Origin of the sequence: Sphingomonas zeicaulis, assembly GCF_050433225.1 — a bacterium.
Classification (GTDB): Bacteria; Pseudomonadota; Alphaproteobacteria; order Sphingomonadales; family Sphingomonadaceae; genus Sphingomonas_D; species Sphingomonas_D zeicaulis.
This window is the reverse complement of sequence record NZ_JBNPXQ010000001.1, coordinates 1,597,521-1,652,644: the sequence shown is the minus strand read 5'-3', so window position 1 is coordinate 1,652,644 and position 55,124 is coordinate 1,597,521. Positions and strand designations below refer to the sequence as shown.

The window sequence follows — 55,124 nt, the reverse complement described above, 5'->3', positions numbered from 1 at the left end:
GATGGCCGCAGGTTCGGCACAATGTCAGCGGCGCGTAGCCGCGGCGGTTGAGGAACAGCAGCGACTGTTCCCCGCGCGCCATCGTTTCTTCCATCGCCTTGACCAGCGGCGGCGCGATCCAATGCTGGCGGCTCGGCGGATGCGCGGTCAGGTCAATCGCGGCGATATCCGGCATGGTCGCGCCGCCGAAGCGGGCGGGCAGCTTCAATTCCTGATAGCGGCCCATCGCGACCTGGTGGCGCGTCTCGATCGCAGGTGTCGCGCTGGCGAGGATCACCGGGCAACCCTCGAAATTGCCGCGCATCACTGCGACGTCGCGGGCGTGATAGGTGACGCCGTCTTCCTGCTTGAAGCTGGTCTCATGCGCCTCGTCGACCACGATCAGCCGCAGGTCGCGATAGGGCAGGAACAGCGCCGATCGCGCGCCCACGGTTACCTTCGCCTCGCCGCTCGCGATTGCGCGCCATGCGCGGCGGCGCTGGGACTGGCGCAGGCCCGAATGCCAAGCGACCGGCTGGTGGCCGAAACGCCCCTCGAAGCGGCGCAGGAATGGCTCGGTCAGCGCGATCTCGGGAAGCAGCACCAAAGTCTGCCCATCCTCATTCAGCGCACGGGCGACGGCCTCGAAATAGACCTCGGTCTTGCCCGATCCGGTGACGCCGTCGAGCAGGAAGGTCTGGAAGCCGTGCGCGGAAACCGCGTCCGCCAGGGTGCCGGCAACCCGCGCCTGCTCAGGCGACAGTTCTGGGCGCGCGAAACCGGGGTCGGGGCGGGGGTAGGGATCGTCGACCGACACCTCGACTGCTTCGATCGCACCGGCCTTCACCAGCCCGCGGATCACGCCGTCAGAAACATCTGCGATCGTCGCCAGTTCGCGGACCAGCCCCTGACGTTCGCCGATCCGCTCAAGCGCCTGGGTGCGCATCGGCGTCATCCGGTCGGGCACCTGACCGGTCAGGCGATATTCGGTGACGGTGCGGCTGGCATCGAGCGCCGAGGCGGAGGACAGCGCCATGCGCAGCACCGCCGCCGGCGGTGACAGATAATAGTCGGACGTCCACTCGATCAGCCGGCGCAGCGGGGCGCCCAGCGGCGGCAGGTCATAGACGCCGAGCAGCGGCCGCAGCCGGTTGTCGCCGACTTCCGCGTCGGAGGGCATCCGTTCCGGCTCCCACACGACGCCGGCAAGCTGCCGCGGCCCGAGCGGCGCGAGCACGATGCTGCCGGGTTCGACCACATGTTCGCGATCAACGCGATAGTCGAGGGGGCCGAGGGCCGGGTTCAGCAATAGGACTCGCGCGCGCGCCATCGCCGCTAGTTAGGGATGGAAGTGCCGGAAGAACATCCCTCTGCGCCGAGACCCACGCCTTCTGCGGATATGGCTGTCCGGCGCGGCGACGTTCTTGACATCGCCGATCTCGTCACAGCATGTCGCCCAATATACGGAGTGCCTCACCAAATGGTGAAGCGCGCGGACGTGAGAGGGTGGTGTGATGGGGCGAGACACGTCGTCATTCAGCGACTTCGAAGCGATCTGCAAAGAAGGCAGCGGCCCGTTCCGACTGACGCTGGTTTTCGCGCTGTCTATCGCCGCGCTGCCGACTGCGGCGCTCGCGCAAAATGGAGCGGGCATCGGCCCCAACCCTCAATTGCCGCCGCCCTATCAGACGAAATCGGCAGTCAACACTCCGGATACTACGCCTTTTCCCGGCGGCGGCCGCCCTGCCGCGGCAGCGGGCCTTGCCGTCAACATTTTCGCCGGTGGGCTCGATTCGCCGCGCAACGCGGTCGTGCTCCCCAATGGCGACGTGCTCGTGGCGGAAGCACGTACCGAGCGGAAGAATGAGGATCCCGCCTATCGCGATCAGGGCAAGAACCGCATCCTGCTGCTGCGCGACAGCGATGGCGATGGGCAGGCCGATGTGCGTGAGCTGCTCATCGGCGGGCTTCAGCAACCCTATGGCATGGCGCTGATCGGATCGAAGCTCTACATCGCCAATGCCAATGGCGTGTTCTGGACGCCCTATACGCTTGGAACGACGCGGATTGCGGACGATGCGCCGCGGACCTGGATCACCCGCTTCGATCCCACCGGCTACAACAATCACTGGACGCGCAACCTGCTGGCCAGTCGCGATGGCAAGACGCTGTATGTCGCCGTGGGCTCGGCCAGCAATGCCGGCGAGTATGGCATGGAGAAGGAGGAACGCCGTGCCGCGATCCTCGCGATCGATCTCGAGACGGGCCGTGAGCGCGTCTTCGCCGATGGCATCCGCAATCCGGTGGGCATGGCGCTGGAGCCGGTTACCGGCAAGCTGTGGACGTCGGTCAACGAACGTGACGAACTGGGCGATGATCTTGTGCCCGATTACATTACGTCGGTGCGGGAGGGCGGCTTTTACGGCTGGCCGTACAGCTACTGGGGGCAGCACCCCGACCCACGCCTGAAGGGACAGCGCCCGGACCTAGTCGCACGCGCGATCACGCCCGACTATGCCGTCGGCGCACACGCGTCTGCACTTGGCATCGCGTTCGGCGACCGGACCTCGCTGCCGCAGGCGTTCCGTTCGGGGGCGTTCGTCGCGCGGCACGGGTCGTGGAACCGCTCGCAACTGCTAGGCTATGACGTGGTGTTCGTCCCGTTCCGCGACGGCCGGCCTGCCGGTGACATGCAGCCCGTCCTCACTGGCTTCACGGACGGCGTGAGGGTTCACGGTCGGCCGCGGGCATTGGCGACGGCGAAGGACGGCGCCTTGCTGGTGGTGGACGACAAGGGCGGCGCGATCTGGCGGGTAGCAGCGGCGGTAACTCCGAAATAGGTCTGAATCGCATTCGATCGCCTCCCGCCGGAGCAGGAGGCGATCGAAGAAGTTTCTGCAGCCGTGGTCAGATCAAGCTGATGCGCACGTCCAGGCCGTTGCGGGTCGCGTGGCTGTAGGGGCACACGATGTGCGCTTGATCGACGATCGCCTGCGCCGTCTCCCGATCGATGCCGGGAAGGCTGATCGCTAGCGCGACATCCAGACCGAAGCCTTGGCCATCGTCCCGCGCGCCGATGCCGACGGTCGCGGTGACGGTCGATTCCTCGGACACCTTTACCTTCTTCTGGCTCGCGACGAACTTCACGGCGCCGAGGAAACAAGCGGAGTAGCCCGCAGCGAAAAGCTGCTCGGGGTTGTTGCCTTCGCCGCCCGGGCCGCCGAGTTCCTTGGGGGTGACCAGCGACACGGCGAGCGCGCCGTCCTTGGTGCTGGCGCTGCCGGTGCGTCCGCCGGTGGCCGTTGCTTCGGTGGAATACAGAACTTTCATCGTCGGTCTCCTGGCTGGCCCAACCGGATGCTCCGGCGCCGGGCTGATAAGTGTTATATATCGTACGCGATAGGATCGTTCAATGGGTAAATCTGTTTTTTCGTCAAAAATGCGCGATTGATAGCGTTCCCATAGGTTATGCAGACAAGCGTTGGGTGCGGGCGTTCACGCGCCTATAGAAGGCGCCGATTCGCACAGCCCAAAGGGGACGATCATGAAGTTCTTCGTCGACACCGCGGACACCGCCGAAATTGCCGAGCTTGCGGCGACCGGCCTGCTCGATGGCGTCACCACCAATCCGTCGCTGATCCACAAGTCGGGCCGCGACTTCGTTGAAGTGGTGCGGGAGATTTGCGGGATCGTCGACGGTCCGGTCTCGGCGGAAGTCGTGGCGCTCGATCACGAAACGATGATGAAGGAAGCCGAGATCCTTCGGAAGGTTGCGAACAACGTCACCATCAAGGTGCCGCTGACGATCGACGGACTCAAGACCTGCAAGGCGTTGAGCGCCGAGGGCACGATGGTCAACGTCACGCTCTGCTTCTCCGCCAACCAGGCGCTGTTGGCCGCCAAGGCGGGTGCGAGCTTCATCTCGCCCTTCGTCGGCCGCCACGACGATGTCGGTTTCGACGGCATGCAGCTCATCGCCGACATCCGCCAAATCTACGACAATTACGCCTTCGACACCGAGATCCTGGTCGCCAGCGTGCGCCACCCGATTCACGTGCTGGAATCTGCGAAGATCGGCGCCGACGTGATGACGGCGCCGCCCGCGGTCATCAAGGCGCTGTTCAACCACCCGCTGACTGAGAAGGGCATCCAGGGCTTCATGGCGGACTGGGCCAAGACCGGCCAGAAGATCTGCTGATGCCATAAAACGCCGGGCGGTCTGGTGACCGCCCGGTGCTTGTGACGAAAAGGATGTTTGCCCGCCTCAGCTCGCGCGCGAGCGTGTTCGGTACGGATCGGGTCCGCGCAGTGCTTCGATGCCGCTGACCGCTTGGCCGTCGCGCGAGCGGTGCGCCGCGCCCATCACCCGATCGAGCAGGCGCTGGCCATCGGCCCAGAAGCCAATGTCGCTGTCAGCGTTGATATGGCCGAGCGCGCCGGCATTCTCGAAATGGCAGCCCCAATGCCGCGCCATGTCGAACGAGGCTTGGATTGAGGCATAATGATCGTCCTCGCTCGCGACGAGGATCGCGGGAAAGGGCAGGATCGCCGGTGCCATCGGCGCGAAATCCTTGATGCCGGGATGGATGCCCGCGCGGGTGACGTCTGGCGGCGCGACCAGCAGTGCCCCGGCGACCGGCCAGCCATAGGGCTGTCCGGAAAGTGCCGCCCACCAGGCAACGGCGTGGCAACCGAGGCTGTGCGCCACGAGGATCACCGGGGTTGGTGAATTGCGCACGGCCTGATCGAGCTTGGTCACCCAACTGTTGCGATGTGGGGCATCCCATTGGCCGAGATCCACACGGCTGCAATCGTCGCGCGATTGCTCCCACAAGGTTTGCCAATGGCCGGGGCCCGAATTGCTCAGGCCCGGCACCGTCAGCACCAGCGGGGCTCGTCCGTCGAAGTCATCAGACAGTTGCGCCATCGCAGCCTCCTATGCCTCGCCCCTCTTGCTCTCGTCGAAGGTTGCGGCCGCGCGCCGTTCTAGGGGGACGTCACGCGGCCGCTGTCTTTCGACACATTCCGAGATAAAGCCTACTATGTCGGTAGACAATAGGCTGGCGACAAAATGACTGCGCCGCGCGCCAGTCTGAATGTGGCGACAATGGGGCGAAGCTTTCGTGGGCGTGGCGGGTCGCGCCCTGAGCGCTTATGGCGCATCGGATGCCCAAGATTCGTGCCGATCAACTGCTGGTGGAGCGTGGCCTCGTCGAGTCGCGCGCGCGTGGACAGGCGCTGATCCTGGCTGGGCTGGTGCTCACGGGCGAACGCAAGGTCGACAAGGCCGGGCAGATGCTGGCCGAAGATGCGCCGCTCAGCGTAAAGGGTCGGGATCATCCCTGGGTGTCGCGCGGCGGGCTGAAGCTCGATCATGCGCTCACTCATTTCGCTATCGACGTGGCCGGCCTGATCGCGGTCGATGTCGGCTCGTCGACCGGCGGCTTTTCGGATGTGCTGCTGAGCCGCGGCGCGGCGCGCGTCTATGCGGTCGATTCGGGCACCAACCAACTTGCCTGGAAGCTGCGGCAGGATGAACGCGTGATCGTCCATGAACAGACCAGCGCCCGCATCCTGACGGCGGAGCATATCGCCGAGCCGATCGACATCGTCGTGTGCGATGCCAGCTTCATCGGCCTCGCCAAGGTGCTCGAACGTCCGCTGTCGTTCGTTCGGCCGGGCGGGCGGCTGGTGGCACTGATCAAGCCGCAGTTCGAGGCAGGCCGCGCCGAGGTGGGCAAGGGCGGTGTCGTCCGTGATCCAGCGGTGCATGCGCGCGTCTGCGCCGAGGTGGTCGATTGGCTGCAGGCGAATGGGTGGGGTGTCGAGGGTGTTGTAGAGAGCCCGATTACGGGCCCGGAGGGCAACGTCGAGTTCCTCGTTTCCGCACGACTTGCGGGCTGACCGGAACCAAGGCCGAAGCCGCGCTTTGCGTGGGGTGACTCCTTCGAAGGGTGTGACGATGAACAGGATTCCCGCCAAGACGCTTCTCGTCACCGTGCCTTTGATCCTGTTGCTGGGCATCGCCTCCGGCTGGCTCTCCGGATCGGGCGAGGGCAATCTGTGGTACGCCGCGCTGGACAAGCCCTGGTTCGTACCGCCGGGTTGGGTTTTCCCCCTCGCGTGGACGACGCTGTATATCCTGATGGGGATCGCGCTGGCGCTGGTGCTCGAGGATCGCGGAGCGCCGGGGCGGGGGCGTGCGATCGGGCTGTTCGTCACCCAGTTGCTGCTCAACCTTGCGTGGTCGCCTCTGTTCTTCGGGCTGCATCAGGTGCGAATCGCGCTGGCGGTGGTGATTGCAATGGCCGTGATCGTGGCCGTCACCATTGCGCTGTTCCACCGCATCCGGCCGCTCGCGGCCTGGCTGTTGCTGCCGTATCTGGCATGGCTTTGTCTCGCGACTGCGCTCAATTGGGAAGTCGCGCGGCTCAATCCCAGCGCGGAAACCCTTGTGCCGGGGGAGCCGAGGGGCCAGATAGCCCGCTGATGGTGGGCACAGCCCCGATGGGAGTTTCTTAAATGCAGACCGAGAACCGGTTCTTCGACGATTTGGCTAAGCTGATGAACGGCGCGGCGGGTACGCTGGCGGGCATGGGCCGCGAGGCCGAAGCGTCGGCGCGGCAGCGTGCGCGTGAGTGGATCGGCGGGCTGGACTTCGTCAGCCGCGACGAGTTCGAGGCGGTAAAGGCGATGGCCGCCGCGGCGCGTGACGAGGTGGACGAGCTGCGTGCGCGTCTCGCCGCGCTTGAGGCGGCTTCCGGCGTGGCGGCGCCCGTTGCAGCATCGTGTGATGTGGACCTGGGCAAGCCCGCGTCCGACCCGGTGGATTGATCCACTTCTTATCCACAGGATTTTCCACCGATCGGGAAATGCCGGCTTGCGCGCGCGCGGCTCTTTCGTAAGGGTCGTGGCGGGCGTGGCCATGCGCCCCGGAAAGGCATGAATGAACCTCGACGAGTTTGAAGGCGCGCGCGACGAGGCTGCGCCCATCGACATGCTCGAAAGCTATTTCTCTGCCCATGGCTGGCAGCATGAGCGCATCGGCGAAGATGAGATCGTGGCGCATGTGCAGGGAAGCTGGGCACAATATGAGCTTCGCTCTGTGTGGCGTGAGGAGGATCATGTCCTCCAGTTCCTGGGCTTCCCCGATATTCGCGTGACCGCCGACAAGCATGGCGTGATCTATGAAACGATCGGGCTGATCAACGAACAGCTCTGGCTGGGCCATTTCGAGATGTGGTCCTCGTCCGGGATCGTGCTGTTCCGCCATGCGGCGCTGATCGAAGGCGGCGACGATGTGTCGATCAGCCTCGAGCAGGCGGAATCGCTGGTGGAAGCCGCGCTCGATGAGTGCGAGCGCTTCTATCCGGTGTTTCAGTTCGTGCTGTGGGGCGGCAAGAGCCCCAAGGAAGCGATTGCGGCCGCGCTGATCGAAACGCGCGGCGAGGCCTGACGCGGCGGCTGACAAGCCCGCGAAGGGCGGCTAACGCCACCCGATGTCGAACGATGCGATCTGGCTGCTTGGATGCGGCAATATGGCGGGCGCGATGCTGTCGCGCTGGCTGGAAACAGGGCTCGATGCAAGCCGGGTGACGGTCATCCGGCCGAGCGGCAGGGCTGTGGCGCAAGGTGTGCGCGTGCTGACCGCAGTGCCGGCCGATGAACCCCCGCCGGCCGTGCTGCTGCTCGGCGTCAAACCCCAGAAGCTGGGCGATGTCGCCGGCATGGGCGCCGGCCCCGCAACCACGCTGATCTCGATCCTCGCCGGCGCGACGGTGGCAAACCTCCGCGCGGCCTTTCCTGCTGCCGGTGCGATTGTGCGCTCCATGCCGAACACCCCCGTCGCGCTCGGCAAGGGGGCGGTGGCGCTCTACGCGCCCGAGCGGACTCCGCAGGTTGAGGCGGTCGCCGCGCTGATGGCGCCGCTGGGCCTTGTCGAATGGGTGGATGAGGAACCGCTGCTCGATGCGGTGACGGCGCTGTCGGGCGCCGGCCCCGCCTTCCTGTTCCGCTTCATCGACGCGCTGGGCGCTGCCGGCGCGGATATCGGCCTGCCGCCCGAGCAGGCGGCCCGGCTGGCACTGGCGACGGTGGACGGTGCCGCAGCGCTTGCAGTGGCGGCGGGCGAGTCACCGGCGATGCTCGCCGAACGCGTGGCGAGCCCCGGCGGGGCCACCCGTGCCGGTCTCAACATTCTCGATGCGGAGGCGGGGCTGGCGCCGCTGGTCAGCCGCACGCTGGTTGCGGCCCGGCAGCGTAGCGCCGAACTGGCGCAGACCCGCTGAGGATGAACCTTCGGACCGGTGGGCGCGGCTTATGGCCGCGCGCCGGGGCCACGAAGCGGGGGGCGGCCTAACCGTCAGCCCCCCAACTGGCCCAGCATGTAATCCGCCGAGCTCACATTGAATTCGCCCGGAGTCTCCACGTTGAGCACTTCCACCACGCCATCGTTGACGATCATCGAATAGCGGCGGCCGCGTTCACCCATGCCGAACTTGGTGCTGTCCTGCACCAGCCCCACCGCGCGGGCAAAATCGCCGTTGCCGTCAGCCAGCATCGTCACGGTATCGCCGGCGTTTGCCGACTTCGCCCAGGCGCCCATCACGAACGCATCGTTGACCGCGGTGCAGGCGATCTCGTCGATGCCTTTGGCCTTTAGCGCCGTGGCCTTGTCGATGAAGCCGGGCAGATGCTTCGCGGAGCAGGTGGGGGTGAAGGCGCCGGGCACCGAGAACAGGGCGATGCGCCGTCCGGCGAAAAAGCTATCGGTATCGGTCGCTGCGGCGCCGGCGGGGGTTACCTTGGTGAGGGCGATGGTGGGCAGCTTTTGGCCGCTGCTGATCGTCATTACTGGCTTCCTTGCACAAATCGACGGCGCCGGTGCCGCCCGCGGCTCAACTGGGCCCGCGGGCCGCGTGGCGCAACCCCACCGTGACACTCTCCGTGCACCGGGTATAAACGGGGCCATGGACTCGCCTCGTTTCCTGACCGGCCAATTCCTGCTGGCAATGCCTGGAATCGGTGATCCCCGTTTCGAGCATTCGGTAATCGCGATGTGCGCGCATGACGAGAAGGGCGCGCTGGGCATCGGCATCGGCCATCGCGTGGAAGGCGTCGGCCTCCATCTGCTGCTCAACCAATTCGAGATCGCGACCGACAATGTGCCCGATGCGCCAGTGCATGCCGGCGGCCCGGTGGAGCCGCAGCGGGGCTTCGTGATCCACAGCAGGGACTGGTCCGGCAGCGAGAGCATCGACGTGGCCGGGCGCTGGGCGCTGACCGCCACGGTCGATGCGCTGCGCGCGATCGCTTCCGGTTCCGGCCCAACCAAGTGGATCGTGGCACTGGGCTATGCCGGCTGGGGCGAGGGGCAACTCGACGAGGAAATGCGGCGGCACGGCTGGTTCGTCACTCCCGGCGGCGAGAGCCTGTTGTGGGAAACCCGCCCCGAGGCGCGCTGGCGCGAGGGCTTTTCGAGCGCCGGCATCGACACGCGGCTGCTCGCAGCAAGCGCCGGGCAGGCCTGATCGCGCCATGCGAACAGCGCATATAAAGACATCTTTATATTTGCATTAGAGGCTGTGAGCCTGTATTCGGCGCGGCATCAAGAGCCAGTTCCAGGAGATTATCGAGTGGCAACCGCCCCCGTCGCCGGCTTCACCGACTTCGTCGTGAAGGACCTCAGCCTTGCCGCCTTCGGCCGCAAGGAAATTGAGATCGCCGAAACGGAAATGCCGGGCCTGATGGCGCTGCGCGCCGAATATGGCGCCGCGCAGCCGCTCAAGGGCGCGCGCATCACCGGCTCGCTGCACATGACCATCCAGACCGCGGTTCTCATCGAGACGCTGGTCGCGCTGGGCGCCGACGTGCGCTGGGCGACATGCAACATCTATTCGACGCAGGATCATGCCGCCGCGGCCATCGCCGCGCAGGGCATCCCGGTGTTCGCGATCAAGGGCGAGAGCCTTGAGGATTATTGGGAGTATGTCGATCGCATCTTCGACTGGGGCGATGGCGAAACCTGCAACATGATCCTCGACGATGGCGGCGACGCCACGATGTTCGCGCTGTGGGGCGCGCGCGTCGAGGCGGGCGAAGAACTGTTCACGCCGTCGAACGAGGAAGAGGAAATCTTCGTGAAGGTGCTCAAGAAGCGTCTGGCGGCGACGCCGGGCTTCCTGACCAAAACGGTCGCTGCCACCAAGGGCGTCTCGGAAGAGACCACCACCGGCGTCCACCGCCTTTATGATCTCGCCAAGAAGGGCAAGCTGCCGTTCCCGGCGATCAACGTCAACGACAGCGTCACCAAGTCGAAGTTCGACAATCTCTATGGCTGCAAGGAATCGCTGGTCGACGCGATCCGCCGTGCAACCGACGTGATGCTCGCCGGCAAGGTCGCCGCGGTGGCCGGGTTCGGTGATGTCGGCAAGGGCTCGGCGCAGTCGCTGCGCAACGGTGGTGCCCGCGTGCTGGTGACCGAGATCGATCCGATCTGCGCGCTGCAGGCGGCGATGGAAGGCTTCGAGGTCGTGACCATGGAAGAGGCGGCGACCCGCGCCGACATCTTCGTCACCGCCACCGGCAATGCCGATGTCATCACGCTCGATCACATGCGTGCGATGAAGAACATGGCGATCGTCTCGAACATCGGCCACTTCGACAGCGAGATCCAGATCGGCGCACTGGCCAACATGAAGTGGACCGAGATCAAGCCGCAGGTCGACGAAGTCGAGTTTCCGGATGGCAAGAAGATCATCGTTCTGTCGAAGGGCCGCCTGGTCAATCTCGGCAACGCCACCGGGCACCCGAGCTTCGTGATGTCGTCCAGCTTCACCAACCAGGTGCTGGCGCAGATTGAACTGTTCACCAACCGCGACGCCTATAGCAATGACGTGTTCGTGCTGCCGAAGCATCTCGACGAGAAGGTCGCGCGCCTTCACCTCGAAAAGCTGGGCGTCAAGCTGAGCACGCTGACGCAGAAGCAGGCGGATTATATCGGTGTGCCGGTCGAAGGGCCGTTCAAGCCGGATCATTACCGCTACTGATCATAGCGCACCGCTCGAGCGGTGCGCAGGATCGAAGGGGCGGGTCGCGGAGACGCGGCCCGCCCCTTCGCGTGTGGGCAACGCCGGCATTTCGACGAACGATGCTTGTCGCGCCGTGCCCCCAGTCGATAGTCTCCGCGGCAACAAAGGGGACGATCCATGAAAACCAGCCTCGCCGCGCTCGCCGCGGCGCTTCTTGCCATTCCTGCGGCGCATGCCGAGGAGACGGAAAAGCCCAAATGGGATGTCGCTGCTCCGCTGGGAATGACGACGCGCAAGATACCGGTGGATACCGACGAGGGCACCTGGATGAACCTCGACGTCAGTCCGGACGGAAAGCTGATTGCGTTCGATCTGCTGGGCGACATCTACACCATGCCGGTGGCCGGCGGTATCGCAACGCGTATTGCCGAGGGACTGCCCTTCGAGATCCAGCCGCGCTTCTCGCCCGACGGCAGGCGCATTGCCTTCACCAGCGATCGCGGCGGCGGCGACAATATCTGGGTGATGAACCTCGACGGCAGCGACAAGCGCCAGGTAAGCAAGGAGGATTTCCGCCTGCTCAACAATCCGAGCTGGAGCCCGGACGGTCGCTTCATCGCCGCGCGCAAGCATTTCACCACCGAGCGTTCGGCCGGCACCGGCGAGATCTGGCTTTATCACGTCTCGGGCGGCAGCGGCGTCGCGCTGGTCAAGCGCGCCAGCGAGAAATTGCAGAAGGAATTGGGCGAGCCGGCGTTCACCCCGGACGGCAAGGCGATCTACTATAGCCGCAACATCACGCCGGGCCCGGTGTTCGAATATGCGCAGGATTCGAACACCGACCTGTTCGACATCGAGCGCTATGACCTCGATACCGGCAAGGTCGAGACGGTGGTGAGCGGCGCAGGTGGCGCCGTGCGCGCGACGCCCTCGCCGGATGGAAAGTGGCTCGCCTTCGTTCGACGCGAACGCGCCCGCTCCAAGCTCTATGTCAAGGATCTGAAGAGCGGCGCGGTCCGCAAGGTTTACGACAAACTCGATCTCGACATGCAGGAAACCTGGGCAGTCCAGGGCCTCTATCCCAACATGGCTTGGCTGCCGGATTCGCGCGCGCTGATCGTCTGGGCGGGCGGCAAGCTGCGACGCATCGACATGGCGAGCGGTGCAGATACGATCATCCCGTTCCGCGTCACCGACGATCGCGTCGTAATCGATCCGGTTCGCCCCCAGGTCGCGGTCGCGCCGGAAAGCTTCGCGACGCGAATGCCGCGTTTCGCCTCGGTCTCGCCGGATGGTCGCCAGATCCTGTTCGAGACGATGGGCAAATTGTGGCTCAAGCCCGCCGCGGGCGGCGCGGCGCGGCGGCTGACGCGGGGCGACGAGGAACTCGAACTGTTCCCGAACTGGTCGCGGGACGGCAGGCAGATCGTCTATGTCGGCTGGACCGACGCAGGCCTCGGTACGATCCGCACCATTGCCGCGGCGGGCGGGCAAAGCAGGGCGGTGACCACCGAACCCGGCCATTATCGCCGCCCGCGCTTCTCGCCGGATGGCAGGACGATCGTGTTCGAGAAGGGCAAGGGAGGGCAACTCACCTCGCCCGATCATTCCGACAGCAGCGGCGTGTTCCGCGTCGCGACAGCCGGTGGCGCAGTCAGCCGCGTCACCGCCGATGGCGGCGAGCCGCAGTTCGGTGCCGACAATGACCGTCTGTTCGTCACGCGCTTCGCGGATGGAAAGGGCATGCTGGTCAGCCTCGACCTCAATGGGGAGGCGGGACGCACGCATGCCACCGGCGAACTGGTCAGCAATTTCTCGGTCGCACCGACGGGCGAGTATTTCGCCTTCCGCGAAAGCTATGGCGCCTATGTGATGCCGCTGCTGCCGGGCAATCAGGAACTCGGCGCAGGCGCGAAGGGCAGCCCGCTACCGGTGACGCGCGCAAGCGCGGGTGGCGCCGACTATATCCACTGGAGCGCCGATGGCGGCGCGCTGCACTGGAGCCTGGGGCCGACCTTCTATACGGCGCGGACCGAATCGCTCTTCCCCAGCGCACCGCCACCGGCCACGGGCACGGCACCGGCCTATGTGCCGCCGGCGAACGGCGTGTCACTCTCGATGGACGTCGCGGCACGCAAGCATCAGGGCCGCGTTGCGCTGGTCGGCGCGCGCATCGTGACGATGGCGGCGGTAGACGGTGGCATCGTCGAGGACGGCACGATCCTGATCGACGGAGACCGCATCACCGCGATCGGCCCCCGCGGGAGCGTGACGATACCCACAGGCACGAAGACGATCGACGTCGCCGGCAAGACGATCATCCCCGGCCTGATCGACGCGCACGCCCATGGCCCGCAGGGCGTCGACGAGATCGTGCCGCAGCAGAATTGGTCGGCGATCGCGCACCTCGCACTCGGCGTCACCACGATACACGATCCGTCGAGCACCGCGGCGGAGATCTTCCCCGCGTCCGAACGCCAGCGCGTGAATGATTTCCTCGCACCGCGCATCTTCTCGACCGGCGAGGTCGTCTATGGCGCCAAGGCAGGCGGCTTCTATGCGCGGATCGATTCGATCGACGATGCCCGCGCGCATGTCCGGCGGCTGAAGGCGCAGGGCGCGCACGCAATCAAGAATTACAACCAGCCCCGGCGTGAGCAGCGCCAGCAGGTCGTCGCCGCCGGCATTGAGGAGAATATCCAGACGGTGGCGGAAGGCGGCGCGCTGTTCGGCATGGACATCGCGCTGATCGCCGACGGCAACACCACGCTCGAACACAACATCCCGCAGAACATCTTCTACAAGGATGTGATCGACTTCTTCGCCGCCACCAAGGTCGGTTACACCCCCACATTGGTCGTGAGCTACAGCGGCCTCGCCGGCGATCCCTATTGGCGGCAGGCGACCGACGTGTGGCTGCACCCGATCCTCTCGCGCCATGTGCCGCCCGGTGATCTGCAGGCGCGCAACGTCCGCCGCACCAAGGCGCCCGAGGAGGATTTCGTCGACGACGATAATGCCCGGGAGGCGCACAAGCTGGCCAAGCGCGGCGTGATGGTCAGCATCGGCGCGCACGGCCAGGAGGAAGGGCTGGGCTCGCATTGGGAACTCTGGTCATTCGTGCGCGGCGGCATGACCCCGCTGGAAGCCCTGCGCGCGGGCACGATCACCCCAGCGCGCTCGCTCGGCTTCGACCGCGACATCGGCTCGCTGGAGGTCGGCAAGCTGGCGGATCTGGTCGTGCTCGATGCCGATCCGCTGACCGACATCCGCAACTCAGACCATATCGCGCGGGTGATGCTCGGCGGCCGGCTCTATGATCCGGTGACGATGGACGAGGTGGAAACCGGCACTGCGAAGAAACGCCGCTACTTCTGGGAGTAGGCAACCGCCTCAGTCGGAAAGCGCCGCGCGCATCAGGAAATCGGCGCTTTCCGCCAGCACAGGCGCCTTGCCGCGAAACGGCCGGGCCAGCGCCATCACGATCCCGGCATGGTCCAGCCCGGCATAATCGCGATAGACCGCACTGCCGCCCGCCGCCTGCAGCGCCGCGGCCAGCGCCTGGCTGTTGCGCGGGCGGACCACCGTGTCGGCGGTGCCCGTCGCCAGCCAGACAGGCGGCGCATCGCGCCTGGCGAAGTGGATCGGCTGGGTGAGCCGCGGGTCGGGTGCGCGGGCGAAGGCGGCGATCGAGGCGGGCACGTCGAACGGAAAGAAATCATAGGGGCCGGCAAGCCCCGCAACGCCCCGGATCGCGCGCGCGTCGATCCCCGCCGCTCGGGCGTAGCCGGAATCGAGCGCAACAAGCACCGCGATATGCGCGCCCGCCGAATGGCCCGCGAGCAGGATGCGTTCCGGATCACCACCATGCAGGGCGGCATGATGGGCCACCCAGCGCAACGCGGCGGCCGCATCCTCGACGAAGGCGGGGAAGTGGATCGCCGGCACCAACCGATAGTCCGGGACGACGACGGTGAAGCCCAGTGCCGCGAACGCGCGCGCGGCGAAGCCGTAGTGCCGGCGCTCGCCGGCGCTCCAGCCGCCGCCGTAGAAGAAGACGAGCACCGGCTGCGGCCTATGCGCGCCTGCCGCGCGCCACAGGTCCAGCCGCTGGCGTGGTGCCGAACCATAGGCCGCGCCGGAGATCCGCCGCCGGATGCGCGGGCCACCGGGCGTCAGCCGGTCGGCGAGGTCGAGCAGCGCCGGACCGGTCAGGCCCGTTCGCGCGGCAACGGCGGCAATTATGGAAATCATTCGCTTCATCGAATGACCGCGTTAGCATTTCCGTCGATCTCGGCCAAAGGTGGAGCGGGCTGCGCCGCTCGCGCGTTAAATGGATATGACCAAGCTCTACCACATCAGCGATCTTCATTTCGGCATGGAGGATCGGATCGCGCTCGACTGGTTCCAGAACGAAGTGCGTGTCGAGCGGCCCGACGCCGTGATCGTCACCGGTGACCTCACGATGCGCGCGCGCTCGCAGGAGTTTGCGGCGGCGGCGGCGTGGCTGGAGGCGCTGGCAGTGCCGGTCACGGTCGAGGTCGGCAATCATGACCTACCCTACCTCAACCCGCTGGCGCGCTTCGCCACGCCCTATAAACGCTACCGCCGCTTGGAACGGATGATCGAACGCCCGCTCGACCTCGACGGCGTGACGCTGGTGCCACTCAAGACGACGGCACGGGCGCAATGGCGGCTCAACTGGTCGAAAGGCAAGGTCGGCAGCCGCAGCCTTGCCTCCGCTCTGGTCCTGGCGCGCGCGGCGCCGGCCGACCATGTCGTACTGGTGGCCTGCCATCATCCGCTGATCGAGGCGGGCACGCGATCGAGCGCGCGGACCCGCGGTGGCTCCGCCGCGCTCGAAAAGCTTGCCGCCGCCGGCGCACACGCGGTGCTGACCGGCCATGTCCATGACCCGTTCGATGTCGCGCATGCTGTGGGCGGTCGTACGGTGCGGTTGATCGGCGCGGGCACGCTGTCCGAGCGCGTCCGCGACACGGCGCCGTCCTATAATGTGCTGTCCGTGAAGGAGGGCGCCATCGAACTGGAACTGCGCGCGCTCACCGCCGCACCTCAACCGGCCCCGCAACTCAGGACGGCCTGACCGATCAGGCGTGCGCGCGATCCAACAGATCTTCGGCGGCGAGGCCGACGCGATCCATCTGCGCCTTCACCCGCGGCCATACGCGTTCGAGGAATTGCGCGCGTTCTGTATCGCGTAACCGTTCGACCGCGCCCGGCGCCACGAACATGCCGACGCCGCGGCGCACCGTAACATAGCCATCGTCCTGGAAGGTCTGATAGGCCTTGGCCACGGTCAGCGGATTGGCGCCATGTTCGGCGGCGAAGGCGCGAACCGAAGGAAGCTGGTCGCCCTCGCGATAGGCGCCGTCGAGGATGGCGGCAACGATGATGCCGCGCAGGCGGAGGTAGATCGGGCTGTCGTCGCTCTCAAGCGCTGTCATGCTTCCGTAATACAGCAAGACAGCGCGGCGTCGAGTCCCTTCGCAAGCAGCGATCAGCCCGCCCAGGTCGAAACGACCGCGTCATAAGCTGGACGGGGACGTTCCTCGAGCGGGCGCGAGGGCGATCCGATGAAGACGAAGCCTGCGATCCGTTCCGGCGCTGCCCCGAACGCGTCGCGCACGCGCTCGTCATAGGTCATCGGGCCGGTTAGCCAGCCGCCGACGAAGCCATGCGCGTGCGCGGCGACGAGCAGGTTCATGCACGCCGCACCCGCCGACAATTCCTGTTCCCACAGCGGGATATGGCTTTCGGGGCGGGGCGAGGAGAGGGCGACCACCAGCGTCGGCGCCTGCCGTGCGAACTGCTCCATCGCCTCCACTTCCAGCCGCCCGGCCTCGGGCCGGCCGGTGCGATAGGAGTCGACCAGCAGCGCCGCCAGCGCCTCCCGCTTGTCGGCGGGGACGATCACGAAGCGCCACGGCGCCAGCTTGCCATGGTCGGGCACGCGGATCGCCGCCGCCAGGATGGTGCGGAGCTGCGCATCATCCGGCCCCGGCGCCACCATGTCGCGCGGCTTGCCGGAACGGCGGGTGGCGAGGAGCGCGGCGGGGGAGGAGATGTCGTTGAACATGGTCCCAGGGCCTACCAGCGCGAGCGGAGCGCCGCAAACGTCCAGCGCAGTGCTGATCAGAAGATTCCCAGCGACAGACCGGTGGCAAGCATTTCGCCGGTCTCGCGGCAGCGATCCAGATCCTTCGGGGCGATATGCTTCTGCGCCAGGATCGCCTCCGGCGTCTGTGCATGCGTGCAGACGATCAGCGGTTCGGCGACGCGCTTGAGGCGCCAGCCGGTGGCGATGCGCTCGACCTGACGCACCGCGTTGCCGCCGTCGCTGCCCGCGCAGACCATTGCCGCATAGGGCCGGCCTTCGATGCGGCCGAGCACCGGATAATAGCTGCGGTCGAAGAAGCCCTTCATCACGCCGGCCATCGCCGCCAGCATTTCGGGCGTTGCGAAGAGATAGAGGTCGGCGCCGAGCAGGTCGTCGGCGCCGGCCTCTGCAGCATGGCGCGAAAGGACGCCGACCCCGTCCACCCGCCGCGCACCCTCGGCGGCTGCCTCTGCCATCTGCCGCGTGCCGCCAGTCGCCGAATGATGGACGATCAGCAGCGTGCGGCGCATCGGTTCAGCCGATGCCGAGGTCGGCGGGGCCGAAGGCGTTGGGCAGCAGGTCTGACAGGCGGAAGCGCTCTACCGTCGCGCCGTCGCCCGATGCGCACCAGATCGTCACGTCGCGCCCGCCAAGCTGCGCCGCCTCGTTGAGGATCTGCCGGCAACGTCCGCAGGGGCGCACCGGATCGCTGCCGGTGATCGCGCCATCGGCGCCGAGCATGCCGCCGATCACCGCGATCGCCGCCACGTCGCGCAGGCGCCCTTCGCTGTTGGCCTTGGCGAGTGCCACCGTCTCGCCGCACAGCGACAGGCCATAGCTGGCATTCTCGAAATTGGTGCCGGTGACGATGCTGCCGTCGGTCAGCAACAGCGCGGCGCCCACGCCGAAGCGCGAATAGGGGGCGTGCGCGTGCACGGCCGCGGCGCGTGCGGCGGCGATCAGCGGAGCGGGATCATAGTTTTCGTCGGTCATCGTCTCATCACATTCCAGTCCACCGGCCCATCGATGCCGTCGACGCGGTGGATATTGCTTGCCTGCCACATCGCCCAGCGTCTTGCTCCATAAGTGGGGCGCAGCGCCAGCCTGCGCAGCCATAGCGGGCGATCGAACGCATCGCTGACCCGATAGGCGTCTTCGAACTCGCGGGTGACGTAGAGCACTGCCGGCTTGCCGGCGTGCGCCTCGATCGCGGTGAGGAAGCGGCCGACCTCGGCGATCAGCGCGTCGCGTGAGGGGCGCGCCGCGCAATTGCCGCCGAATTCGAGGTCGACCGCGGGCGGCAGCGCATCGGCCTCGCGTGGGACGGTAGCGATGAAGTTGGTCGCCTGGTCGCTACCCGAGCGGCACAGAGTGAAGAAATGATAGGCGCCATGGCGAACGCCCGCCGCGCGCGAATCACGCCAGTTGGCCTCGAACGCGTCGTCGCGCAACGCCGCGCCCTCGGTGGCCTTGATATAGGCGAAGTCGGCGCCGGCGGCGCGCAGCATGTGCCATTCGATCGGCCCCTGATGGTGGGACACGTCGACGCCCTGGGTGGGGAAGGTCTCGTCACCGGGGCGCCAGCGCTGGGCCCAGGCCCAGCCGAGCGCGATCAGGCCGGCGATCAGCAGAATTACGGCGAGCACGCGCGCGAGCAGACGCCCGAGCGTCCGCTTTGGACGGGTTTGCAAGTTCATCCCTTGATGTGGAGGACGCAGATCAGCGTGAAGAGGCGGCGGGCGGTATCGAAATCGACATCGATCTTGCCGTCGAGCGCTGTTCGCAGCAACTCGGCGGCATCGTTGTGGACGGCGCGGCGGGCCATGTCGACCGTCTCGATCTGCTGCGGCGTCGACTGGCGAATGGCCTGATAGTAGCTGTCGCAGATCGCGAAATAATCCCGAATCGGCCGGCGGAACCGGCCGAGGCCGAGGATCAGCGATTCGAGCGGCGAATCATCCTCCCGCTTGATGTGAAGCGCCAGCCGCCCTTCCTCGACACCCAACTGGATGCGGTAGGGGCCGGCATAGCCATCGGGATGCTCGCGCTTCGGGGCGAAATAATTGCCCTCGATCAGATCGAAGATTGCGATCCGGCGCTCCTGCTCGACATCCGCGCTCCTCCACAGGATGGAGCGCTCGTCGAGAGCGATGTCGATGATGCGCGGATCGGCCATGGTTCGTTCCGCTCTATCGGGGAAGGCGGTTTGCCTCAATGCCCGCGTCGGTCGCCCCAAGGGGGTTGAGCCGGAGGGGCGAAAGGTCGACAATGGCGCCATGCCCGAACCCCAGTTCCAGATCGTGTCCAATGCCGCGGCCGAAACCCCGCGCGAACTGCCCCACAATGTCGAGGCCGAAGCCGCGCTGCTCGGCGCGATGATGATCGACAACCGCGTCGCCGAAGACGTGATGCAGAAATTGCGCAGCGATCATTTCTTCGATCCGCTCAACGGCAAGATCTATGATGCGATCCTGCGGCTGACCACCGGCGGCACCATCGCCAATCCGGTGACGTTGAAGCCGCTGTTCGAGAGCGACGAGCAGATGCGCGCGCTCGGCGGGCCGATCTATTTGGCGCAACTCACCGGCAGCGGCGCCGGCCTGATCGGCGCCAAGGATTTCGCCAAGCAGATCTATGATCTCGCGATGCTGCGCGCGCTGGTCGGCGTCGGCCGCGATCTCGTCGATTCGGCGATGGATACCAGCGAGGCTGTCGATCCGCGCGCGCAGATCGAGAGCGCCGAGATGCGGCTCTACAAGGTGGCCGAGGAAGGCGGCGAGACCGGGTCGACCAAGAGCTTCGTTCAGGCGACCAAGCTGGCGGTCGATCTTGCCGAGAAGGCGCAGAATGCCGGCGGCAAGATCTCCGGCGTCACCACCGGCATGGATTCGGTCAACGCCAAGACCGGCGGTCTCCACCACAGCGATCTTCTCATCCTCGCCGGCCGCCCCGGCATGGGCAAGACCTCCTTCGCCACCAACGTCGCGTTCAACGCCGCCAAGCGCTATCTGCGTGACAAGCAGGACGGCATCCCGCACGAGAAGTCGCTGGGCGCAAAAGTGGCCTTTTTCAGCCTCGAAATGTCCGCCGACCAGCTCGCGACGCGTATCCTCGCCGAGCAGTCGGGCGTGATCGCGCACAAGATCCGCTCGGGCTCGCTGACCCGCGAGGAGTTCACCAAATTCGCCCGCGCCGCGAGCGAACTGGAGGATCTGCCGCTCTTCATCGACGACACCGCCGGCCTCACCATCGCCGCGCTCACCACCCGCGCGCGCCGGCTGAAGCGCCGGCACGACATCGGCATGATCATCGTCGATTACCTCCAGCTGCTGACCGGTTCGGGTAAGAACAAGGACGGCAACCGTGTGCAGGAAATCTCGGAGATCAGCCGCGGACTGAAGACGCTCGCCAAGGAACTCCATCTGCCGGTGATCGCGCTGTCCCAGCTCAGCCGTCAGGTCGAAAACCGCGAGGACAAGCGACCGCAGCTTTCGGACCTTCGCGAGTCCGGCTCGATCGAGCAGGACGCCGATATCGTGCTGTTCGTGTATCGCGAGGAATATTACGTTCAGTCGGTCGAGCCCAAGGTTCCGGGGCCCGAGGACGATGCCAAGGTGCATGAGGCCTATAATGAATGGGGCCGCAAGATGCAGACCGTGGCCGGCACCGCTGAACTGATCGTCGCCAAGCAGCGCCACGGCTCGACCGGCCGCGTAAAGCTGAAGTTCGAGAGCAGCATCACCAAGTTCAGCGATCTGATCGATGATGCCTATCTGCCCGATCGGACGGGGTACGAATAACGGACCCCGAACGTCAGCCTACATCGAAGCCAGCGTCCGCCGCCGACTCCAGAACACCGCCACTGCCGCCAGCGTCAGCGCCAGGATCAGCCAGGGCGCATGGACCAGCATCGAATCGATCGCGCTGGCGAGGATGTTGCTGGTGCCAAAGAGCCGCTCGATCAGCCAGGCACTCGCCGCGATCGCGGAGAAGCCGGCGCCGGCCAGGCGGACGGGGGGATAGGCGCGGGCGCGGGCGAGCAGCATCAAGGCCGGCATCACGCAAGCGACGACCAGCAACTGCACCAGTTCGATGCCGAGGTTGAACCCCAGGATCGACTGCGCCTTCTGCCACGGATCGAGCCCGTAATTGCCCACCAGCGTGGCAAAGGCCAGGCCGTGGATCAGGCCGAAACCGGCCGCCACGATCGCCTCGCGGCCGGGGAAGATCGGGCGGAAGGCGTGGGCTGCGGAGACCAGGATCGACAGCGCGATCAGCACCTCCACCGGCTGCGCGGGCAATTGCCAGCCGAAGAAGGCGCCGCCGATCAATGTCACCGAATGGCCGATGGTGAAGGCAGTGACGATGCGGAAGAGCTTGCGCGCCGCGCCGCGCACGCCGGCATAGCCGGTCCAGCGCCCGGCGGCGGCGACTACGGGGGCGGGGAGCAGCAGCGCGAGCAGGAACAGCAGATGGTCGTGCCCCTCGGCAATATGCTGCATGCCGAGGCCGATCGACGAGGCGAAGCCATTCCACGCGCTACCGGCGCCGCGGTTTATATGCAGCACTGTCGTCTTGCTCCGCAATCCGCCGAGCAGTTCGGGTTCATGGCTGATCGCGCCGCCGGCATAGTCGGATCGCAGCAGCACCAGCACGAAATGGCTGGGGACGGCGTCGATCACCGCGCGATAGTCGAGGTCGAAGCGGCGCGGCGATCGGCCGGCGGGCGGCGTCGCGCGGAATTTGAGGTGAACATCGTAGGAGCCGCCATTGTCGACAGTCCTGAAGCCGGTGGACGCGACCCGCCAGCGCGCGTCGCTGGTGGACAGCATCAGGCGCTTGCGGACATAGGCGATGATCTGCGCTTGGCCGGCGCCCAGCGTTCCGTCAGGCGCCACTGCGAAGCGCCTGCCCATCGCATATTCGACTTCGCTGAGCGGGATCGCGATCTCGGCTACGACGTCGCGCTGGCCGATCTCCAATTCGATCTCGGAATTGGGCGTAAGGTGCGCCGCTGCGGGCGACGCCAGGACGAGTGCTGCGAATAGCGCCGCAATCAGCCGGACCAACCGGAAATTCCCCATCATCCCTCCCGCGCGTTCGACAGCGTCAATGATCGAACCATAGCAGCGCCGGATTCCGATCGGAACTATGCGGATCAATCGCCTGTGCCCGCGCGCGCTCGGCCTCCGCATCCGCGCCGCGGCCAAGCATCGCCAGAGCCTGCGCGGCGAGCAGATGTTGCTCCGCGGAGACCCATCCGGTGCGGTCGACCTCGGCGAGCACTGCGATGGCACGATCGGGATGGCCATTGGCGATCAGGGACGCGGCAAGCGCGATCGCGGTCTCCCCGAACGGGCGCGCCGCGAAAGAGCTGCGGGCAAGCTGCAGCGCGCGGGCCGGATCGCCGAAGGCGAGATGATGGTCAATGGCGTGCTGGGCGAAAGCGGCGGGGAAGGCGGCGACGCGCGCATCCCACAGAGCGCCTGCGCGCGCCGACCAAGTGCGTGACTGCGCACCGTCGCCCGACACGCGGTAGAGCGCTGCGAGCGCGTCCATCGGTTCGGGCATGCCACTGCGCGCCGCCAGTGCCTCGAAGCGGCGGATCGCGCCGTCGGTGTCTCCGGCCAGCGCGGCCATCGCGGCGCGCTGCTGTTCGGCCAGCCACCAGCCCGGATAGACCGCCAGTGCCTTGTCGAAATGGCGAGTGGCGGCAGGCCAGTCGCCACGCATGCGCTCGATCATGCCGCGCTGCAGTTCGATCCGCGCGAGGATTTGCGGCGTGATCGTCTTCGCTTCGCGCTCGGATAGGTCGAGCAGGCGCAGTGCTTCGTCAAACTTGCCGAGCCGCATCGACCGGGTCGCGAGGCGCACGTCGATGCCGGTTGCCGGCGCAGTGGCGGCGGCCGCGCGATAGTGGCGCAAGGCGCGGCCGTAATCGCCGCGATAGAAAGCGATATCGCCGCGCATCGCCTGGATTTCGGCTTGCTCGGCGGGCTCCGGGGTCGTTGCATAGGCTTCCACCGTGTCGAGATCCGCGGCGGCGGCGGACAGGTCATGCGTGCCCAGCGCGAATTCGGCGCGGCTCAGATGTGGGCCGACCATCGGCGGCAGCCCCTCGAACGCGCGGGCGAAGCTGTCTCGCGCAGCAACATAGGATGCAAGGTCACCGGTCAGCCGGGCGCGGTCGAACTGCGCGCGCGCCAACGATTCGAGCGGCAGCCACTGGCCCGGCATTTGGCGCGCGCGTCGCGCGGCACCGTCAATGGCTTCGTCGGCACGGGTAACCGCCTCGGCATAGCTTTGCGGGCTGCCGCTTCGCAGCAGGATCGGCGGCGCGCCCGGCACGGGGGCGGGGGCGGGCGGTGGCGTCGTCTGGAACAGGCGGGTGGCAAGGAAGAGCAGTGCCGCGACGAGCAGTGCTGGCACAAGAACCCGCGCCAGCGGAGCGCGCGAATGAGGAAGGGCGATGGTCATGCCGACAGCAAGATGGCGCGGCCGGCACCCGCGGGCACCGGCCGCGCCGATCGTCACGGCGTGACGGGGGTGGCGCAGGGCGTGAGCCCGGCCCCCTTGAGGTCGTCTGCGAGCGCGTTGGTCAAGGTGGTCAACTGGCCGGCGAATTCGCCTGCCCATTTGCCGCCACCCTGGACATCCTGCTCGGGACTGTCGTCGTTATAGGCGTTCTTGTTGGACGATCCCACCAAAGCGGTCGCGACCGCCGGCATGCCCATCCGGTCCACGCGAACGAAGGCGGATTCCGGATCGGTCCGGAAATTCCACAATCGGCCCGGCCCCGAAGGCAAAGGTGGCGTGCCTTGCGCCGCTGCGAGATAGGGGAAGGTCGTTCGGAACGGCACATCGTTCTGCGGCGGGTTGAGCGGCAGGTTGAACAAGGTCAGCGGGCTGTGCTTGCTCAGATCAAGGAAGATCACGGCCAAAGTCACGTCGATCACCGGATCCGGCAGGCGGCGGCCGTTGGGGAAGCCCGAAGCTGCCGAGAAATCGATGTGGATCGTGTCCGGGATGACCAGGCTCGCCACCGTTCGGCCCGTTCCCGGGATCGTCTGCGTGAGGCAGGGCGTGACGTTGAACGCGGTGGGCGTCGGCGTCGGTGTCGGTGTCGGGGTGGGGGTCGGTGTCGGGGTGGGCGTTGGCGTCGGGGTTGGTGTCGGCGTGGGCGTAGGCGTCGGATCGTCATTGTCGTCGCATGCGGCGAGTGACGTCATCGATGCGAGCGACAGCGCGATCGGCAGCGCTTTCAGAATCTTGCGCATCAGGATTCTCCTCCCGCGAACCGGGCCGTGGAGCCCCATACATCGACCGAGTTGGTACCTTCCGGCAGCACCGACCGCGGTATTTCGATGACGATGGCGGTGTCGTTCTGGCCGGCGAAGAAGTTGCGATTCTTATCGAAGCTCAACGTGCCGGTGGAACGCGTCTGACGGAAACCCTGAAGGTCGAAGAAGAAGGGATCGTCGAACAGGCCGGCGCGCACCTTGATGCCGTTGGACGTGGTGAGGTCGGTCTCAACCGGCCCGGCAAACGGAGTGGCCACCCCGGGAAGGCCGGAGAATTGCACGCCGTAGCCGCCGCCGCCGCTGCCGAAGCGGACGCGGATCGGCACTTCGGTGGTCTCGCGAACGCCATCGGTGGAGACGTTGATGCCGTATAGGACGTCGCGGTCGTAGATGCCCGGGCGGTTGGTGGCCGCCGGGCCTGCGAAGGTCATCGCAATGATGAGCGCGGTATCGGTGTGCCAAGCATAGACGTCGGCGATGTCGGCGGCGCGGTCGGGCGTCGTATCGAACGCCTTGTCGGTGCGGCCCGGCGGATCGAGGTGGTCGGCGGCCGGCGCGAAATATTGCGCCGAGAAAAAGAGGGCTGGCGCCGCGAGGGCGCATGCGCCTGCGATCGCCAGGGTGCGCATGAGACGACTCATGGTTCCTGCTCCTATGGAACGTCAGCGGACGAACGATCTATTTTTATTCTGCTGCAGTGCGGCCCATTATGCATCTGCAGTGCGACCGACCCATTAGGTCAGTCGCAGGATGGCGCATTCAAGCCACGACTTCCAGTAGGAAAATCAAGAAAGAAGCGAGCGTTTGCTCGTCTTTGGGTTCGCCAAATCAAGGTTGGCACAATTACTTGGCAGCGACTTGACAGGGATCAACCATCCATCATCGACGCGACGATGATGGATGGAATCAGAAGGCGGGCTGGTTGGCGGGATCATCCGGATCGGCGACGGGCACATGAATGCCGCATTCCACCTTGTCCCAACCGCGCCAACGCCCGGCGCGAGGATCTTCGCCCGGTTTCACCTTGCTGGTGCAGGGCTGGCAGCCGATCGAGGGATAGCCTTCCGCCACCAGCGGGTGGCGGGGCAGATCATGCGCCTCGAAATAGGCTTCAAGCTTTGCACCGTCCCAGTTGGCGAGTGGATTGACCTTCAGCCGATCTCCGTCGAGTTCGAAGCGAGGCAGACCAGCGCGGGTCTTCGACTGGAAGCCCTTGCGGCCGGTAATCGAGGCATCGAGCCCGGCCAGTGCCTTTTCCAGCGGCTTGACCTTGCGGATCTCGCAGCAGCCATCGGGATCGTAGGACCAGCGCAGGCCGGTCTCGTCGCGCTTGGCGATCTCTTCCGCGTCGGGCGTCAGCACGCGCAAGTTGATGAGCCCCAACCGCTCGGTCAGCGTCCTGGCATAGGCGAGCGTTTCCGGAAAATGCTTGCCGGTGTCGAGGAACAGCACCGGCGTGGTCGGATCAACCGAGGCGATCAGGTGCAGCAGTACCGCGGATTCCGCCCCGAACGAGGAGACGACCGCGACCTCGCCGAGCATCTGCTCGGTAAGCAGGGTCTTCAGCATCTCCTGTGTGTCGGTGCCGCGGAACAGATTGTTGAGGCGGATCGCATCGGCCGCGGTGAAGCGCGGGGCAACGTCGATCCGGTCGCGCTGACGCGCGAGCGCAGGTTCAGCCATGACGAAGTTTCCACACTGGCGCGATGCCATCGGCTGCGCGCTGATAGACATGATCATAACGAGCGAGGCTTGCCTCCACGACCGCCGCATCGAGCGGCGCATCGGGCAGGAAGCTGTCGAAGCCACAGCGACGCATCGGCAGGATCTGATCGACCAGCACGTCGCCCGAGGCGCGCAGTTCGCCCGCATAGCCGGCCTCACGCAGGATGCGCGCCGCCGAATAACCGCGGCCGTCGCGGAACTTGGGGAAGCTCACGTCGATCAGCGCCAGCCGCTCGAGATGCGGCAGCAGCTGGCGGGCATCGTCACCCGGCTCGATGCGCACCGCAGTGGCGTTGGATTGGTCAAGGAACGAGTCCAGAGTCACCGCCGGTTCGTCATGCGGCAGGTCGTCGCGAAAGCGCAGCTCAGCCATAAATCGCCTCCTTGAACGGCTCCATGCCGACGCGGCGGTAGGTATCGACGAAGCGTTCGCCGTCGGTCCGCAACGTCCTGTATTTCTCGATCGCACGCTCGATCGCGTCGACCACGCCGTCCTCGTCGAAGCCGGGGCCGGTGATCTTGCCGAGGCTGACATCCTCCGCACCCGATCCGCCGAGGAGGAGCTGGTAATTCTCCACGCCCTTCCGGTCGACGCCGAGGATGCCGATGTGGCCCGCATGATGGTGGCCACACGCGTTGATGCAGCCCGAGATCTTGAGCTTGAGCTCACCGATGTCGCGCTGGCGCTCGGCGGCGCCGAAGCGCTCCGAAATCTTCTGCGCGAGCGGAATCGAACGCGCATTGGCAAGGCTGCAATAGTCCAGACCCGGGCAGGCGATGATGTCGCTGATCAGGTCGAGATTGGCTTCGGCGAGGCCGTTGTCGGCAAGCTGCTGCCAGATCGCGTAGAGATCGGCCTTGCGGACGTGCGGCAGCACGATGTTCTGCGCGTGGGTGACGCGCAGTTCATCGAAGCTGTAGCGCTCCGCAAGGTCGGCCATCAGGTCGATCTGCGCGGACGACGCGTCACCGGGGATGCCGCCGATCGGCTTGAGGCTGATTGTGACGATGGCATAGCCCGGCTGCTTGTGCGCGGAGACATTCTGGTCGAGCCACACCGCGAAATCCGGGTCGGTCCGGTCGATGCTGTCGTCCAGCCCGGTCTCGAACGCCGGCGGCGCGAAGAAGGCAGCGATGCGATCGAACTCGGCCGCGGGCGGATCGAGGTTCAGCGTCTTCACATGCGCGAATTCTTCCTCGACCTGCGCGCGATAGGCGTCCGCGCCGATCTCGTGGATCAGGATCTTGATCCGCGCTTTGTACATATTGTCGCGGCGGCCGTAGCGATTGTAGACGCGCAGGCACGCCTCCAGATAGCTCAGCAGATCCTCGGCGGGCACGAACGGGTTGATCTCGGGCGCGATCATCGGGGTGCGGCCCATGCCGCCGCCCACGAACACGCGGGCGCCCAGCACGCCGTCATGCTTCACCAACTCCATGCCGATGTCGTGCAGCCGCATCGCCGCGCGATCGGTGGGGGAGGCGATCACCGCGATCTTGAACTTGCGCGGGAGGTAGCTGAATTCCGGATGGAAGGTCGACCATTGCCGCAGCAGTTCCGCCCACGGGCGCGGATCGGCGACCTCCTCGGCGGCGGCACCGGCGAACTGGTCCGAACTGATGTTGCGGATGCAGTTGCCGCTGGTCTGGATTGCATGCATCTCCACCGTCGCCAGTTCGGCGAGGATGTCCGGCGCGTCGTCCAGCTTGATCCAGTTGTACTGCAGGTTCTGGCGCGTGGTGAAATGGCCATAGTCGCGGTCATATTTCCGCGCGATATGCGCCAGCATCCGCATCTGGCGGCCATTGAGCGTGCCATAGGGGATGGCGACGCGCAGCATATAGGCGTGGAGCTGGAGGTAGAGGCCGTTCATCAGCCGCAGCGGCTTGAACTGATCCTCGGTCATCTCGCCCGAGATCCGGCGGCGGACCTGATCGCGAAACTCCTCGACGCGCGCGTCGACGATCGCCTGGTCATATTGGTCGTACTGGTACATCAGATCACCCAGTTGCCGGCATCGGGGTCGGCGGGCTTGAGGGTCAGGTCGGTGCGGACGGTGGGGCCGAGCGCGCGGATGCGGTCCTTGATATGGGCGGGGCGGGGGCCTTCGGGCGTCGCGGTCGCATCGATCACATAGGGGCCGTTGACGCGGCGTGCGCCTTCCTCGGCGGCGGCGATCGCCTCGCCCTGCTCACCGACGTCGGCAGCGTCCTCGACGTGGAGCGACCAGTCGCTGCCGGTCCACCATGTCACCGCGCCCGACTTCAAATCATTACCCGTCAATATCTTCACGCAAGAAGCTCCGCCTGTTTGGCAAATATGGCCATCTGGTTGGCGTCGGCGCGGGCAGCGACTTGCCCCACGACGATCAGCGCCGGGCTCGTTACGCGCTCGCGCGCGATCAGGCCACCCAGGTCAGCCAGCAAGGTCCGCAGCGCGCGCGCATCCGGTCGTCCGCCCTTTTCGAGCACGGCAACAGGAATGCCCGGCGAAACGCCGTCGGCGATCAGCTTCTCGGCGATTGCATCGGCGGTGGCGATGCCCATGTAGATCACCAATGTGCGGCCATGGCCAGCAAGGCCGGACCAATCCTGCTCGGTGAGTCCCTTGCACTGGCCGGCAACGAAGCTGACCGCGCTGGCGGCGTCACGATGCGTCAACGGCACCAAAGCCTCAGCCGCGCAGCCGATCGCCGCGGAGATGCCCGGCACCACCTCGACCGGCACGCCGGCGGCCTGACACGCGTCGACCTCTTCGCCGCCGCGGCCGAAGATGAATGAATCGCCGCCCTTCAACCGCACGACATCCTCACCGCCGAGGGCGCGTGCCACGAGCAGGGCGTTGATCTCTTCCTGTTTCATCGTGTGGCGGCTGCGCTGTTTGGCGACCGAGATAAGCTCGGCGCCGGGCGCGGCCATCGCGAGGATGCGGGCATCGACCAGCCCGTCATGCACGATCAGCCGTGCGGCGCCGATCAGACGCGCGGCGCGCACTGTCAACAGGTCGGGATCGCCGGGGCCGGCGCCGACCAGTCGCACCGTACCGACGGGGCTGGCTTGAGCGGAACATGTCATCGACCCGCAGATGGTCGCGGCACCGCCGTGCGACAATCGAGAGATTGTTGCGTTTGGCCTAGCTCGGCTATTCCATACCGCCGCGCTAGGAATTCCGCGCCTTTCGCGATCCGCCCCCATGCCAAGTTGCGCGAAGATCAGCCACAAGATGAAATGCAAGATCAATTGCATGCGCCCAAGTGCCAGCATAGGCTGCCAAAAGCCGACGAGTCGCATATCGGGGTCGTTGCGGTGCTTGCACCGGAAAACATGGTTCGATCGGCCTAATTGCCTAGGAGAGCGAAACATGACCCCGACCTTCAAGGGTGCGCGTGCCGCACTGTTTGCGGCCGCGAGTATTTGCACGATATCGATCGTTTCTCCCGCTGCGGCGGATGTCACCCCCGAGTGCAACAGCACGCTGACCGGCGTGAACAACACGGAATGCGGCGCGCTATCCACCGCGGGTCCGGCGGGCGCGACGGCGGTCGGCACGGGCGCCACCGCTGACGGCGTGGATGCCGTGGCGATCGGGTCCGACGATGCCGGCGCTGCGCCCGCACGCGCAACCGGCAATTCGACCACAGCGGTCGGTGGGGAGGCGGAAGCGGTGGGGCCAGGCGCCAGCGCGTTCGGCTGGCGTTCCGATGCGCTTGCAGAGCGCGCCACGGCACTCGGCCATCTCGCTTCGGCAACCGGCGTCCGCGCCACCGCGGTAGGCGAAGCGGCGGGCGCGAGCGGGCTGACCTCGGTCGCGGTCGGCAACCAGTCGCTCGCATCCGACGAGGATGCGGTTGCGATGGGCGACCTCGCGACCGCCAGCGGCTTCCATTCGACCGCCGTCGGCGGTGAATCGGTCGCTTCGGGCCGTGGGTCGCAGGCATTTGGCTGGCAGGCGCAAGCCACTGGGGCGCTAAGCCTCGCTTCGGGACATCAGGCGGTGGCGAGCGGCGACACCGCGACGGCGGTGGGCAAGAGCGCGGTGGCATCGGGGACCACCTCGGTCGCGGTCGGCAGCTTCGCCGTCGCGTCGGACGAGGACGCGGCGGCCTTCGGTGACAAGGCACAGGCGACCGGCTTCCATTCGACGGCGGTTGGCGGTGAGGCGGTCGCTTCTGGCCGCGGCGCACAGGCGTTCGGCTGGCAATCGCAGGCCACCGGCGCGCTGACACTGGCCTCTGGCCATCAATCGGTGGCGAGCGGCGATACCGCGACTGCGGTGGGCAAAAGTGCGGTGGCATCCGGCACCACCTCGGTCGCGGTCGGCAGCTTCGCCGTTGCATCGGACGAGGATGCCGCGGCGTTCGGCGACAAGGCGCAGGCGACCGGCTTCCACTCGACTGCGGTCGGTGGCGAGGCGATCGCCTCAGGGCGCGGCGCGCAGGCGTTCGGCTGGCAATCGTCTGCAACGGGCGGCCTTAGCCTCGCGGTCGGCCATCAGGCGGTGGCGGCGGGCGCCAACGCCAGCGCGATCGGCAAGAATGCCAACGCCCAGTTCGATGGCTCGACTGCGGTCGGCTTTGGTGCGACCACCACACGCGCCAACCAGGTCGTGCTGGGCGGCGCGGGAAGCTCGGTGACCGTGGGTGACATCGGCGCTTCCACCGCGGCGCAGAGCGGGCCGGTGGGCGTGGTCACCGTCGATGCGTCGGGCACGCTCGGCCAGAACAACACGATCATCCCGGCGATCGCGGCGATCCAGACGGTCAACACCCAGCAATCGGCGCAGATCAGTTCGCTGCAAGCCGGGCAGGCGACCCTCTTCGACATCAGCCGCGTGCAGCGTCGCGAGATACGGCGTGCCAATGAAGGTGTCGCAATGGCGCTGGCGATGGATACGCCGATGCTGCCCGGAGAGACCAGTTTCGCACTCTCCGGCGGCATTGGCTATTATCAGGATCGCACCGCCGGTACCGCCGCGTTCAGCGCGCGGGTCGGCACCAACGCCGCGATAACAGGAGGCGTCGGCTTTGGTTTCGATTCGGGCGAGGTCGGAGCGCGCGGCGGATTCCAGGTCGCATGGTGATCCGCACGATGAAGAAAATGGACCTGCCGACCGGACCGGGGCGCTATGCCCCGGTCCGTTTCCTCCTGACGGTGCTGCTTGCCGGCGCGGCGATCGCGCAGGCGGCGGCGCAGGCGCCACCGCCCGCCGCCGTGCCGGGGCCGTCCTCCGTGCCCGTGCCCGATGAACTCCAACTCTCCAAGATGGTATGGAGCACGTTGGTCGCGATCGACCATGCCAATCTGGCTGGCAATTATTCGGTGCTGCGCGATCTCTCCGCTCCGGGTTTCCAAATCAACAATGATGCCGCTCGGCTGGGCCAGATCTTCGCCAGCCTGCGTGCACAGAACATCGATCTGTCAAACAGCCTGCTGCTCACCCCCAGCTTCACGCGCACGCCCGCGCTGGTGAAGCCCGATGTCCTGCGGCTGCAGGGCTATTTCGGGCTGCGTCCGACCGCGATCGAATTCGATCTCCATTATCAATGGGTTCAGGGGCGTTGGCGGCTCTTCGGCGTGTCGATCAACCCAGTGCCGCTCGCCCGTGTTCAGCCGCAGGGGGCCAAGCCGCCGCCGCGCTGATCGCCGAGAGGCGCTTGCGGCGCCGCCGCCATGCCGCGATATGATACGCCCCAAGGCAGGGAGGCGCGTTGATGGCCGGTTATGTGGACGGATATTGGTGGTCCAACGACAATCTCCGCCTCCACTATCGCGACTATCCAGGTGGCGCCGACGGGCGCCCGCCGATCCTGTGCATCCCCGGCCTCACCCGCAACGCGCGTGACTTCGCCGAGGTGGCGGCGCGGCTGGCGGGCGACTGGCGCGTGATCTGCGTCGATCTGCGGGGGCGCGGCGAGAGTGCCTATGCGCGCGATGCGATGAGTTATGTGCCGCTCACCTATGTCCAGGATATCGAGCGGCTGTTCGAGGAACTGAAGGTGACATCCTATGTCGCCTTCGGCACTTCGCTGGGCGGCATCGTGACGATGCTGCTGGGCTCCACCGGCAAGGAGCAGATCGCCGGCGCGCTCTTCAACGATGTCGGTCCGGTGATCGAGCCCGCCGGCAGCACGCGGATCCGCGCCTATGTCGGCAAGGGCGGAAGCTGGCCGACCTGGCTGCACGCGGCACGGTCGCTCGCCGAGACGCAGGGCGCGGTCTATCCACATTACCAGCTTACCGATTGGCTCGCGATGGCGAAGCGGCTCTACCGGCTCACCAGCAACGGCCGCATCGTCAACGATTACGACCTCAAGATCGCCGAGCCCTTCCATCTGCCCGGCAGCGATGCCGGCATCGATCTTTGGCCGGCGCTCGCGCCGTTCCGCACCGTACCGAGCCTGATCGTCCGCGGCGCGCTGTCCGACGTGCTGGGGGAGGGGACGCTGGAGCGGATGGCGACGACGCTGCCGCAAGCCGAGACCGTGACGATCGACAGGATCGGCCACACGCCGACCTTGTGTGAGCCCGAGGCCGTGGCCGCGATCGACCGGCTGCTCGGACGGGTGCTTGCCGCCCGCAACTGAGTCTCGAGCCCAGGCGCAATGGCGGCTTCGGCGCCGATTCGGACGGCTGCCCTTGGAAAGCGTGTCATGTTCGGCTAGGGCGCCCGCTTGTTGCGCGCTGCCTGGGGTGCACGGTGTGCGCTGCCGCTGCTATAGCGAAACTTTGGGGAGCAGTTGAGGAGTGTCGATGTTCAAGGGTCTGAAGCCCATTGTCTATGCCGGTCGCGAGGTTTGGCCGCTCATCGAGGGCGGCAAGGGTGTGGCAGTTTCGAACCACACCAGCTCGGGCGCATGGGCGGCGGCAGGCGGCATCGGCACCGTTTCGGCCGTGAACGCCGACAGCTATGACCCCACGGGCAAGATCATCCCGCAGGTTTATCATGCCAAGACTCGGCGGGAACGCCATGAGGAGCTGATTGCCTACGCCATTGAGGGCGCGGTGGAGCAGGTGAAGCGCGCGTTCGACATTGCGGGCGGCAAGGGCGCGATCAACATCAACGTGCTGTGGGAAATGGGCGGCGCGCAGGAAGTGCTGCACGGCGTGCTTGAGCGGACACGCGGGCTAGTGGCGGGCGTCACCTGCGGCGCTGGCATGCCCTACAAGCTCAGCGAGATCGCCGCTTCCTACAACGTCAACTATCTTCCGATCATCAGTTCCGCGCGCGCATTCCGCGCATTGTGGAAGCGCGCTTATTCGAAGGCGTCGGATTGGCTGGCGGCGGTGGTCTATGAGGATCCGTGGCTCGCCGGAGGCCACAACGGCCTGTCCAACGCCGAAGATCCGCTGCGTCCCGAGGATCCTTATCCACGCGTGAAGGCGCTGCGCGAAACGATGCGCGAAGGCGGCATCTCGGACGATGTGCCGATCGTGATGGCCGGCGGCGTCTGGTATCTGCGCGACTGGAACCACTGGATCGACAATGACGAACTGGGCAGCATCGCCTTCCAGTTCGGCACACGTCCGCTGCTGACGCGCGAGAGTCCGATCCCGGAAGAGTGGAAGGCGCGGCTGATGACGCTCGACGAGGGCGATGTGTTGCTGCACCGCTTCTCGCCGACCGGCTTCTATTCCAGCGCCGTCCGTAACCCGTTCCTGCGCCACCTCGAAGCGCGTTCGGAACGGCAGATCGCCTTCTCGCTCGAGGCAGCGGGCGACCACCAGTATCAGCTCGACGTAGGCGTGAAGGGCAAGAATTTCTGGGTGACGCGCAACGACCTGCTGCGCGCGCGCGAATGGTTCGGCCACGGCTTCACCGATGCGCTGAAGACGCCGGACAACACGCTGGTGTTCGTGACCACAGAGGAAAAGGGCATAATCCGCAAGGACCAGGCCGATTGCATGGGCTGCCTCAGCCAATGTTCCTTTTCGTCGTGGATGGACAGCGAGACCAACTCGACCGGCCGGCTCGCCGATCCGCGTAGCTTCTGCATCCAGAAGACTCTGCAGGATATCGCGCATGGCGGCGATACCGAGCAGAACCTGATGTTCGCCGGTCACAATGCCTATAACTTCAAGAAGGATCCGTTCTATTCGAACGGCTTCGTGCCTTCGGTGAAGCAGCTCGTCGATCGCATCCTGACCGGCGATTGAGGCGCTTGGCGGCCCCCAAGCAAAATTGCGGTTTCCGAGCAGGCGGGTGAGGTTAAGAGGCGCGGCATGAAGACTGCGCTGATCATCCGCCATGTGCCCTATGAGGGCGTTGCCGGCTTCCGTGCGCCGATCGAGGCCGCGGGCTATGCGATCGACCGGATCGACGTGACCGATCCGGCCTTTCCGCATACCGACTTCCTGTCGCCCGATCTCGTCGTGATGATGGGCGGGCCGATGGGGGTCTATGAGCGGGACGCGCACCCGTGGATCGACTGCGAGATCGCGCGCCTTTCGCTGCGCATCGCCGCCGGCCGGCCGACCCTGGGCGTCTGCTTCGGGGCACAGATGATCGCGGCCGCCATGGGGGCAAGGGTCTATGCCGGTCCGGTCAAGGAAGTGGGCTTCGCGCCGCTCAGCATCGCTGACATTTCCGGTAATCCCCTGGCGCCGATTGGCGACCTGCCCGTGCTCCACTGGCATGGCGATACGTTCGATCTGCCCGAGGGCGCGGAGCGCCTCGCCTCGACGCCGCTCTACGCTAATCAGGCTTTCCGCCGCGGGCCCAACCTGCTGGCGCTGCAATGCCATGCCGAGATGGGCGAGGATCCCCGCTTCCACATCTGGGTGGAGGAAGGCGCCGACTATATCGCCCAGGCCGGCGTAACGCAGAACCGGCTGCGCGACGACCATGCACAGCTGGGCCCCACCACCGTAGCCGCTGGGCGCCGGATGATTACGGACTGGCTGGCCGGGCTGGACGATTGAGGCCAAACCTCGTTCAGCGGTGCGCGAACATTCCTTCCGTAGCTCTGCTCGGAAGTGACATTAGCTGGCTCAAGCGATAATTGCGGTTCGGTGAGGGGCTAGCCGAACCTTACCTTACACCCAGCCTTCGAGCACCTGATCCGGCGGGCGATGCCCATCCGCCCAGGCGCGGATGTTCGCGACGACCTTGGCGCCCTGTGCGTCACGCGCCTCGTGGGTGGCGGATCCCATGTGCGGCAGCAGCACGACATTGTCGCGCGCCAAGAGTCGCGGGTCGACCGCCGGCTCATGCTCGAACACGTCGAGCCCGGCGCCGGCGATCACGCCATTTTCGAGCGCTTCGATGAGCGCCGTCTCAGCGACGATCTCGCCGCGCGCGAGGTTGATGAGATAGGCGTCGCGCTTCATCAGTGCCAGCCGACGCGCGTCGAGCAGATGATGGGTACTGGCATTGTGCGGACAGTTGATCGAGACGATATCGGCTTCGGCAAGCATCGCATCGAGGTCGGGGCACCACACCGCGTCCACCGCCTTTTCAACGATATCCGGCAGGCGATGGCGGTTGTGGTAGCGGATCGACAGCCCGAAGCCGCGGGCGCGCAGCGCGATCGCCTGGCCGATCCGGCCCATGCCGACGATCCCCAGCGTTTTGCCGGTGATGCGATGGCCGAGCATCGCCACCGGCCCCCAGCCGCTCCAGCCACCCGACCGGATCAGCCGTTCGCCTTCGCCGATCCGCCGCGGAACGGCGAGGATCAGCGTCATCGCCATGTCTGCGGTGTCGTCGGTCAGTACGCCTGGCGTGTTGGTCACGAGGATGCCCTGCGCGCGCGCAGCCTTGAGGTCGATATGGTCCACGCCATTGCCGAAGCTGGCGATCAGCTTCAGCGCGGGCCCCGCCTTGGCGAGCAGCGCAGCGTCGATCTCGTCGGTGATCGTCGGCACCAGCACGTCGCAATCGGCGATGGCGGCTTCCAGCGCGGCGCGATCCATCGGCTGGTCGCCGCGGTTGAGACGGGGTTCGAACAACTCGACCATCCGCGCTTCGACCGAAGGCGTCAGCCTGCGCGTGACGACGATGCGTGGTCGGCGGGGGCGCTGGTCCGGCATGACCTGCGATTGGCCCGCTTGCGCGCGCCCGTCAAGCGGCGGCTGCCGTGCGTGCGTCTTGAAGCGCGACGATGCTTTTGCCAACGTGACCCGCGGATATGAGGGGTTGGTGATGCGTAGGGTAAAGGGTTTCAGGATCGCGGCCGCGGTGGTGCTCACGCTCGCTGCAGCGGGCGTGGCGGAAGCGCAGCAGCGGACACCGCCTTATTGGGCGTCGGTCGCCGCTGGCAAGGCGCGGATGCGCACCGGGCCGGGGCGCCAGTTTCCGGCGACCTGGCTCTATGTGCGGTCGGGTTTGCCGATCCGCGTGATTGCCTCCGTGCCCAACTGGCGCCGCGTCGAGGATCCGGATGGCGAGAAAGGCTGGGTGCAGGCCAATCTGCTCAGCGAGCGCCGCACCGCGATCGTGCGCGGCGGTATCCAGCCGCTGCGGACCGCCCCCCAGGAGGATGCATCGATCGCCTGGCGGGTGGAGCCGGGCGTGGTCGGGCGCATCTCGCGCTGCGGCGATGGCTGGTGCCGCCTCGACGTCGCCGGGCGCGGCGGCTTCATCAGCACCGACCATATCTGGGGCGTAAGCACGGGCGAAACCGTGCCCTGACGCCCCAGTTGGAGCGGTCAGGCGAGTTCGAGTGCGACTGCGGTCGCCTCGCCTCCGCCAATGCACAGCGCGGCGACGCCCTTTTTCAGCCCGCGATTCTCCAGCGCCGCGGTCAGAGTGGCGATGATCCGCGCGCCTGATGCGCCGATCGGATGGCCGAGCGCGGTCGCGCCGCCATTCACGTTGATCCTGTCGTGAGGGATACCGAGATCGCGCATCGCGATCATTGCGACGCATGCAAACGCCTCATTCACTTCGAAGAGGTCGACCTCGTCCGCGGACCAGCCCGCCTTGTCGAGCACCTTGCGCACCGCATCGACCGGCGCGGTGGTGAACAGCGCCGGCTGATGCGCATGCGCCGCGGTGGCGACAATGCGCGCAACGGTTGAAAGGCCCTTGTCCGCGGCCACGCTCGCGCGAGTCAGCACCAGCGCGGCTGCACCGTCCGAGATCGACGACGCGTTCGCGGCGGTGATCGTGCCATCCTTCGCGAACGCGGGCTTCAGCGTCGGGATCTTCGCGGCATCGCCTTTCAGCGGCTGCTCATCCTTGTCGACCAGCGTGGTGCCTTTGCGGCCGCTGATCTCCACCGCGACGATCTCGCGATCGAACGCGCCGGATTGCTGCGCTGCCTGCGCGCGCGTCAGCGATGCGATCGCGAATCCGTCCTGGTCGGCGCGGGTGAACTGATAGTCGTCGGCGGTCTGCTCGGCGAAGCTGCCCATCGCGCGACCCGGCTCATAGGCATCCTCGAGCCCGTCGAGGAACATATGATCCATGATCCGGTCATGCCCCAGCCGCGCGCCGCCGCGATGCTTCTGCAGCAGGTAGGGCGCGTTGGTCATGCTCTCCATGCCGCCGACGACGAGCAGGTCGACCGAGCCGGCAAGCAGTGCCTCCGCGCCCATGATGGCCGCCTGCATCCCCGAACCGCACATCTTGTTGACGGTCGTCGCCTCCACCGACTGCGGCAGCCCGGCCTTCAGCGCTGCCTGTCGCGCGGGCGCCTGGCCGAGCCCGGCGGGCAGTACGCAGCCCATATAGATGCGCTCGACATCGCCGCCATCGACGCCCGCGCGTTCGACTGCAGCCTTGACCGCGGTTGCGCCGAGATCGGTGGCACTCGCCCCCGAAAGGCTGCCCTGGAAGCTCCCCATCGGGGTGCGCGCGTAGGAGAGGATGACGACGGGATCGTTGGGCATGACGGGCGCTTCACTCGCTGGAATGTTCGGTGCAGGGAATCTAGGAAGCGGCCGAGCGAAAGACAATCTGGGGCAGCACGTGGCGGCATTCGAGCCGATCGAACCGATGTTGGGCATTGCCGCCCCGGCTTGGGCAGCGCTGGGCGCGGGGCTCGGCCTCGTGGCGGGGAGCTTTCTCGCCACGCTCGCGGTCCGCTGGCCCGAGGGACGCGGCATCGCCATCGGGCGTTCCACCTGCGACGCATGCGGCCAGCCGCTGCGCTGGTTCGAACTGGTCCCGTTGCTGAGCTTCGCAGCGCAGCGCGGCCGCTGCCGGCGCTGCGGCGGCCGTATCGATGCGCGCCATCCGCTGATCGAGGTGGCGGCGGCGCTGATCGGTGCCGCCGCCATGATCGCCGCGCCGGGGCTGGCGGGGCTGGCCGGCGCGCTGTTCGGCTGGCTCTTGCTGACGCTCGCCACGTTGGATGTCGAGCATCACTGGTTGCCGGACCGGCTGACCATCCCGCTTGCGGCCGCGGGTATCGCGGTGGGCGCGGCGGGGGTGTCACCGACGCTGGTGAATCGGCTGATCGGTGCTTTCGCCGGCTTCGGTACACTCTGGTTGATCGCCACCGCCTATCGCGTGCTGCGTGGCCGGATCGGTTTGGGCGGCGGCGATCCCAAACTGTTCGGCGCGATTGGGGCATGGCTCGGTTGGCAGATGCTGCCCTTCGTGCTGCTGCTCGCGGCGCTGGCCGGGCTCGCGGCGGTGGTCGCGATGCGGCTGCGCGGCGCCACGGTCACCGGGACGACGCGGCTGCCTTTCGGCGCGCTGCTAGCCGTGGCCGCGTTTCCGGTCTGGCTGGTGACCGCCGCGTCATGAAGAGGGTGGCGCTGCTGTTGAGTCTGATGCTTACGTGCTGCGCGATGCCGCATCGCGCGGCCATTCCTGCGGCCCCGCCGGCGCGGGGGCTTGGGGTGTTGCCGCCGCAGGCGGCGCCGCGCGCGGGTTGCGGGCTCTATCTCTATGTCGGCAGTGCCGGCCAGGCGTTGGTGCTCGCCGCGGACAGCAGCACGGGTACGGCGCGCATAATGCTCGACGGACTGGTCGCCGTTCTGCCCTTCGCCGGGTTCGAGGGCGTACCGCGCACCGGCTTCTCGCCACGCATGCGTTATGCCAGTGACGCGGTGGCGGTCGATCTGGATCTCGATATGGATGATCGCCGCGAAATGACGGACGGCGCCGCGATCGAGCGCGGCGCGCTCCGCCTCGATCGTACGGGCGGCGATTCGATCGCGCTTCCGGTCAAAGGGGTAATCGCCTGCGTGCCGCAGCCTCAGGCGAAGCCCTGAAGCAGCCCTCCGTGATCGCCCGCCTCGATCAGTCGTGCCAGGTCGCGCCATCGCGTTCGGTGAGCGCGATCGCCGCCGAAGGGCCCCAGGTGCCGGCTGTGTAGGGGCGGGCGGGGACGCCCGCTTCAGCCCACGCCTCATGGATCGAATCGATCCATGCCCATGCCGCTTCCACCTCGTCGCGGCGGACGAACAGGGTCGTGTCGCCTTCGAGCAGGTCGAGCAGCAACCGCTCATAGGCGATGCGCCGGCGCGTCTTGGCGAAGGCGGTGCTCAGCGAGACGTCCAGCCCGACCTGCTTCAGGTCGATGCCGTCGCGGTCGAGCCCCGGCTGTTTCGCCATCAACTGCATGCGGATATTTTCTTCCGGCTGCAGGCGGATGATCAGCGCATTGGCTTCCAGCGGGCTGGTCGTGCCGCGGCCCTTGCCCGAGAAGATCGAGTGCGGCACCGGCTTGAACTGGATCAGGATCTCGGACTGCCGATTGGGCAGGCGTTTACCGGTGCGAATGTAGAAGGGTACATTCTTCCACCGCCAATTGTCGATATAGGCCTTCAGCGCGACGAAGGTTTCGGTGTCGGATGTGGTGCCGAGTTCGTCGGCATAGCCCTTGACCGGCTGGCCGTTGATCGCGCCGGCGACATATTGGCCCTTCACGCTGCACTGCGCCGCATCGGCGCGGGTCATCGGCCGCAACGAGCGCAGCACCTTGACCTTTTCATCGCGCACGGCGGCGGCGTCATAGCGGGCAGGGGGCTCCATCGCGACCAGCGCGAGCAACTGCAGCACATGGTTCTGCACCATGTCCTTCAGCGCGCCGACGCCGTCATAATAGGATACGCGGCCCTCGAGTCCCACCGTCTCGGCGACGGTGATCTGGACATGCTCGATCGCATTGGCATTCCACAGCGGTTCGAGCAGCATGTTGCCAAAGCGTAAGATCAGCAGGTTCTGGACGGTTTCCTTGCCCAGATAATGATCGACGCGGAACACATGCGATTCGTCGAACGCCTCGGCGACCGCCGCGTTGACCGCGCGCGAGGAGGCGAGATCCTGCCCGATCGGTTTCTCCATCGCGATGCGCGTGTTTGCGCCCGTCAACCCGGCAGCCTGCAGGCCCTTTACGACCGGCGCAAACAGCGAGGGCGGGGTGGAGAGGTAAAAGGCGACGCCGCCGTCCAGCGCGTCTCCGATCATATCGCGCAGCGCCGAGAAATCTCCGCCTTCGCCGACGCTGACGGGGCAGTAGCGAACCCTCTCGACGAAGGCCGCGGCGCGCGCGGCATCATAGCAGCCTTCGCCGAGGAATTTGGCGAGGGCGCCGTTCACTTCCTCGCGGAATGCCGCCTCGTCCTGCTTGGTACGGCCCGATCCGATGATCGTGAAGCCATCGGGCAGCAAGCCGTCTCCATCGAGATTGTAGAGCGACGGGAACAGCATCCGGTGCGCAAGGTCACCGGTCGCGCCGAAGATCACGATAGTACGATAGATGTCGGCCAAATCGTCCCCCCACTCTCTGGATCGGGTGTTTGGCGCTGCATAGCGTCGCGGTGCGCCCCCGTCACGTGCGGCGTAGTCGTAGGTGCGAAGGGCGGCTATGGATGGCGCCATGCGTGACATCCGGAACATCGTCATCCTCACCGGCGCTGGCATCTCCGCGGAGAGCGGACTCGCGACCTTTCGTGGGCCGGACGGCCTGTGGGAAGGCCAAAGGGTGGAAGATATTTGCACGCCGCAGGCTCTCGCGCGCGATGTACAACTCGTCCATGATTTCTACGACGCCCGTCGCGCCGCGCTCGCCGACGTCCAGCCCAACCCGGCGCACCGAGCTTTGGCCGCGCTCGATGCGGCGTGGGACGGCGAGTTGCTGATCGTCACCCAGAATGTCGATGACCTCCATGAGCGCGCTGGGGCAAAGCGCATGCTCCACATGCATGGCGAACTGCTTTCAGCGCTCTGCGCGGTCTGCAACAAGGCGGTGCCGTGGCAGGGTGCGATGCCGCCGGGCAGCGTCTGCGACGGATGCGGCCGCCCGAAGTTGCGCCCCGACATCGTGTTCTTCGGCGAGATGCCTTATGAGATGGACCGCATCGAGGCGGCGCTGATGCGCTGCGACCTGTTCGTCTCGATCGGCACGTCCGGCGCCGTCTATCCCGCTGCAGGATTCGTCCAGACCGCGCGGCATTATGGCGCGCAGACGCTCGAGCTGAACCTCGATCCCTCCGCGGGCAGCGTCTATTTTCACGAGACGCGGCTAGGACCGGCGAGCGAGTTGGTGCCGGCGTGGGTGACAGAGGTTGTCGGCGGCTGACGCGCCGTGCGTCCGGAGCGCGGCGCGAGCGCTTCACGCCTCCGGCGATCGTTTCGCCGTATGAAGGCGATGGCTCCCTGAGTAGGATTCGAACCTACGGCCGCTCGATTAACAGTCGAGAGCTCTACCGCTGAGCTATCAGGGAACAGTGCGCAAATGGCCCACGATGATGGCTCCCTGAGTAGGATTCGAACCTACGACCGTCCGATTAACAGTCGGATGCTCTACCGCTGAGCTATCAGGGATCACTGCGGAGGCGGCCCTTTAGCAGCGGGTCCGAGGGGATGGCAACCCCCGATTTCACACCGCGAACTGTTCCATCGTAATGCGGTCGTCGAGCGCGTGTTCAGGATCGAACAACAGGCACAGCGCGATCGTGCGATCGATCTCCACCGTCACGCTTTCCACGTCGCGCACCTCGCGCTGGTCGGCGACGGCGCTGACCGGGCGCTTGACCGCGTCGAGCACGCGGAAGCGGGTCCGGGCACGGTCGGGCAGGATGGCGCCGCGCCAGCGGCGGGGGCGGAAGGGGCTGATCGGAGTGAGGGCGAGCATGCCCGATCCCAGCGGCAGGATGGGCCCCTGCGCCGAGAGATTATAGGCGGTTGAGCCGGCCGGTGTCGCCACCAGCACACCGTCGCACACCAGTTCCTCGATCACGACACGATCGTTGACCGTCACTTCCAGCTTGGCGGTCTGGCGCGTCTCGCGCAGCAGCGACACTTCGTTGATCGCCGGCAGTTCGACGACCTCGCCATCCACCGTCGTCGCCGTCATCCGGAGCGGTGCGACGCTGAACGGCCGCGCCCGCGCCAGCCGCTCTTCCAACCGGTCGGGCTGCCACTCGTTCATCAGGAAGCCGACGGTGCCCAGGTTCATGCCGTAGACCGGCACGATCCGGCGACGTTCGAGCATGGTATGCAGCGTCTGCAGCATGAAGCCGTCACCGCCGAGTGCGATGATCAGGTCGGCTTCCGCCACGTCCACCCAGTCACGGCGTGCGCTGAGCGCGCTTGCCGCGCCGCGGGCGGCGTCGGTTGGCGAGACGACGAGCGCCCGCCGCGGCTGATCGCTCATCCTCCGGTAACACTCATATGGCGCGCCACGGCGGGATCAGCGGCGCGGCGGTCGATCCGGAAATCATGCGCGCGCGGCTTTAGCCGCAACGCTTCGTCGATGGCGACGTCGACTGCGGCGATGCCGCCATCGCGATACGCCGCCTTCAGGTCGACGCGGTCGTCATGCCCCAGGCACATGTAGAGCCGTCCTTCGGTGGTCAGCCGCACGCGGTTGCAGCCGTCGCAGAAATTATTGGTGAGCGGCGAGATCAGCCCAAGTCGCGCGCCCAGTTCCTCAACGCGCCAATAGCGAGACGGGCCGCCAGTGCGATAATCGTCGGGTACCAGCGTATAGCGTTCACGCAGGCGATCCGTCACTGTCGTCAGTGGCAGATAGCGGTCCACGCGATCCTCGTCGATGCTGCCCAGCGGCATCGTCTCGATCAATGACAATGTGAACCCGCGCTCGGCGCACCAGGCCAGCATCGGTTCGATCTCATCCTCGTTGACGCCCTTCAGCGCGACCATATTGATCTTGATGCGCAACCCCGCGGCAACGGCAGCGTCGATACCGCCCATGACGCGCGCGAGATCGCCCGTGCGGGTGATCATGCGGAAGCGATCGGGAACTAGGCTGTCGAGGCTGACATTGATGCGACGCACGCCGGCGCCCGCAAGCGCCTCGGCATGTTCGACCAGCCTGGTGCCGTTCGTCGTCAGCGTCAGTTCGTCAAGGCCCTGGCCGAGATTGCGGCCGATCCGCTTCGCCAGTTCGTCGACACCGCGACGCACCAGCGGCTCGCCGCCGGTCAGCCGGATCTTGGTCACGCCGCGGGCAATGAAACGATCGGCGATCAGCGCGATCTCTTCCAGGCTCAGCAGCGCTGATCGCGGCAGGAAGGTCATCGCCTCCGACATGCAATAGCGGCAGCGCAGGTCGCAGCGATCGGTCACCGAAATGCGCAGATAGGAGATGCGCCGGCCGAAGGCATCGGTCAGCGTCCGGGTACCGTCGGTCAAGCCAGTCTCCATCGCCACGTGCTAGGCTTTCGCAGCGTCCGCAGCAAGCGCCGTTACCGCAACATGCTTTGGCGCCTACTGGCGCAACACCAGCTTCCTGCTAAGTCCCTCATAATGGGGATACAGAGATGAACCCGCAATCTCCGTCGGCAGTTCCGGCTGCCATATTGTTGCTGGTCGCTCCGGACAGCGCCGGTGATCTGGCAAAGACCATCGTGGCCGCCGGTTGGCAAGCGATTCCGGCGCGATCCGGCAATACGCTCGACCGCCAGTTTCTCGGCAGCGGCGCGACCGTGGCGCTGGTCGATGGGCGCGGTGTGTTCGAGGCGGGGCTTGCGGCGGTCAAGGCGCTGGCAGGTGTCGTGGAGGCCGATGGCGGGGCGCTGCTGCTGCTGATGGATGGCGCGGATGTCGGTGCGCTCGACCGAGTGTTCGCGGCCGGCGCGACGCACTATCTCCACGAACCGTTCGATGCGGTCGAACTGGCGCGGATGCTGGGTTTCGCCGCGCGACACGTCGGACGGCTGCGGCGCGGCGCGAGGGGCGGGGCGGGGCGGCGGCATGGGGAAACCGGGCTGCCGGATATCGCCTTCGTTCGTCGATGGCTCGATCGTCGCATCGCCGATCGCACACAGACCAGCATCCTATTCGTCTCCCCCAGCCGCTTCGAGGTCGTCGCGACAGTGCATGGACGCGAAATCGCCGAGCGGCTGAACGTGATGATCGCCGATCGGGTCGGCACGATCGTCGGTCGCCGCGGCATCGTCGCGCACCTTGAAGGCGCCGACTATGTCGTGCTCGTCGATCCCGAACCCTCGCTGGAGCGGATCAAGCTGCTCGGACTCGAAATTGCCGACGCAATCTCGAAGCCCTTCGTCATCGACGACGTTCATATGGTCTTCGGCTGCCACGTCGGCGGCACGCATGTGGAGCCAGGCGATGCCGGCGGCCTGGACGTGCTGCGCCGCGCCAGCATCGCGCTAGCCTCAGCCCGTCTCGAAGAGAGTGGCACCGTTCGGCTGCTGAGCGGTGCCCAGGCGATCGCCGTGACCCGTGAGACGCGGCTTGCCACCGACCTCAGTCGCGCGATCGAGCGCGATGAAGTGGAGGTACTGTTCCAGCCACAGGTCGATCTGGCGACCGGCACGATTGTCGGCGTGGAGGCGCTCGCGCGCTGGCGGCATCCCGAGCATGGCGAACTGGGCGCCAATACATTGTTCGCATCTGCCGAACGGGCCGGCTTTCTGCTGCCGCTTTCGGTACATGTGCAAGCAAAGGCGATGCGAATAGCTGCGGGGTGGGGGGCACCGCTCGACCGTCTGCGCCTGTCCGTCAATGTGACATCGGCCGACATTGCCCGGCCGGCCTTTGCCGCCGGCTTGCTGGCGATGGCGATGAAAGCGGGCTTCCCGCCGGATCGGCTGACCGCCGAAGTCACCGAGAGCGGCCTGATAAAGGATCTTCCGGCCGCCGCGGCCGCGCTCGCCTTCTTGCAGGAAGCTGGGTGCAGGATCGCCATCGACGATTTCGGCACCGGTTATGCGAGCCTCGGCTATGTGAAGGCGCTGCCGCTCGATTATCTTAAGATCGATAAATTGCTGATCAGCGACGTCGCCTGCGTGGAACGCGATCATCTGCTGGTTCGTGGAATCATCGGCATGGCGCGGGCGCTGGGCTTGATCGTCATTGCGGAAGGCGTGGAGGACGAGGCGCAGCGCGCGCTGCTCGCCGCCGAGGGTTGCGATCTCTACCAAGGTTTCCTGTGTTCGGAGCCGGTCAACGCGCGCCAGCTTGAGGCGCTTATTAGCGGCCACCAATGACCGCCCAACCCATCGAAGATCATTGAAAGTTGAAAGTTGGTTGCATATACGAAAGTCCTTGCCGGCGCCTGAACGCCACTGCCGCAACAGATACGAGGATGTTTCGAATGGATATGTCGGTCGTCACCTGCGTGGAGCCGGGCCGGCTTTCGCTCGAGAACCGGCCGATGCCGGAACGGGCGCAGGGGCAGGCGCTGCTGCGCATCCGCCGCGTCGGCGTGTGCGGCACCGATTATCATATCGTCGCCGGCAAGCAGCCCTATCTCAGCTATCCGCGCGTCATCGGCCATGAACTCGCCGCCGAGGTGATCGAGGTCGATCCCGGCAGCACGCTGGCGCTGGGGATGACGGTGAGCGTGCTGCCTTATCTCGCCTGCGGCACCTGCATCGCCTGCCGCCGCGGCAAGCCCAATTGCTGCGTGCGGATCGAGGTGCTGGGCGTCCATCGCGACGGCGGCCTCGCCGAATATCTCGTGGTCGACGAACGCTATGTGATCCCCGCCGAGGGGCTGACGCTGGACCAGGCGGCGATGGTTGAATTCCTTGCGATCGGCATGCACGCCGTGCGCCGCGCGCAGGTGAGCGCCGAGGATCGCGTGCTGGTGGTGGGGGCGGGGCCGATCGGCCTCGCGGTCACCTTGTTCGCGACGCAGGCTGGCGCCGCGGTGACGGTGCTGGACGGCAACAGCCGCCGCGCGACCTTCGCGGTCGAGAAGCTGGGTGCGGTCCGAGCCGAGGTGCCGGGCGACGATCTGCGCGCGCGGCTGTCGGCGGTGACCGATGGCGATTTCTTCGATGTCGTGTTCGATGCCACCGGCAACCCAGGGGCGATGGAGGCCGGCTTCTTCCATGTCGCGCATGGCGGGCGCTATGTGCTGGTCTCGATCGTCTCGGCGGAGATCAAGTTCAGCGATCCGGAATTCCACAAGCGCGAACTGACGCTCATGGGCAGCCGCAACGCGACCGCCGATGATTTCGCAGCGGTGATCGAGGCGATCCGCAGCGGCGCGGTGCCGACCAAGGATCTGCACAGCCATGATGTGGCGCTGGCGGACCTGCCCGAGCGGATGGGGGAATGGATGCGGCCCGAAACCGGGGTGATCAAGGGGATCGTGCGGATCTGATCCCTTGGCCCGCTCGCGCGTCAGCCATATCCTCCGTCCGTCCCGAACGAAGGCGCGATGCTACGATGGCGGTGAGGAAAAAAGCGCTCTACGCCTCCGCCTTCCGGCGCCGCGGTTTCGGGGCGGACACGGGAGCCGCGACAGGCTCCACCACATCCCGCTCCGCCCAGCCGAGCCCGTGCGAGATCTGCCGGCCAGCGGCCGTCAACGCATCGCGGGCAGCGTCCAGTGTCATATGCTCGGTGCCGTCGATGTAATTGAGGAACGGGATCGTCAGTGCCGCCGCCGCCCGACCGTCGAAACCAAATACCGGCACGCTGATATCCGTCACAGCCGTCGTGCGCGCGCTGGGCGCGGTTTCGTAACCACGCTCGCGGATCTCGGCCGATCGCCGTTCGATATCGGCGCGGTCCTTCGCCTTGATGCCGGGGATCGCGTCCATCATCCGCTCGCGTAGGTCGGGCGTGGCGTAGGAGAGAAGGATGCGACCGGAGCAACTCGTCAGCAGATTCACCTGTGTACCCAGCCGCAGCGAGAAGGCGGTGGGGCCGGGGGCCTGTTCGCGCAGCACGCACAGGCCATAGCCGTCCGCCGCGACGACGAGATGGCAGGATTGGCCGGTGCGCTGGATCAGCGCGCGCGCGATCGGTGCCGCGACATAGGTCAGTTCCTGCGCCGGCGTCGCACGGTGCGCGAGTTCCAGCATTTTATAGGTCACCGAATAGCGGTCGCTGTCCGGATCCTTGGCCAGCCAGCGGCGCTGCTCCATCACGATCATGATGCGGAAGATCTCGCTGATCGACCGCCCCAGACGCTGCGACATCTCTGTGATGGTCAGCCCCTCGGGCGCGAGCGCGAGCTGTTCGAAGATGTCGAAGGCCTTTTCCAGCGCCGGCGCCGAATAGTCCCTGGTCTTGCCAGCGGCCGCGCCGCCCCGTCTTCCTGCCATGCGATCGAGCCTAGGAGGCGACCAAGGGCGTTGCAACCGTCGCCGCGTGGCGTTCGCGACCGATCGCGAAGCCGAACAGCGCGACGACCACGAAGCAGAGAAGCGGCAGCGCCATCGCGGTCTGCAGCCCGGCGCCATGGCTGAACCATCCCATCAGCGGCGGCAGGATGGCGCCGCCGACGATCGCCATGATAATGAAGGATGAACCCACCGCGGCATCGTGGCCGAGGTCGCGGATGCCGAGCGCGAAGATCGTTGGGAACATGATTGACATGAAGAAGCTGGTGAGCGCCAGCGCGGCGATTGCGATCACACCGCTAGTGACCATCGCCACGATGACGAGCAGTGCGGCGGCGACGCCGAATCCGGCCAGTAGCCGCGCCGGCGCGACGCGCGTCATCAGTGCCGCACCCAGGAAGCGACCGATCATGAACATCGCCAAGCTGCCCGAGAGCAGATAGGCGGCGGTGCGCTCCGGCGTGTCGGGCGACTGTTCTTTCACGAAATCGACGAAGAAGCTCCAGATGCCGACCTGCGCGCCGACATAGAAGAATTGCGCCACGATCGCGCCAAGCAGCACTGGTGAGCGGAGCGGGCCGCTGCTCGGAGGCGTCGTCGTGGCGGCATCGTCCTGCCGGGGGTCGGGCAGTTTCACGCGCGCGATGGCGAGCGCAACGAGAATGACGACGGTCGCGAGTGCGAGATAGGGAAGCTGCACGGTCCGCGCCTCGGTCGCGCGATACGCCTCCAGCGCCGCGGGCGTCATCGCCTGTAACGTGCCCGTATCATGCTCGATGCCGGAGAAAATGAAGAGTCCGCCGAGGATCGGAGCCAGAACCGCACCGAAACCGTTGAACGCCTGCGCCAGGTTCAGCCGCTGTGGCGCGCGCGCGGGATCGCCAAACGCGACGATATAGGGGTTGGCCGCGGTCTCCAGCGTTGCGGCGCCCGCGGCGAGCACGAACAGCGCGACAAGAAAGGCGCTGTACGCGCGCAATTCGGCGGCGGGGTAGAAACACAGCGCGCCGGCCGCGTAGAGCGCGAGGCCGACCAGAATGCCCACCCTGTAGCCCAGCCGCCGCATCATTAGCCCTGCCGGTAACGCGACGAGGAAATAGGCAAGGTAGAAGACGAACTGGATGAAACCCGCCTCGGCGCGGTTGAGCGCCAGCGCCTTCTGGAACTGGCGGATCAGGATGTCGTTGAAATTGTTCGCCAGCGCCCAGAGGAAGAACAAGCTGGTGACGAGGATGAACCCCACGACATAGCCCGGCGCCACGAAGCGATGCCCACTCGTTGCCCGCTCGCTATCCGTTTGTCCGCGCGTAAGAATCGGGTTCAGCGCCATCCGAAAACCTCTCTTCGTTTCTGCCGCCTGATTCTCTGATCGGGTCAGCGCCTGTCCTAGCATCTTGTCACCGCGCGAGAATGATGCTTGCGCAGCCACTGCTTCCTGCCTAAGCTTCCACATATAAAAGTTACTGTCAAACTGTTGCTGAGATCGCCCACCCGTCATTCCGAGGGCCGGGGCGGCGGAGCGCGAGAGGAGTTCGAAGTGAGCGACCATTCCGGCCTGACGCGGCGCGACGCCCTCATCGCCACCTCCGCCGCCGCGGCGACGATCGCGCTGGCGCCCGGCACGTCGGCAGCAGCCCCGGCCGTGTCGGCAACAGAGATGCTCTGGTATCGTCAGCCGGCGGCTGAATGGGTGGAGGCGCTGCCGATCGGTAATGGTCGGCTCGGCGCGATGCTGTTCGGCGGCATCGACAAAGAGCGCATCCAGCTCAATGAAGACACATTATGGGGCGGCGGGCCCTATGATCCGGTCAACCCCGCGGCACGCGACGCGCTGCCCGAGGTGCGCCGCCTGATCTTCGCGGGCGAACATGACGCGGCCAATGCGCTCGCCAAGGAAAAAGTGATGGCGGTGCCGCTGCGCCAGATGTCGTACCAGACGGTGGGCGACCTGCAGCTTATGATGCCTGGTGTCGATCCGGCGACGGCGACCGATTATCGCCGCCACCTCGATCTCGATGCGGCGCTGACCGGGGTCCGCTATGTAGTCGATGGCGTCACTTACACACGCGAGGCAGTGGCCTCGCCTGCGGATCAGGTGATCGCCATCCGCCTCTCCGCGAGCCGGCCGAGCAAAATCGCGTTCGACCTCGGCGCGACCTCTCCGCAGAAGGATTTCAAGGTTGCCATCGAGGGCCGCGACACGCTGGTGCTGGGCGGCCGCAACAACGCCGACAACGGTATCGCCGGCGCGCTGCGGGCCGAAGCACGGGTGCGGGTGATCGCAAAGGGTGGCACGGTGTCGCCGGGCGCGGGGCTGATCGGCGTGCGCGGCGCAGATTCCGTGGTCATCCTGATCGCGATGGCGACCAGCTATCGCCGTTTCGACGATGTCGGCGGCGATCCGACGGTGATCACGAAGATGCAGATCGCTGCAGCGTCCGGCCGCACTTTCGATCGCATCGCGGCCGATAGTGCCACCGCCCATCGGAAGATCTATCGCCGCGTCCGCATCGATCTCGGGCGGAGCGCCGAGGGCGATAAGCCGACCGACGTGCGCATCCGTCAGTCCGAAGCCGCGGACGATCCGGCGCTCGCGGCGCTCTATTTCAACTATGGGCGCTATTTGCTGATAGGATCGTCGCGGCCCGGATCGCAGCCGGCGAACCTGCAGGGCATCTGGAACGACAGCGTGCGGCCACCCTGGGGTTCCAAATACACGATCAACATCAACACCGAGATGAACTATTGGCCGGCGGAGCCGACCGCGATGCCCGAACTGGTCGAGCCGCTGATCGCGATGGTGCGCGATATCGCCGTCACCGGTGCGCGCACCGCACGCTCCATGTATGGCGCGCGAGGATGGGTGTGCCACCACAATACCGACCTTTGGCGCGCGACGGCGCCGATCGACGGGGCTCAGTTCGGGCTGTGGCCCACCGGCGGTGCTTGGTTGTGCCTGCATTTGTGGGATCGGTACGACTATGGCCGCGACAGGGCTTATCTCGCCTCGATCTATCCGATCCTGCATGGCGCCAGCCTGTTCTTCCTCGACACGCTGGTGAAGGATCCGAAATCCGGCTGGATGGTGACCAACCCGTCGCTGTCGCCGGAGAATAATCATGGCCGTGGCGAGACCTCGCTGTGCGCAGGGCCAACGATGGACATGCAAGTCATCCGCGATCTCTTCGTCAACACCGCCGCGGCGGCGCGCATCCTTGGCCGCGATGCCGCGGACGTCGCCGCCCTCGATGCGATGCGCGCGAAGCTCGCGCCCAGCAAGGTGGGCGCGCAGGGGCAACTGATGGAGTGGCAGGAGGATTGGGACGCGGGCGCGAAGGATATCCACCATCGCCACGTCTCCCACCTCTATGGCCTATTCCCCAGCAACCAGATCGACGTCGATCGCACCCCGGAACTCGCCGCGGCGGCGAAGCGCTCGTTGGAGATCCGCGGCGACAAGGCGACCGGCTGGGCGACCGCCTGGCGGATCAATTTGTGGGCGCGGCTGCGCGATGGCGATCATGCCCATGCGATATTGCGCTTCCTGCTGGGGCCGGAACGCACCTATCCGAACATGTTCGATGCGCATCCGCCCTTCCAGATCGACGGCAATTTCGGGGGCGCCTCCGGCATCACCGAGATGCTGATGCAGAGCCTTGGCGACGACATCCTGTTGCTGCCGGCACTGCCGCGCGCCTGGCCCAGCGGATCGCTGACCGGGCTGCGCGCACGCGGCGCCTGCGGTGTCGACCTCAGTTGGCGTGGCGGCGCGCTGGCGGAAGCGCGCATCCGGCCGGACATTGGCGGAAAGCGCACCGTGCGTTGCGGCACGGCCAGGCGCACGCTCGATCTGGTCGCGGGGCGGCCGGTGGTGCTGCGCGGCCCCGAATTGGCGCTGGGCTGACATAATCTTTCTCACGGGATTGGAATGACGATGAGATTATCGGGTAAGACCGCGGTGGTGACCGCCGCCGCGGCAGGGATCGGCCGGGCGGCCGTCGAGCGCTTCGTGGCGGAGGGTGCGACCGTCCACGCCGTCGATCGCGACGCCGCGGGGCTCTCGACCTTGGAGGGCGTCCAGACCTATGCCGCCGATCTGACCGACAAGGCGGCGATTGCCGCATTGGTTCAGGCGACCGGGCCGGTCGACGTGTTGCTCAACGCCGCCGGTGTCGTCCACGCCGGCACCGCGCTCGACTGCAGCGACGATGATTGGGACTCGGCGTTTGCGCTGAATGCGACGGCGATGTTCCGGATGATCCGAGCCTATCTGCCGGGCATGATCGCGGCGGGCGGCGGTTCGATCATCAATGTCGCGTCGGTCGCTTCCTCGCTGATCGGTGTCCGCAACCGCTGCGCCTATGGCGCCAGCAAGGCGGCGGTGATCGGGCTGACCAAGGCGGTCGCCGCGGACTATGTCGCCCAGCGCATCCGCTGCAACGCGATCTGTCCCGGCACCGTCGAATCGCCCTCCCTGCTCGCCCGCGTACAGGCGGTGGCGGATGCCAACGGCACCTCGTTCGACGAGGCCTATGCCGGCTTCGTCGCACGCCAGCCGATCGGCCGCCTCGGCCGGCCCGAGGAAATCGCGGCGGTCGCGCTGCATCTCGCCGAGGACGACAGCGCGTTCGTCACCGGCACCACCGCCGTGATCGATGGGGGATGGACAGTCGAATGACCCGTATCACCGCTCTCCGCACCGCTGACATCCGCTTCCCAACCAGTCTCGCGCTGGATGGATCGGACGCAATGAACCCCGATCCCGATTATTCGGCTGCCTATGTCATCCTCGAAACCGATCAGCCGGGGCTGGAGGGCCACGGCCTGACCTTCACCATCGGCCGCGGCAACGACATTTGCGTCGCCGCGATCCGGGCGATGGAGCATCTCGTCGTCGGGCTCGAGCTGGATTGGGTGCGTGCCGATCCCGGTCGCTTCTGGCGGCATGTGACCGGCGACAGCCAGCTGCGCTGGATCGGGCCGGACAAGGGCGCGATCCACCTCGCGACCGGTGCAGTCGTCAACGCAGTGTGGGATCTCTGGGCCAAGGCGGAGGGCAAGCCGGTGTGGCAGCTCGTCGCAGACATGAGCCCGGAGGAGATCGTTCGCGCGATCGACTTCCGCTACATCACCGACTGCATCACCCCTGAAGAGGCGCTGGCGCTGCTGACGAAGGCGGCCGAAGGCAAGGCCGAGCGGCGTGCGCAGCTCGAGGCGCAGGGCTATCCCTGTTACACCACCTCGGCGGGCTGGCTCGGCTATTCGGACGAGAAATTGCGCCGGCTGGCGACGGAGGCGGTCGATGCCGGCTTCAAGCATATCAAGCTCAAGGTCGGGCGAGACCTCGACGACGACATCCGCCGGCTGCGCATCGCGCGCGAGGTGTTGGGGCCGGACCGGCGGCTGATGATCGACGCCAACCAGATCTGGGAGGTGGACCAAGCGATCGAATGGGTCAACGCGCTCGCATTCGCCGATCCCTGGTTTATCGAGGAGCCGACCAGCCCCGACGATATCGAGGGCCACCGCACGATCCGCGAGCATATCGGTCGGGTGAAGGTCGCGACCGGCGAGATGTGCCAGAACCGCATCCTGTTCAAGCAATTCATGATGCGCGAGGCGATCGACGTAGTGCAGCTCGATAGCTGCCGGTTGGGCGGCGTCAACGAGATCCTCGGGGTGCTGCTGATGGCAGCGAAGAAGGGGTTGCCGGTTTGCCCGCATGCCGGCGGCGTGGGGCTGTGCGAATATGTTCAACATCTCTCGATGATCGACTATCTCTGCTTCTCGGGCACGACCGAGGACCGGGTGATCGAATATGTCGACCATCTGCATGAGCATTTCGTCGATCCCTGCATCATCCGTGACGCCGCCTATATGCCGCCGACGCTGCCGGGCTTTTCCATCGAGATGAAGCCGGCCTCGATCGCTCAGTATCGGGTGGACAAATGAAGCTGGGGCTCGATGGCAAGCTGGTGATCGTCACCGGCGGCGGGGCCGGTATCGGCGCCGCCATATCCGAAGTGCTGGCGGAGGAGGGTGCGATCCCCGCGGTCGTCGGTCGAAGCCCGATCGATGGCGCCTTTGCCGAGCGGCTGGCGGCCTTGTGCCCGGGCTATCTGTTCGTGCAGGCTGATCTGGTGGACGACGGCGCTTGTGCGCGCGCGGTCGCCGAAATCGCTGCGGCGGGACATGGCATCCACGGGCTGGTGAACAATGCCGGCGCCAATGACGGCATTGGGCTGGAGGCGGGGACGGCAGCATTCACCGCCTCTGTAACCGCGAACCTCGCGCATTATTACGGCATGGCGCACCATTGCTTGCCGCATCTGCGCGAAAGCCGTGGTGCGATCGTCAACATCTCGTCGAAAACGGCGGTGACGGGACAGGGCAATACCAGCGGCTATGTCGCCGCCAAGGCGGCGCAGCTCGGCCTCACCCGAGAATGGGCAGCGGCGCTGCTGGGCGACGGCATTCGCGTCAACGCGGTGCTGCCCGCCGAGGTGATGACCCCGCTCTATGCGCGCTGGCTCGACAGCTTCGACGATCCCGAGGCGAGGTTGCGTGCGATTACCGATCGCATCCCGTTGGACCGCCGCATGACCACCGCGCGCGAAATCGCCGACACGGTGGTGTTCCTGCTGTCCGAACGTAGCAGCCACACCACGGGGCAATGGGTGTTCCCCGATGGCGGCTATACGCACCTCGACCGAATGCTGGCCTGACCTTAGCCCGCCACCGGAGCCCAATCCGGGGGCGCCAGTTCGAACCCGGCGAAGTCAAAGCCGGGGGCGACCACGCAACTGACCAGCGTCCAGCCGCCTTCGGGCGCGGCTGCCTGCCAGGCGTGAGCGGGCACCACCGCCTGCGGGCTTTCGCCGGCGAGCACATCGCCGCCGATCAGAACCGTTCGGATCGGCCCGGCTGCGCTGTCCGCCAGCGACAATGTGAGAGGCGCGCCGGCGTGCCACAGCCAGATCTCGGCGGCATCGACCCGGTGCCAGTGCGAGCTCTGTCCGGCTTCCAGCAGGAAATGGATTGCAGTGCCGGCGGCGCGGGTACCCGGCTCGGCCGGTGCCCGCCATGTCTCGCGATACCAGCCGCCTTCGGGATGCGGTACGAGGCCCAGCCGCTCTACGATTGCACGCGCGGTCTCATTCATGGCCCGTCCTCCTTCCTGTCAGTGTCCGCGCGCCTTATGGCGAGCGGACACCGATGTTTGAAGGCCCTCGCGCCTTAGAAGAAGTAGCGCACGCCTGCGGTCACCGCGGTGCTGTGGTACTTCGCCTTCAGCGTCGAATCGAGCGTGCCCGCGCTCTGGTTGAAACGCTCCACCTGATGCGTATCGACATGGAGGTAGCGCACGTCGGCGGTCAGTGCGAAACGTTCGGTGACATCCACCGACACGCCGCCGATCGCCTGCAGCGCAAATCGGCCAGACTGGTTGGTTGGGATCAGGATGGTCGGGCCGGCGGCGGCGACATTATACTGGATGTTGTAGTCGAT

The 55,124-nt window shown here is 66.4% G+C and carries 56 protein-coding genes and 2 tRNA genes (2 of these 58 cut by a window edge); 27 read left to right on the top strand and 31 right to left on the bottom strand.

The window, feature by feature from the left end:
• A protein-coding gene (locus tag FHS96_RS07810) for a primosomal protein N' (RefSeq protein ID WP_429588915.1) crosses the window boundary here: on the bottom strand, positions 1-1,309 show its 5' portion. It extends 860 nt beyond the left edge of the window; the window shows 1,309 of its 2,169 coding nt (coding positions 1-1,309); it begins with the start codon at positions 1,307-1,309; its stop codon lies off the left edge, out of view.
• A 184-nt stretch (positions 1,310-1,493) separates the two neighbouring features.
• Between FHS96_RS07810 and FHS96_RS07805 the strand changes: the two genes are divergently transcribed.
• Positions 1,494-2,819 (top strand): PQQ-dependent sugar dehydrogenase, encoded by a 1,326-nt coding sequence (locus FHS96_RS07805; RefSeq protein ID WP_429588913.1) that lies wholly within the window; start codon positions 1,494-1,496, stop codon positions 2,817-2,819.
• 67 nt (positions 2,820-2,886) lie between these two features.
• On the opposite strand, the gene FHS96_RS07800 is transcribed toward FHS96_RS07805, so the two are convergent.
• Positions 2,887-3,309, bottom strand: coding sequence for an organic hydroperoxide resistance protein (locus FHS96_RS07800; RefSeq protein ID WP_429588912.1), 423 nt, complete (start codon positions 3,307-3,309; stop codon positions 2,887-2,889).
• 214 nt (positions 3,310-3,523) lie between these two features.
• Between FHS96_RS07800 and fsa the strand changes: the two genes are divergently transcribed.
• Entirely contained in the window at positions 3,524-4,177 is a 654-nt protein-coding gene (gene fsa / locus FHS96_RS07795; RefSeq protein WP_429588910.1) for a fructose-6-phosphate aldolase, read from the top strand.
• Between the two features lie 66 nt (positions 4,178-4,243).
• Here the strand turns inward: fsa and FHS96_RS07790 are convergent, their stop codons facing one another.
• Entirely contained in the window at positions 4,244-4,906 is a 663-nt protein-coding gene (locus FHS96_RS07790) for an RBBP9/YdeN family alpha/beta hydrolase (protein ID WP_429588908.1), read from the bottom strand.
• Between the two features lie 239 nt (positions 4,907-5,145).
• On the opposite strand from FHS96_RS07790, the gene FHS96_RS07785 reads away from it, so the two are divergent.
• From FHS96_RS07785 to FHS96_RS07765, 5 genes are all read left to right on the top strand, one after another.
• Positions 5,146-5,883: a TlyA family RNA methyltransferase gene (locus tag FHS96_RS07785; RefSeq protein ID WP_429588907.1), complete on the top strand. Its 738-nt coding sequence runs from the start codon at positions 5,146-5,148 to the stop codon at positions 5,881-5,883.
• 58 nt (positions 5,884-5,941) lie between these two features.
• A complete protein-coding gene (locus tag FHS96_RS07780; protein ID WP_429588905.1) occupies positions 5,942-6,469 on the top strand; it encodes a TspO/MBR family protein in 528 nt (175 codons plus the stop codon).
• Between the two features lie 32 nt (positions 6,470-6,501).
• The gene (locus tag FHS96_RS07775; protein ID WP_429588903.1) at positions 6,502-6,813 is read left to right on the top strand and encodes an accessory factor UbiK family protein; all 312 of its coding nucleotides are present in this window, start codon (positions 6,502-6,504) and stop codon (positions 6,811-6,813) included.
• Between the two features lie 112 nt (positions 6,814-6,925).
• On the top strand, positions 6,926-7,435 hold the full coding sequence (locus tag FHS96_RS07770; RefSeq protein WP_429588901.1) for a type III secretion system chaperone family protein: 510 nt from the start codon (positions 6,926-6,928) through the stop codon (positions 7,433-7,435).
• A 43-nt stretch (positions 7,436-7,478) separates the two neighbouring features.
• Positions 7,479-8,267, top strand: a complete 789-nt coding sequence (locus FHS96_RS07765; RefSeq protein WP_429588899.1) for a pyrroline-5-carboxylate reductase family protein — start codon at positions 7,479-7,481, stop codon at positions 8,265-8,267.
• A 74-nt stretch (positions 8,268-8,341) separates the two neighbouring features.
• On the opposite strand, the gene FHS96_RS07760 is transcribed toward FHS96_RS07765, so the two are convergent.
• A complete protein-coding gene (locus FHS96_RS07760) occupies positions 8,342-8,830 on the bottom strand; it encodes a peroxiredoxin (protein WP_429588897.1) in 489 nt (162 codons plus the stop codon).
• A 118-nt stretch (positions 8,831-8,948) separates the two neighbouring features.
• Here FHS96_RS07760 and FHS96_RS07755 point away from each other — a divergent pair, with 118 nt between their 5' ends.
• The 3 genes from FHS96_RS07755 to FHS96_RS07745 all read left to right on the top strand — a co-directional run bounded on the left by FHS96_RS07755 (position 8,949) and on the right by FHS96_RS07745 (position 14,393).
• Complete coding sequence (locus FHS96_RS07755) at positions 8,949-9,509, top strand: YqgE/AlgH family protein (RefSeq protein ID WP_429588896.1); 561 nt, start codon at positions 8,949-8,951, stop codon at positions 9,507-9,509.
• Positions 9,510-9,614: 105 nt separating this feature from the next.
• Positions 9,615-11,027, top strand: coding sequence for an adenosylhomocysteinase (gene ahcY, locus FHS96_RS07750; protein WP_429588894.1), 1,413 nt, complete (start codon positions 9,615-9,617; stop codon positions 11,025-11,027).
• 159 nt (positions 11,028-11,186) lie between these two features.
• Positions 11,187-14,393, top strand: coding sequence for an amidohydrolase family protein (locus FHS96_RS07745; protein WP_429588892.1), 3,207 nt, complete (start codon positions 11,187-11,189; stop codon positions 14,391-14,393).
• A 9-nt stretch (positions 14,394-14,402) separates the two neighbouring features.
• Here FHS96_RS07745 and FHS96_RS07740 read toward each other — a convergent pair whose 3' ends face one another.
• The gene (locus tag FHS96_RS07740; RefSeq protein ID WP_429588890.1) at positions 14,403-15,263 is read right to left on the bottom strand and encodes an alpha/beta hydrolase; all 861 of its coding nucleotides are present in this window, start codon (positions 15,261-15,263) and stop codon (positions 14,403-14,405) included.
• An 85-nt stretch (positions 15,264-15,348) separates the two neighbouring features.
• On the opposite strand from FHS96_RS07740, the gene FHS96_RS07735 reads away from it, so the two are divergent.
• The gene (locus tag FHS96_RS07735) at positions 15,349-16,113 is read left to right on the top strand and encodes a metallophosphoesterase family protein (RefSeq protein ID WP_429589693.1); all 765 of its coding nucleotides are present in this window, start codon (positions 15,349-15,351) and stop codon (positions 16,111-16,113) included.
• A 4-nt stretch (positions 16,114-16,117) separates the two neighbouring features.
• On the opposite strand, the gene FHS96_RS07730 is transcribed toward FHS96_RS07735, so the two are convergent.
• Genes FHS96_RS07730 through FHS96_RS07705 form a run of 6 tightly spaced genes read right to left on the bottom strand, consistent with a single transcriptional unit; the run spans position 16,118 to position 19,303 of the window.
• Entirely contained in the window at positions 16,118-16,474 is a 357-nt protein-coding gene (locus FHS96_RS07730) for a GntR family transcriptional regulator (RefSeq protein WP_429588888.1), read from the bottom strand.
• A 53-nt stretch (positions 16,475-16,527) separates the two neighbouring features.
• Positions 16,528-17,106 (bottom strand): nitroreductase family protein, encoded by a 579-nt coding sequence (locus tag FHS96_RS07725; RefSeq protein ID WP_429588886.1) that lies wholly within the window; start codon positions 17,104-17,106, stop codon positions 16,528-16,530.
• A gap of 56 nt (positions 17,107-17,162) precedes the next feature.
• Entirely contained in the window at positions 17,163-17,657 is a 495-nt protein-coding gene (locus tag FHS96_RS07720) for a flavodoxin family protein (protein WP_429588884.1), read from the bottom strand.
• Between the two features lie 4 nt (positions 17,658-17,661).
• Positions 17,662-18,120 (bottom strand): cytidine deaminase, encoded by a 459-nt coding sequence (locus FHS96_RS07715; RefSeq protein WP_429588883.1) that lies wholly within the window; start codon positions 18,118-18,120, stop codon positions 17,662-17,664.
• Positions 18,117-18,818: a GH25 family lysozyme gene (locus tag FHS96_RS07710; protein ID WP_429588882.1), complete on the bottom strand. Its 702-nt coding sequence runs from the start codon at positions 18,816-18,818 to the stop codon at positions 18,117-18,119. The genes FHS96_RS07715 and FHS96_RS07710 overlap by 4 nt, the downstream gene beginning before the upstream one ends.
• Positions 18,819-18,820: 2 nt before the next feature.
• Positions 18,821-19,303: a UPF0262 family protein gene (locus tag FHS96_RS07705; protein ID WP_429588881.1), complete on the bottom strand. Its 483-nt coding sequence runs from the start codon at positions 19,301-19,303 to the stop codon at positions 18,821-18,823.
• A gap of 100 nt (positions 19,304-19,403) precedes the next feature.
• Between FHS96_RS07705 and FHS96_RS07700 the strand changes: the two genes are divergently transcribed.
• Positions 19,404-20,927 carry a replicative DNA helicase gene (locus tag FHS96_RS07700; RefSeq protein WP_429589690.1) on the top strand — a complete coding sequence of 508 codons (1,524 nt, stop codon included), beginning with the start codon at positions 19,404-19,406 and terminating at the stop codon, positions 20,925-20,927.
• Positions 20,928-20,945: 18 nt separating this feature from the next.
• On the opposite strand, the gene FHS96_RS07695 is transcribed toward FHS96_RS07700, so the two are convergent.
• The 9 genes from FHS96_RS07695 to cobA all read right to left on the bottom strand — a co-directional run bounded on the left by FHS96_RS07695 (position 20,946) and on the right by cobA (position 29,228).
• Positions 20,946-22,196, bottom strand: a complete 1,251-nt coding sequence (locus FHS96_RS07695) for a HupE/UreJ family protein (RefSeq protein WP_429588880.1) — start codon at positions 22,194-22,196, stop codon at positions 20,946-20,948.
• A 40-nt stretch (positions 22,197-22,236) separates the two neighbouring features.
• Positions 22,237-23,604: a tetratricopeptide repeat protein gene (locus FHS96_RS07690; RefSeq protein ID WP_429588879.1), complete on the bottom strand. Its 1,368-nt coding sequence runs from the start codon at positions 23,602-23,604 to the stop codon at positions 22,237-22,239.
• 53 nt (positions 23,605-23,657) lie between these two features.
• Entirely contained in the window at positions 23,658-24,404 is a 747-nt protein-coding gene (locus tag FHS96_RS07685) for a DUF4331 family protein (protein ID WP_429588878.1), read from the bottom strand.
• Positions 24,404-25,069, bottom strand: coding sequence for a DUF4331 family protein (locus FHS96_RS07680; protein WP_429588877.1), 666 nt, complete (start codon positions 25,067-25,069; stop codon positions 24,404-24,406). Before FHS96_RS07680 ends, FHS96_RS07685 begins: the two co-directional genes overlap by 1 nt.
• A 265-nt stretch (positions 25,070-25,334) precedes the next feature.
• Entirely contained in the window at positions 25,335-26,111 is a 777-nt protein-coding gene (locus tag FHS96_RS07675; RefSeq protein ID WP_429588876.1) for a phosphoadenylyl-sulfate reductase, read from the bottom strand.
• On the bottom strand, positions 26,104-26,526 hold the full coding sequence (locus FHS96_RS07670; protein WP_429588875.1) for a DUF934 domain-containing protein: 423 nt from the start codon (positions 26,524-26,526) through the stop codon (positions 26,104-26,106). Before FHS96_RS07670 ends, FHS96_RS07675 begins: the two co-directional genes overlap by 8 nt.
• Positions 26,519-28,150, bottom strand: coding sequence for a nitrite/sulfite reductase (locus FHS96_RS07665; protein WP_429588874.1), 1,632 nt, complete (start codon positions 28,148-28,150; stop codon positions 26,519-26,521). The genes FHS96_RS07670 and FHS96_RS07665 overlap by 8 nt, the downstream gene beginning before the upstream one ends.
• Entirely contained in the window at positions 28,150-28,446 is a 297-nt protein-coding gene (locus tag FHS96_RS07660) for a DUF2849 domain-containing protein (protein ID WP_429588873.1), read from the bottom strand. The genes FHS96_RS07665 and FHS96_RS07660 overlap by 1 nt, the downstream gene beginning before the upstream one ends.
• Positions 28,443-29,228 (bottom strand): uroporphyrinogen-III C-methyltransferase, encoded by a 786-nt coding sequence (cobA, locus tag FHS96_RS07655; RefSeq protein WP_429588872.1) that lies wholly within the window; start codon positions 29,226-29,228, stop codon positions 28,443-28,445. Before cobA ends, FHS96_RS07660 begins: the two co-directional genes overlap by 4 nt.
• A gap of 286 nt (positions 29,229-29,514) precedes the next feature.
• On the opposite strand from cobA, the gene FHS96_RS07650 reads away from it, so the two are divergent.
• The 5 genes from FHS96_RS07650 (at position 29,515) to FHS96_RS07630 (ending at position 35,072) form a co-directional block, all read left to right on the top strand.
• Positions 29,515-31,233 (top strand): YadA-like family protein, encoded by a 1,719-nt coding sequence (locus FHS96_RS07650; protein ID WP_429588871.1) that lies wholly within the window; start codon positions 29,515-29,517, stop codon positions 31,231-31,233.
• Positions 31,227-31,793 carry a hypothetical protein gene (locus FHS96_RS07645; protein WP_429588870.1) on the top strand — a complete coding sequence of 189 codons (567 nt, stop codon included), beginning with the start codon at positions 31,227-31,229 and terminating at the stop codon, positions 31,791-31,793. Before FHS96_RS07650 ends, FHS96_RS07645 begins: the two co-directional genes overlap by 7 nt.
• A gap of 71 nt (positions 31,794-31,864) precedes the next feature.
• A complete protein-coding gene (locus FHS96_RS07640; protein ID WP_429588869.1) occupies positions 31,865-32,737 on the top strand; it encodes an alpha/beta fold hydrolase in 873 nt (290 codons plus the stop codon).
• A gap of 166 nt (positions 32,738-32,903) precedes the next feature.
• Positions 32,904-34,307, top strand: a complete 1,404-nt coding sequence (locus FHS96_RS07635; protein WP_429588868.1) for an NAD(P)H-dependent flavin oxidoreductase — start codon at positions 32,904-32,906, stop codon at positions 34,305-34,307.
• Between the two features lie 66 nt (positions 34,308-34,373).
• Complete coding sequence (locus FHS96_RS07630) at positions 34,374-35,072, top strand: glutamine amidotransferase (RefSeq protein ID WP_429588867.1); 699 nt, start codon at positions 34,374-34,376, stop codon at positions 35,070-35,072.
• A gap of 114 nt (positions 35,073-35,186) precedes the next feature.
• Here FHS96_RS07630 and FHS96_RS07625 read toward each other — a convergent pair whose 3' ends face one another.
• The gene (locus tag FHS96_RS07625) at positions 35,187-36,182 is read right to left on the bottom strand and encodes a 2-hydroxyacid dehydrogenase (RefSeq protein ID WP_429589686.1); all 996 of its coding nucleotides are present in this window, start codon (positions 36,180-36,182) and stop codon (positions 35,187-35,189) included.
• Positions 36,183-36,294: 112 nt separating this feature from the next.
• Between FHS96_RS07625 and FHS96_RS07620 the strand changes: the two genes are divergently transcribed.
• Positions 36,295-36,783, top strand: a complete 489-nt coding sequence (locus FHS96_RS07620) for an SH3 domain-containing protein (protein WP_429588866.1) — start codon at positions 36,295-36,297, stop codon at positions 36,781-36,783.
• 17 nt (positions 36,784-36,800) lie between these two features.
• On the opposite strand, the gene FHS96_RS07615 is transcribed toward FHS96_RS07620, so the two are convergent.
• Positions 36,801-37,985: a thiolase family protein gene (locus FHS96_RS07615; RefSeq protein ID WP_429588865.1), complete on the bottom strand. Its 1,185-nt coding sequence runs from the start codon at positions 37,983-37,985 to the stop codon at positions 36,801-36,803.
• A gap of 79 nt (positions 37,986-38,064) precedes the next feature.
• On the opposite strand from FHS96_RS07615, the gene FHS96_RS07610 reads away from it, so the two are divergent.
• Both FHS96_RS07610 and FHS96_RS07605 read left to right on the top strand, forming a co-directional pair.
• Positions 38,065-38,847: a prepilin peptidase gene (locus tag FHS96_RS07610; protein ID WP_429588864.1), complete on the top strand. Its 783-nt coding sequence runs from the start codon at positions 38,065-38,067 to the stop codon at positions 38,845-38,847.
• Between the two features lie 17 nt (positions 38,848-38,864).
• The gene (locus FHS96_RS07605) at positions 38,865-39,317 is read left to right on the top strand and encodes a hypothetical protein (RefSeq protein ID WP_429588863.1); all 453 of its coding nucleotides are present in this window, start codon (positions 38,865-38,867) and stop codon (positions 39,315-39,317) included.
• A 28-nt stretch (positions 39,318-39,345) separates the two neighbouring features.
• Here FHS96_RS07605 and zwf read toward each other — a convergent pair whose 3' ends face one another.
• Positions 39,346-40,818 carry a glucose-6-phosphate dehydrogenase gene (zwf, locus tag FHS96_RS07600; RefSeq protein ID WP_429588862.1) on the bottom strand — a complete coding sequence of 491 codons (1,473 nt, stop codon included), beginning with the start codon at positions 40,816-40,818 and terminating at the stop codon, positions 39,346-39,348.
• Between the two features lie 109 nt (positions 40,819-40,927).
• Between zwf and FHS96_RS07595 the strand changes: the two genes are divergently transcribed.
• On the top strand, positions 40,928-41,629 hold the full coding sequence (locus tag FHS96_RS07595; RefSeq protein ID WP_429588861.1) for an NAD-dependent deacylase: 702 nt from the start codon (positions 40,928-40,930) through the stop codon (positions 41,627-41,629).
• A 70-nt stretch (positions 41,630-41,699) separates the two neighbouring features.
• On the opposite strand, the gene FHS96_RS07590 is transcribed toward FHS96_RS07595, so the two are convergent.
• From FHS96_RS07590 to moaA, 4 genes are all read right to left on the bottom strand, one after another.
• Positions 41,700-41,774 (bottom strand) — tRNA-Asn (locus FHS96_RS07590).
• Positions 41,775-41,799: 25 nt separating this feature from the next.
• Positions 41,800-41,874, bottom strand: a tRNA-Asn gene (locus tag FHS96_RS07585).
• A gap of 55 nt (positions 41,875-41,929) precedes the next feature.
• Positions 41,930-42,706, bottom strand: coding sequence for an NAD kinase (locus FHS96_RS07580; protein WP_429588860.1), 777 nt, complete (start codon positions 42,704-42,706; stop codon positions 41,930-41,932).
• On the bottom strand, positions 42,703-43,719 hold the full coding sequence (moaA, locus tag FHS96_RS07575; RefSeq protein ID WP_429588859.1) for a GTP 3',8-cyclase MoaA: 1,017 nt from the start codon (positions 43,717-43,719) through the stop codon (positions 42,703-42,705). Before moaA ends, FHS96_RS07580 begins: the two co-directional genes overlap by 4 nt.
• A 116-nt stretch (positions 43,720-43,835) precedes the next feature.
• Between moaA and FHS96_RS07570 the strand changes: the two genes are divergently transcribed.
• Together FHS96_RS07570 and FHS96_RS07565 are read left to right on the top strand one after the other, a co-directional pair.
• A complete protein-coding gene (locus FHS96_RS07570; protein WP_429588858.1) occupies positions 43,836-45,527 on the top strand; it encodes an EAL domain-containing protein in 1,692 nt (563 codons plus the stop codon).
• A gap of 107 nt (positions 45,528-45,634) precedes the next feature.
• Positions 45,635-46,651: a zinc-binding alcohol dehydrogenase family protein gene (locus FHS96_RS07565; protein ID WP_429588857.1), complete on the top strand. Its 1,017-nt coding sequence runs from the start codon at positions 45,635-45,637 to the stop codon at positions 46,649-46,651.
• Positions 46,652-46,739: 88 nt separating this feature from the next.
• On the opposite strand, the gene FHS96_RS07560 is transcribed toward FHS96_RS07565, so the two are convergent.
• Together FHS96_RS07560 and fucP are read right to left on the bottom strand one after the other, a co-directional pair.
• The gene (locus FHS96_RS07560; RefSeq protein WP_429588856.1) at positions 46,740-47,600 is read right to left on the bottom strand and encodes an IclR family transcriptional regulator; all 861 of its coding nucleotides are present in this window, start codon (positions 47,598-47,600) and stop codon (positions 46,740-46,742) included.
• A 10-nt stretch (positions 47,601-47,610) separates the two neighbouring features.
• Positions 47,611-48,948 carry an L-fucose:H+ symporter permease gene (gene fucP, locus FHS96_RS07555; protein ID WP_429588855.1) on the bottom strand — a complete coding sequence of 446 codons (1,338 nt, stop codon included), beginning with the start codon at positions 48,946-48,948 and terminating at the stop codon, positions 47,611-47,613.
• Between the two features lie 207 nt (positions 48,949-49,155).
• Here fucP and FHS96_RS07550 point away from each other — a divergent pair, with 207 nt between their 5' ends.
• From FHS96_RS07550 to FHS96_RS07535, 4 genes are read left to right on the top strand one after another with little or no spacing between them, the layout of a single operon-like run.
• Positions 49,156-51,522: a glycoside hydrolase family 95 protein gene (locus FHS96_RS07550; RefSeq protein ID WP_429588854.1), complete on the top strand. Its 2,367-nt coding sequence runs from the start codon at positions 49,156-49,158 to the stop codon at positions 51,520-51,522.
• A gap of 30 nt (positions 51,523-51,552) precedes the next feature.
• On the top strand, positions 51,553-52,296 hold the full coding sequence (locus FHS96_RS07545; RefSeq protein ID WP_429588853.1) for an SDR family oxidoreductase: 744 nt from the start codon (positions 51,553-51,555) through the stop codon (positions 52,294-52,296).
• Positions 52,293-53,570, top strand: a complete 1,278-nt coding sequence (locus tag FHS96_RS07540) for an L-fuconate dehydratase (RefSeq protein ID WP_429588852.1) — start codon at positions 52,293-52,295, stop codon at positions 53,568-53,570. The genes FHS96_RS07545 and FHS96_RS07540 overlap by 4 nt, the downstream gene beginning before the upstream one ends.
• On the top strand, positions 53,567-54,343 hold the full coding sequence (locus FHS96_RS07535) for an L-fucose dehydrogenase (protein WP_429588851.1): 777 nt from the start codon (positions 53,567-53,569) through the stop codon (positions 54,341-54,343). Before FHS96_RS07540 ends, FHS96_RS07535 begins: the two co-directional genes overlap by 4 nt.
• Positions 54,344-54,345: 2 nt before the next feature.
• On the opposite strand, the gene FHS96_RS07530 is transcribed toward FHS96_RS07535, so the two are convergent.
• Positions 54,346-54,780 (bottom strand): cupin domain-containing protein, encoded by a 435-nt coding sequence (locus FHS96_RS07530; protein ID WP_429588850.1) that lies wholly within the window; start codon positions 54,778-54,780, stop codon positions 54,346-54,348.
• Between the two features lie 74 nt (positions 54,781-54,854).
• Positions 54,855-55,124, bottom strand: partial view of an outer membrane protein gene (locus tag FHS96_RS07525; RefSeq protein ID WP_429588849.1) — the 3' end only. Its footprint extends 432 nt past the window's final position; the window shows 270 of its 702 coding nt (coding positions 433-702); the start codon falls outside the window, past its right edge; it ends in the stop codon at positions 54,855-54,857.

What these genes read in the sequence shown, in the direction of transcription:
- FHS96_RS07805 (WP_429588913.1), top strand. Translation starts at nt 1,494, where the DNA reads ATGGGGCGAGACACGTCGTCATTCAGCGACTTCGAAGCGATCTGCAAA.
- FHS96_RS07800 (WP_429588912.1), bottom strand. Translation starts at nt 3,309, where the DNA reads ATGAAAGTTCTGTATTCCACCGAAGCAACGGCCACCGGCGGACGCACC.
- fsa (WP_429588910.1), top strand. Translation starts at nt 3,524, where the DNA reads ATGAAGTTCTTCGTCGACACCGCGGACACCGCCGAAATTGCCGAGCTT.
- FHS96_RS07790 (WP_429588908.1), bottom strand. Translation starts at nt 4,906, where the DNA reads ATGGCGCAACTGTCTGATGACTTCGACGGACGAGCCCCGCTGGTGCTG.
- FHS96_RS07785 (WP_429588907.1), top strand. Translation starts at nt 5,146, where the DNA reads ATGCCCAAGATTCGTGCCGATCAACTGCTGGTGGAGCGTGGCCTCGTC.
- FHS96_RS07780 (WP_429588905.1), top strand. Translation starts at nt 5,942, where the DNA reads ATGAACAGGATTCCCGCCAAGACGCTTCTCGTCACCGTGCCTTTGATC.
- FHS96_RS07775 (WP_429588903.1), top strand. Translation starts at nt 6,502, where the DNA reads ATGCAGACCGAGAACCGGTTCTTCGACGATTTGGCTAAGCTGATGAAC.
- FHS96_RS07770 (WP_429588901.1), top strand. Translation starts at nt 6,926, where the DNA reads ATGAACCTCGACGAGTTTGAAGGCGCGCGCGACGAGGCTGCGCCCATC.
- FHS96_RS07765 (WP_429588899.1), top strand. Translation starts at nt 7,479, where the DNA reads ATGTCGAACGATGCGATCTGGCTGCTTGGATGCGGCAATATGGCGGGC.
- FHS96_RS07760 (WP_429588897.1), bottom strand. Translation starts at nt 8,830, where the DNA reads ATGACGATCAGCAGCGGCCAAAAGCTGCCCACCATCGCCCTCACCAAG.
- FHS96_RS07755 (WP_429588896.1), top strand. Translation starts at nt 8,949, where the DNA reads ATGGACTCGCCTCGTTTCCTGACCGGCCAATTCCTGCTGGCAATGCCT.
- FHS96_RS07745 (WP_429588892.1), top strand. Translation starts at nt 11,187, where the DNA reads ATGAAAACCAGCCTCGCCGCGCTCGCCGCGGCGCTTCTTGCCATTCCT.
- FHS96_RS07740 (WP_429588890.1), bottom strand. Translation starts at nt 15,263, where the DNA reads ATGATTTCCATAATTGCCGCCGTTGCCGCGCGAACGGGCCTGACCGGT.
- FHS96_RS07735 (WP_429589693.1), top strand. Translation starts at nt 15,349, where the DNA reads ATGACCAAGCTCTACCACATCAGCGATCTTCATTTCGGCATGGAGGAT.
- FHS96_RS07730 (WP_429588888.1), bottom strand. Translation starts at nt 16,474, where the DNA reads ATGACAGCGCTTGAGAGCGACGACAGCCCGATCTACCTCCGCCTGCGC.
- FHS96_RS07725 (WP_429588886.1), bottom strand. Translation starts at nt 17,106, where the DNA reads ATGTTCAACGACATCTCCTCCCCCGCCGCGCTCCTCGCCACCCGCCGT.
- FHS96_RS07720 (WP_429588884.1), bottom strand. Translation starts at nt 17,657, where the DNA reads ATGCGCCGCACGCTGCTGATCGTCCATCATTCGGCGACTGGCGGCACG.
- FHS96_RS07715 (WP_429588883.1), bottom strand. Translation starts at nt 18,120, where the DNA reads ATGACCGACGAAAACTATGATCCCGCTCCGCTGATCGCCGCCGCACGC.
- FHS96_RS07705 (WP_429588881.1), bottom strand. Translation starts at nt 19,303, where the DNA reads ATGGCCGATCCGCGCATCATCGACATCGCTCTCGACGAGCGCTCCATC.
- FHS96_RS07700 (WP_429589690.1), top strand. Translation starts at nt 19,404, where the DNA reads ATGCCCGAACCCCAGTTCCAGATCGTGTCCAATGCCGCGGCCGAAACC.
- FHS96_RS07690 (WP_429588879.1), bottom strand. Translation starts at nt 23,604, where the DNA reads ATGACCATCGCCCTTCCTCATTCGCGCGCTCCGCTGGCGCGGGTTCTT.
- FHS96_RS07685 (WP_429588878.1), bottom strand. Translation starts at nt 24,404, where the DNA reads ATGCGCAAGATTCTGAAAGCGCTGCCGATCGCGCTGTCGCTCGCATCG.
- FHS96_RS07680 (WP_429588877.1), bottom strand. Translation starts at nt 25,069, where the DNA reads ATGAGTCGTCTCATGCGCACCCTGGCGATCGCAGGCGCATGCGCCCTC.
- FHS96_RS07675 (WP_429588876.1), bottom strand. Translation starts at nt 26,111, where the DNA reads ATGGCTGAACCTGCGCTCGCGCGTCAGCGCGACCGGATCGACGTTGCC.
- FHS96_RS07670 (WP_429588875.1), bottom strand. Translation starts at nt 26,526, where the DNA reads ATGGCTGAGCTGCGCTTTCGCGACGACCTGCCGCATGACGAACCGGCG.
- FHS96_RS07665 (WP_429588874.1), bottom strand. Translation starts at nt 28,150, where the DNA reads ATGTACCAGTACGACCAATATGACCAGGCGATCGTCGACGCGCGCGTC.
- cobA (WP_429588872.1), bottom strand. Translation starts at nt 29,228, where the DNA reads ATGACATGTTCCGCTCAAGCCAGCCCCGTCGGTACGGTGCGACTGGTC.
- FHS96_RS07650 (WP_429588871.1), top strand. Translation starts at nt 29,515, where the DNA reads ATGACCCCGACCTTCAAGGGTGCGCGTGCCGCACTGTTTGCGGCCGCG.
- FHS96_RS07645 (WP_429588870.1), top strand. Translation starts at nt 31,227, where the DNA reads ATGGTGATCCGCACGATGAAGAAAATGGACCTGCCGACCGGACCGGGG.
- FHS96_RS07640 (WP_429588869.1), top strand. Translation starts at nt 31,865, where the DNA reads ATGGCCGGTTATGTGGACGGATATTGGTGGTCCAACGACAATCTCCGC.
- FHS96_RS07635 (WP_429588868.1), top strand. Translation starts at nt 32,904, where the DNA reads ATGTTCAAGGGTCTGAAGCCCATTGTCTATGCCGGTCGCGAGGTTTGG.
- FHS96_RS07630 (WP_429588867.1), top strand. Translation starts at nt 34,374, where the DNA reads ATGAAGACTGCGCTGATCATCCGCCATGTGCCCTATGAGGGCGTTGCC.
- FHS96_RS07625 (WP_429589686.1), bottom strand. Translation starts at nt 36,182, where the DNA reads ATGCCGGACCAGCGCCCCCGCCGACCACGCATCGTCGTCACGCGCAGG.
- FHS96_RS07620 (WP_429588866.1), top strand. Translation starts at nt 36,295, where the DNA reads ATGCGTAGGGTAAAGGGTTTCAGGATCGCGGCCGCGGTGGTGCTCACG.
- FHS96_RS07615 (WP_429588865.1), bottom strand. Translation starts at nt 37,985, where the DNA reads ATGCCCAACGATCCCGTCGTCATCCTCTCCTACGCGCGCACCCCGATG.
- FHS96_RS07595 (WP_429588861.1), top strand. Translation starts at nt 40,928, where the DNA reads ATGCGTGACATCCGGAACATCGTCATCCTCACCGGCGCTGGCATCTCC.
- FHS96_RS07580 (WP_429588860.1), bottom strand. Translation starts at nt 42,706, where the DNA reads ATGAGCGATCAGCCGCGGCGGGCGCTCGTCGTCTCGCCAACCGACGCC.
- moaA (WP_429588859.1), bottom strand. Translation starts at nt 43,719, where the DNA reads ATGGAGACTGGCTTGACCGACGGTACCCGGACGCTGACCGATGCCTTC.
- FHS96_RS07570 (WP_429588858.1), top strand. Translation starts at nt 43,836, where the DNA reads ATGAACCCGCAATCTCCGTCGGCAGTTCCGGCTGCCATATTGTTGCTG.
- FHS96_RS07565 (WP_429588857.1), top strand. Translation starts at nt 45,635, where the DNA reads ATGGATATGTCGGTCGTCACCTGCGTGGAGCCGGGCCGGCTTTCGCTC.
- FHS96_RS07560 (WP_429588856.1), bottom strand. Translation starts at nt 47,600, where the DNA reads ATGGCAGGAAGACGGGGCGGCGCGGCCGCTGGCAAGACCAGGGACTAT.
- fucP (WP_429588855.1), bottom strand. Translation starts at nt 48,948, where the DNA reads ATGGCGCTGAACCCGATTCTTACGCGCGGACAAACGGATAGCGAGCGG.
- FHS96_RS07545 (WP_429588853.1), top strand. Translation starts at nt 51,553, where the DNA reads ATGAGATTATCGGGTAAGACCGCGGTGGTGACCGCCGCCGCGGCAGGG.
- FHS96_RS07540 (WP_429588852.1), top strand. Translation starts at nt 52,293, where the DNA reads ATGACCCGTATCACCGCTCTCCGCACCGCTGACATCCGCTTCCCAACC.
- FHS96_RS07535 (WP_429588851.1), top strand. Translation starts at nt 53,567, where the DNA reads ATGAAGCTGGGGCTCGATGGCAAGCTGGTGATCGTCACCGGCGGCGGG.
- FHS96_RS07530 (WP_429588850.1), bottom strand. Translation starts at nt 54,780, where the DNA reads ATGAATGAGACCGCGCGTGCAATCGTAGAGCGGCTGGGCCTCGTACCG.